The sequence below is a fragment of the Stenotrophomonas sp. RG-453 genome (assembly GCF_033843685.1).
Lineage (GTDB): Bacteria > Pseudomonadota > Gammaproteobacteria > Xanthomonadales > Xanthomonadaceae > Stenotrophomonas > Stenotrophomonas bentonitica_A.
Genome location: NZ_JAMYED010000002.1, coordinates 1 through 57312, shown reverse-complemented (window position 1 = coordinate 57312; position 57312 = coordinate 1). Strand labels below are relative to the sequence as shown.

49 protein-coding genes and 1 pseudogene (1 of these 50 only partly in view) are annotated in these 57312 nt (G+C 67.2%); 19 read left to right on the top strand and 31 right to left on the bottom strand.

What is annotated here, in order from left to right; genetic code table 11:
• The 3 genes from NJD74_RS02865 to NJD74_RS02855 all read left to right on the top strand — a co-directional run.
• Nucleotides 1-524, top strand: the end of a protein-coding gene (locus NJD74_RS02865) for a diguanylate cyclase (RefSeq protein ID WP_102789171.1). It extends 1111 nt beyond the left edge of the window; 524 of the gene's 1635 nt are visible here — the last part of the coding sequence; the start codon falls outside the window, past its left edge; it ends in the stop codon at nt 522-524.
• Nucleotides 525-580: 56 nt separating this feature from the next.
• Nucleotides 581-1303, top strand: coding sequence for a pseudouridine synthase (locus NJD74_RS02860; protein ID WP_019184431.1), 723 nt, complete (start codon nt 581-583; stop codon nt 1301-1303).
• 68 nt (nt 1304-1371) lie between these two features.
• Nucleotides 1372-2442: a sensor domain-containing diguanylate cyclase gene (locus NJD74_RS02855; RefSeq protein ID WP_019184430.1), complete on the top strand. Its 1071-nt coding sequence runs from the start codon at nt 1372-1374 to the stop codon at nt 2440-2442.
• A 49-nt stretch (nt 2443-2491) separates the two neighbouring features.
• Here NJD74_RS02855 and NJD74_RS02850 read toward each other — a convergent pair whose 3' ends face one another.
• Entirely contained in the window at nt 2492-3439 is a 948-nt protein-coding gene (locus NJD74_RS02850; RefSeq protein ID WP_019184429.1) for a DMT family transporter, read from the bottom strand.
• 77 nt (nt 3440-3516) lie between these two features.
• Here NJD74_RS02850 and NJD74_RS02845 point away from each other — a divergent pair, with 77 nt between their 5' ends.
• On the top strand, nt 3517-4173 hold the full coding sequence (locus NJD74_RS02845) for a Pr6Pr family membrane protein (RefSeq protein WP_070473311.1): 657 nt from the start codon (nt 3517-3519) through the stop codon (nt 4171-4173).
• A 4-nt stretch (nt 4174-4177) separates the two neighbouring features.
• Here NJD74_RS02845 and NJD74_RS02840 read toward each other — a convergent pair whose 3' ends face one another.
• Together NJD74_RS02840 and NJD74_RS02835 are read right to left on the bottom strand one after the other, a co-directional pair.
• The gene (locus NJD74_RS02840; RefSeq protein WP_102789172.1) at nt 4178-4996 is read right to left on the bottom strand and encodes a DUF72 domain-containing protein; all 819 of its coding nucleotides are present in this window, start codon (nt 4994-4996) and stop codon (nt 4178-4180) included.
• Nucleotides 4993-5433, bottom strand: coding sequence for a VOC family protein (locus NJD74_RS02835; protein WP_019184426.1), 441 nt, complete (start codon nt 5431-5433; stop codon nt 4993-4995). The genes NJD74_RS02840 and NJD74_RS02835 overlap by 4 nt, the downstream gene beginning before the upstream one ends.
• Nucleotides 5434-5544: 111 nt before the next feature.
• Here NJD74_RS02835 and NJD74_RS02830 point away from each other — a divergent pair, with 111 nt between their 5' ends.
• Together NJD74_RS02830 and smrA are read left to right on the top strand one after the other, a co-directional pair.
• Complete coding sequence (locus NJD74_RS02830; protein WP_070473307.1) at nt 5545-7122, top strand: serine hydrolase; 1578 nt, start codon at nt 5545-5547, stop codon at nt 7120-7122.
• Between the two features lie 89 nt (nt 7123-7211).
• Nucleotides 7212-9044: a multidrug efflux ABC transporter SmrA gene (gene smrA / locus NJD74_RS02825; protein ID WP_046272060.1), complete on the top strand. Its 1833-nt coding sequence runs from the start codon at nt 7212-7214 to the stop codon at nt 9042-9044.
• A gap of 128 nt (nt 9045-9172) precedes the next feature.
• Here smrA and NJD74_RS02820 read toward each other — a convergent pair whose 3' ends face one another.
• Complete coding sequence (locus NJD74_RS02820; RefSeq protein ID WP_319623626.1) at nt 9173-10981, bottom strand: DUF885 domain-containing protein; 1809 nt, start codon at nt 10979-10981, stop codon at nt 9173-9175.
• Nucleotides 10982-11137: 156 nt separating this feature from the next.
• Here NJD74_RS02820 and NJD74_RS02815 point away from each other — a divergent pair, with 156 nt between their 5' ends.
• Entirely contained in the window at nt 11138-11908 is a 771-nt protein-coding gene (locus tag NJD74_RS02815; protein WP_083279873.1) for a DUF4349 domain-containing protein, read from the top strand.
• Nucleotides 11909-11953: 45 nt separating this feature from the next.
• Here NJD74_RS02815 and NJD74_RS02810 read toward each other — a convergent pair whose 3' ends face one another.
• The gene (locus tag NJD74_RS02810) at nt 11954-12247 is read right to left on the bottom strand and encodes a hypothetical protein (protein WP_019184421.1); all 294 of its coding nucleotides are present in this window, start codon (nt 12245-12247) and stop codon (nt 11954-11956) included.
• Between the two features lie 87 nt (nt 12248-12334).
• Nucleotides 12335-13285, bottom strand: coding sequence for a LysR substrate-binding domain-containing protein (locus NJD74_RS02805; RefSeq protein ID WP_319623625.1), 951 nt, complete (start codon nt 13283-13285; stop codon nt 12335-12337).
• A gap of 159 nt (nt 13286-13444) precedes the next feature.
• On the opposite strand from NJD74_RS02805, the pseudogene NJD74_RS02800 reads away from it, so the two are divergent.
• Nucleotides 13445-14324 (top strand): annotated as a pseudogene (locus tag NJD74_RS02800) (DMT family transporter).
• A gap of 78 nt (nt 14325-14402) precedes the next feature.
• Here NJD74_RS02800 and NJD74_RS02795 read toward each other — a convergent pair.
• Nucleotides 14403-15302 (bottom strand): peptidylprolyl isomerase, encoded by a 900-nt coding sequence (locus tag NJD74_RS02795; protein ID WP_070473299.1) that lies wholly within the window; start codon nt 15300-15302, stop codon nt 14403-14405.
• 150 nt (nt 15303-15452) lie between these two features.
• Here NJD74_RS02795 and NJD74_RS02790 point away from each other — a divergent pair, with 150 nt between their 5' ends.
• Together NJD74_RS02790 and NJD74_RS02785 are read left to right on the top strand one after the other, a co-directional pair.
• Nucleotides 15453-15818 carry a PadR family transcriptional regulator gene (locus NJD74_RS02790; RefSeq protein ID WP_070473296.1) on the top strand — a complete coding sequence of 122 codons (366 nt, stop codon included), beginning with the start codon at nt 15453-15455 and terminating at the stop codon, nt 15816-15818.
• The gene (locus NJD74_RS02785) at nt 15815-16795 is read left to right on the top strand and encodes a sensor domain-containing protein (RefSeq protein WP_319623624.1); all 981 of its coding nucleotides are present in this window, start codon (nt 15815-15817) and stop codon (nt 16793-16795) included. Before NJD74_RS02790 ends, NJD74_RS02785 begins: the two co-directional genes overlap by 4 nt.
• Before the next feature lie 116 nt (nt 16796-16911).
• Here NJD74_RS02785 and phaZ read toward each other — a convergent pair whose 3' ends face one another.
• Both phaZ and NJD74_RS02775 read right to left on the bottom strand, forming a co-directional pair.
• Nucleotides 16912-18267, bottom strand: coding sequence for a polyhydroxyalkanoate depolymerase (phaZ, locus tag NJD74_RS02780; RefSeq protein WP_172838054.1), 1356 nt, complete (start codon nt 18265-18267; stop codon nt 16912-16914).
• A 57-nt stretch (nt 18268-18324) separates the two neighbouring features.
• The gene (locus NJD74_RS02775; RefSeq protein WP_046272054.1) at nt 18325-18921 is read right to left on the bottom strand and encodes a class I SAM-dependent methyltransferase; all 597 of its coding nucleotides are present in this window, start codon (nt 18919-18921) and stop codon (nt 18325-18327) included.
• Between the two features lie 160 nt (nt 18922-19081).
• On the opposite strand from NJD74_RS02775, the gene NJD74_RS02770 reads away from it, so the two are divergent.
• The gene (locus NJD74_RS02770; protein WP_019184413.1) at nt 19082-19537 is read left to right on the top strand and encodes a CopD family protein; all 456 of its coding nucleotides are present in this window, start codon (nt 19082-19084) and stop codon (nt 19535-19537) included.
• A 222-nt stretch (nt 19538-19759) separates the two neighbouring features.
• On the opposite strand, the gene NJD74_RS02765 is transcribed toward NJD74_RS02770, so the two are convergent.
• From NJD74_RS02765 to NJD74_RS02675, 19 genes are all read right to left on the bottom strand, one after another.
• Nucleotides 19760-20719: an acetyl-CoA carboxylase carboxyltransferase subunit alpha gene (locus NJD74_RS02765; protein WP_019184412.1), complete on the bottom strand. Its 960-nt coding sequence runs from the start codon at nt 20717-20719 to the stop codon at nt 19760-19762.
• A gap of 113 nt (nt 20720-20832) precedes the next feature.
• Nucleotides 20833-21684, bottom strand: coding sequence for a hypothetical protein (locus NJD74_RS02760; RefSeq protein ID WP_319623808.1), 852 nt, complete (start codon nt 21682-21684; stop codon nt 20833-20835).
• A gap of 56 nt (nt 21685-21740) precedes the next feature.
• The gene (gene dnaE, locus NJD74_RS02755; protein ID WP_319623623.1) at nt 21741-25322 is read right to left on the bottom strand and encodes a DNA polymerase III subunit alpha; all 3582 of its coding nucleotides are present in this window, start codon (nt 25320-25322) and stop codon (nt 21741-21743) included.
• A gap of 203 nt (nt 25323-25525) precedes the next feature.
• Entirely contained in the window at nt 25526-26188 is a 663-nt protein-coding gene (locus NJD74_RS02750; RefSeq protein ID WP_070473288.1) for a ribonuclease HII, read from the bottom strand.
• Nucleotides 26185-27465, bottom strand: a complete 1281-nt coding sequence (gene lpxB / locus NJD74_RS02745) for a lipid-A-disaccharide synthase (protein WP_102789179.1) — start codon at nt 27463-27465, stop codon at nt 26185-26187. The genes NJD74_RS02750 and lpxB overlap by 4 nt, the downstream gene beginning before the upstream one ends.
• Nucleotides 27462-28253: an acyl-ACP--UDP-N-acetylglucosamine O-acyltransferase gene (gene lpxA, locus NJD74_RS02740; RefSeq protein WP_102789180.1), complete on the bottom strand. Its 792-nt coding sequence runs from the start codon at nt 28251-28253 to the stop codon at nt 27462-27464. The genes lpxB and lpxA overlap by 4 nt, the downstream gene beginning before the upstream one ends.
• Nucleotides 28254-28272: 19 nt before the next feature.
• Nucleotides 28273-28728 (bottom strand): 3-hydroxyacyl-ACP dehydratase FabZ, encoded by a 456-nt coding sequence (fabZ, locus tag NJD74_RS02735; protein WP_019184406.1) that lies wholly within the window; start codon nt 28726-28728, stop codon nt 28273-28275.
• Nucleotides 28725-29747 carry a UDP-3-O-(3-hydroxymyristoyl)glucosamine N-acyltransferase gene (gene lpxD / locus NJD74_RS02730; RefSeq protein WP_046272048.1) on the bottom strand — a complete coding sequence of 341 codons (1023 nt, stop codon included), beginning with the start codon at nt 29745-29747 and terminating at the stop codon, nt 28725-28727. The genes fabZ and lpxD overlap by 4 nt, the downstream gene beginning before the upstream one ends.
• A 482-nt stretch (nt 29748-30229) precedes the next feature.
• The gene (bamA, locus tag NJD74_RS02725; protein WP_070426936.1) at nt 30230-32596 is read right to left on the bottom strand and encodes an outer membrane protein assembly factor BamA; all 2367 of its coding nucleotides are present in this window, start codon (nt 32594-32596) and stop codon (nt 30230-30232) included.
• A gap of 73 nt (nt 32597-32669) precedes the next feature.
• Nucleotides 32670-34028, bottom strand: coding sequence for an RIP metalloprotease RseP (gene rseP, locus NJD74_RS02720; RefSeq protein WP_102789229.1), 1359 nt, complete (start codon nt 34026-34028; stop codon nt 32670-32672).
• A gap of 34 nt (nt 34029-34062) precedes the next feature.
• On the bottom strand, nt 34063-35253 hold the full coding sequence (locus NJD74_RS02715) for a 1-deoxy-D-xylulose-5-phosphate reductoisomerase (RefSeq protein WP_102789181.1): 1191 nt from the start codon (nt 35251-35253) through the stop codon (nt 34063-34065).
• 2 nt (nt 35254-35255) lie between these two features.
• A complete protein-coding gene (locus tag NJD74_RS02710; RefSeq protein WP_070473281.1) occupies nt 35256-36080 on the bottom strand; it encodes a phosphatidate cytidylyltransferase in 825 nt (274 codons plus the stop codon).
• Entirely contained in the window at nt 36077-36811 is a 735-nt protein-coding gene (gene uppS / locus NJD74_RS02705; protein ID WP_087947514.1) for a polyprenyl diphosphate synthase, read from the bottom strand. Before uppS ends, NJD74_RS02710 begins: the two co-directional genes overlap by 4 nt.
• A 41-nt stretch (nt 36812-36852) precedes the next feature.
• On the bottom strand, nt 36853-37410 hold the full coding sequence (gene frr, locus NJD74_RS02700) for a ribosome recycling factor (RefSeq protein ID WP_319623622.1): 558 nt from the start codon (nt 37408-37410) through the stop codon (nt 36853-36855).
• A gap of 99 nt (nt 37411-37509) precedes the next feature.
• Nucleotides 37510-38238 carry a UMP kinase gene (pyrH, locus tag NJD74_RS02695; protein ID WP_019184398.1) on the bottom strand — a complete coding sequence of 243 codons (729 nt, stop codon included), beginning with the start codon at nt 38236-38238 and terminating at the stop codon, nt 37510-37512.
• Nucleotides 38239-38371: 133 nt separating this feature from the next.
• Nucleotides 38372-39871 (bottom strand): GGDEF domain-containing protein, encoded by a 1500-nt coding sequence (locus tag NJD74_RS02690; RefSeq protein WP_070473279.1) that lies wholly within the window; start codon nt 39869-39871, stop codon nt 38372-38374.
• A 192-nt stretch (nt 39872-40063) separates the two neighbouring features.
• Nucleotides 40064-40942, bottom strand: a complete 879-nt coding sequence (gene tsf / locus NJD74_RS02685; RefSeq protein ID WP_019184396.1) for a translation elongation factor Ts — start codon at nt 40940-40942, stop codon at nt 40064-40066.
• A 126-nt stretch (nt 40943-41068) separates the two neighbouring features.
• Nucleotides 41069-41896 carry a 30S ribosomal protein S2 gene (gene rpsB, locus NJD74_RS02680; protein WP_102789182.1) on the bottom strand — a complete coding sequence of 276 codons (828 nt, stop codon included), beginning with the start codon at nt 41894-41896 and terminating at the stop codon, nt 41069-41071.
• A 212-nt stretch (nt 41897-42108) separates the two neighbouring features.
• A complete protein-coding gene (locus tag NJD74_RS02675) occupies nt 42109-42414 on the bottom strand; it encodes a hypothetical protein (protein ID WP_146027613.1) in 306 nt (101 codons plus the stop codon).
• Nucleotides 42415-42562: 148 nt separating this feature from the next.
• Here NJD74_RS02675 and map point away from each other — a divergent pair, with 148 nt between their 5' ends.
• The 5 genes from map to dapE are packed head-to-tail and all read left to right on the top strand — an operon-like array spanning nt 42563 to nt 48553.
• Nucleotides 42563-43336: a type I methionyl aminopeptidase gene (gene map, locus NJD74_RS02670; protein WP_026069972.1), complete on the top strand. Its 774-nt coding sequence runs from the start codon at nt 42563-42565 to the stop codon at nt 43334-43336.
• 2 nt (nt 43337-43338) lie between these two features.
• A complete protein-coding gene (locus tag NJD74_RS02665; protein ID WP_102789184.1) occupies nt 43339-45978 on the top strand; it encodes a [protein-PII] uridylyltransferase in 2640 nt (879 codons plus the stop codon).
• Nucleotides 45978-47054, top strand: coding sequence for a 2,3,4,5-tetrahydropyridine-2,6-dicarboxylate N-succinyltransferase (gene dapD / locus NJD74_RS02660; protein WP_070473271.1), 1077 nt, complete (start codon nt 45978-45980; stop codon nt 47052-47054). Before NJD74_RS02665 ends, dapD begins: the two co-directional genes overlap by 1 nt.
• 12 nt (nt 47055-47066) lie before the next feature.
• Entirely contained in the window at nt 47067-47429 is a 363-nt protein-coding gene (locus NJD74_RS02655) for an arsenate reductase (protein WP_070473269.1), read from the top strand.
• Nucleotides 47426-48553 (top strand): succinyl-diaminopimelate desuccinylase, encoded by a 1128-nt coding sequence (dapE, locus tag NJD74_RS02650; protein WP_070473267.1) that lies wholly within the window; start codon nt 47426-47428, stop codon nt 48551-48553. The genes NJD74_RS02655 and dapE overlap by 4 nt, the downstream gene beginning before the upstream one ends.
• Before the next feature lie 128 nt (nt 48554-48681).
• Here the strand turns inward: dapE and NJD74_RS02645 are convergent, their stop codons facing one another.
• Together NJD74_RS02645 and NJD74_RS02640 are read right to left on the bottom strand one after the other, a co-directional pair.
• Nucleotides 48682-49365 carry a pentapeptide repeat-containing protein gene (locus NJD74_RS02645; protein ID WP_070473265.1) on the bottom strand — a complete coding sequence of 228 codons (684 nt, stop codon included), beginning with the start codon at nt 49363-49365 and terminating at the stop codon, nt 48682-48684.
• 192 nt (nt 49366-49557) lie between these two features.
• A complete protein-coding gene (locus NJD74_RS02640; RefSeq protein ID WP_102789186.1) occupies nt 49558-50436 on the bottom strand; it encodes a tetratricopeptide repeat protein in 879 nt (292 codons plus the stop codon).
• Nucleotides 50437-50804: 368 nt separating this feature from the next.
• Between NJD74_RS02640 and asnB the strand changes: the two genes are divergently transcribed.
• Both asnB and NJD74_RS02630 read left to right on the top strand, forming a co-directional pair.
• Entirely contained in the window at nt 50805-52496 is a 1692-nt protein-coding gene (gene asnB, locus NJD74_RS02635; protein ID WP_019184380.1) for an asparagine synthase B, read from the top strand.
• An 88-nt stretch (nt 52497-52584) separates the two neighbouring features.
• Entirely contained in the window at nt 52585-53964 is a 1380-nt protein-coding gene (locus NJD74_RS02630) for a cation:proton antiporter (RefSeq protein ID WP_102789187.1), read from the top strand.
• Between the two features lie 30 nt (nt 53965-53994).
• Here the strand turns inward: NJD74_RS02630 and NJD74_RS02625 are convergent, their stop codons facing one another.
• On the bottom strand, nt 53995-56343 hold the full coding sequence (locus tag NJD74_RS02625; RefSeq protein WP_102789188.1) for a penicillin acylase family protein: 2349 nt from the start codon (nt 56341-56343) through the stop codon (nt 53995-53997).
• 153 nt (nt 56344-56496) lie between these two features.
• Here NJD74_RS02625 and bfr point away from each other — a divergent pair, with 153 nt between their 5' ends.
• Nucleotides 56497-56985 carry a bacterioferritin gene (bfr, locus tag NJD74_RS02620; protein WP_019184377.1) on the top strand — a complete coding sequence of 163 codons (489 nt, stop codon included), beginning with the start codon at nt 56497-56499 and terminating at the stop codon, nt 56983-56985.
• Nucleotides 56986-57312: the final 327 nt, after the last annotated feature.

Genomic DNA, 57312 nt, shown 5'->3' with positions numbered 1-57312 from the left:
CCGACACCGACGTGCTCACCGGCCTGCCCAACCGTCGCGCCGGCCTGCGGCTGCTCGCGCAGTACCTGGAACGGGCGCGCCAGCAGCCGCATGCGCTGGCGATCGGCTTCCTGGACATCGATCTGTTCAAGGACATCAACGACCAGTTCGGGCATGAGGTGGGCGACCAGGTGCTGGTCGCGGTGGCGCGCGCGCTGCGCGGCTCGGTGCGCAACCATGACGATGTGATCCGGATGGGCGGTGAGGAATTCCTGGTGCTGCTGCCCGGTGCCGGCCATGCTGCGGCCGTGGCCCGGCTGGAGACGGTCCGTCAGCAGGTGGCGGCGGTGACCCAGACGCTGGGCATCCCGGGCCTGACCGTCTCGGCCAGCATCGGCCTGGCGGTACTCCAGCCGGGCAGCGACGATCTGGCCGGGTTGCTGCGCCGGGCCGACCACGCCATGTACTGCGCCAAGCGCAACGGCCGCAACCAGATCCACGACGGCGAACGCACCACGACCGCCTGCGATCCATTGCCGGCCTGAACCACCGGCACGCGGAAAAACGCAGCGGCGGCCACCTTTTGCCCGATAATGGGCCGATGACAACCCGACTCAACAAGCATATCGCCGATACCGGCTTCTGTTCCCGCCGCGAAGCCGACCGCCTGATCGGCGAGCGCCGCGTCACCGTCAACGGCCATCCGGCCGGTACCGGTGCGGTGGTGGGCGAACAGGACGTGGTGCTGGTCGACGGCCAGCCGCTGCGCGCCCGTGAAGCGAAGAAGGCCGGTGGCCGCAAGCACGTCTACATCGCGCTGAACAAGCCGGTGGGCATCACCTGCACCACCGAAAGCTCGGTCAAGGGCAACATCGTGGAGTTCGTCGGCCACGAGCAGCGCATCTTCCCGATCGGCCGCCTGGACAAGGATTCCGAAGGTCTGATTCTGCTCACCAGCAACGGCAACATCGTCAATCAGATCCTGCGCGCCGAAAATGGCCACCAGAAGGAATACATGGTCGCGGTCAACAAGGCCGTCACCGATGAGTTCCTGCGTGGCATGGCCCGCGGCGTGCGCATCCGTGACGAAGTCACATTGCCGTGCCGGACCAGCAAGCTGGCCAAGTTCGGGTTCCGGATCACCCTGCAGCAGGGCCTGAACCGCCAGATCCGCCTGATGGCGGCTGCGTTCGGCTTCCGGGTCACCCAGCTGCGCCGCGTGCGCATCGACAACATCAAACTCGGGGCGCTCAAGCCGGGCCAGTGGCGCAACCTCACCGACGCCGAGCTCAAGGGCCTGCTGCCCAAACAGCTGGACTGGTGATGCTGTGCGTCACGTGATGGCGCGATACTCGGGCTAGACTGCGCAGGCACACGCTACTGCCTGCCACGATGATCAAGCCGTCCAAGCCGGACAACGAAGCGCAGCGCCTGCTGGCGCTGCAGCGCTACCAGATCCTGGATTCCCCCCGCGAGCGGTCGTTCGACGATCTGGTCACGATCGCCACGGCGTTGTGCGGCACGCGCATGGGCGCGGTCACCCTGGTCGACCAGGACCGCCAGTGGTTCAAGGCGCGCCAGCTGCTGGAGGCCGCCGAAACCAGTCGCGACATCTCCTTCTGCGGCCACGCCATCCTGCAGCCGGACCAGGTGATGGTGGTCGAGGATGCCCGCAACGATCCGCGCTTCTTCGACAACCCGGTGGTGGTCGATGACCCGCACGTCCGCTTCTACGCCGGTGCGCCGCTGCTGAGCAGCGAGGGGCTGCCACTGGGCACCCTGTGCGTGTTCGATGCGGCGCCCCGGCAGCTCAGCCCGGGCCAGCGCGATGCGTTGTCCGCGTTGTCCCGGCAGGTCTCGCTGGTGATGGAGCTGCGCCGCTACGCGCACGAGATACAGCAGCACATGACCGACCGCGCCTGGTACGAGCAGCGCCTGGCCGAGTACAACGAACTGCTGGAACAGCAGAACGCCGACCTGGCCGAACAGAGCCGCACCGATCCGCTTACCGGCCTGCCGAACCGCCGTGCGATGAGCACTGCGCTGGAAGCGGCGGTGGTGGACGCCGACGGCCAGCCACGCGCCACGGCCGTCGCCCTGCTGGACATCGATCACTTCAAGACCGTCAACGATCTTTACGGCCATGCCACCGGCGATCACGTGCTGGCCGAACTGGCCCGGCTGCTGCGTGCGCATTTCGCCGGGCACGGCCTGGCCGCGCGTTACGGTGGCGAAGAATTCGTAGTGCTGATGCCCGATACGCCGCTGGCCACCGCTGAGTTGCAGTGTGATTTCCTGCGCATGGCGGTGGCCGACCTGCCGTTGGGCCTGCCGTTGACGATCAGTATCGGGGTGGCCGCGCACCGCCATGGCGATGCGATCGAGCAGACCCTGGCACGGGCCGACGCGGCGTTGTACCGGGCCAAGGGCGAGGGCCGCAACCGGGTCCTGCGCGCCGACTGAAGCGCACGGCCTTGTCCGTGGCGTGCCGGGTGTTGGCCGGTACGCGCGCTCAATCGGCGATGTTGCGCGCTTCCGAGGTTGCCAGGATTTCCGGGTGCTGCACCTTCCGACGGCGGTTGAGCAGCGGGTGCAGGAACACCGCCCCGACGATGATCGCCACGCCGGCGTAGAACAGCGGCGTCAGCTCACGCTGCTCGCTGAGCAGCACCATCGCCAGCAGGATCGCGTAGACCGGTTCCAGATTGGTCACCAGCTGGGAGGTGTAGGCGCTGATGTGGCGCAGCGCGACCAGGGCCAGCGCAAACGGCAGCAGCGTGCAGAGACCGGCCAGGGCCAACAGCAGCAGGCCATCGTGCAGGTCCGGGATCACCCACAGGTCGCTGGCCAGCGCTGGCAGCAGGAAGGGCAGCACCGGCGCCAGCAGGGTCAGGGTGAGCGTGCCCGCGCCGAGTTCCAGCGCGGTCACGGTGAGCGGGTCGGCATGGCTGACCAGGCGCTTGTTGAGCGAGCCGAAGACGGCCACCAGCAATGCCGACAGTGCGCCGATGAGCACGCCCAGGCGCATGCCATCGGGAACGCCCCCCACCACCAGTGCGACGCCGGGCAGCACCAGGATGCCGAAGGCCAGCTCGCGGAACTGGAAGGGTCGCTTGGCCACCCACGGTTCGATCACCGCCGTGAACACCGGCGCCAGCGCGATGCAGGTCGCGGCCACCGAGGCATTGGCCAGTTTCACGGCGCCATAGAAGGTGAGCCAATGCAGCGCGACCAGCGCGCCGACGCCGCAGTACCCGGCGACCAATCGCGGCGAGAGTTGCCGCAGCCCGCGCCACACCCGTGGCACCAGCGCCAGCATGGCCACCACCAGCAGCATGCGCCACCACACCAGGGGCAGGGCGGGCAGGGTGATCAGCTTGCCGAGGATGGCGGTGACGCCCCACAGCAGCACACAGAAATGGATTTGCAGCAGGGCTCTGCGGGTATCGGTCATCGGCATCGGCGTATTGTGCGACAAGCCGCGACGTGGCGGACGCCTTCCACGTGATCTTTTCCGGGCCGTGGCATCCTGCGCCCATGACACCTCTGCACAGCGATTCCCTTGCCCCCACAACGCCACCCGCGCTGCGCGCCTGGGCCGGCCTCACCGCCGTGGTCGCAGTGGCCTCGCTGCTGCTGCAGTATCACCTGCTGCTGCGCATCCCCGGCCCGGGTGCAGCGGAGGCGACGCTGCGCTACCTGGGCTACTTCACCATCCTCAGCAACATCGGGGTGGCCGTGGTCTGCGTTGCCCTGGCCTGCGGCCGTCGCACTGGCCTGGCCGCGCCGGTCCCGCGCGTGGCAGTGGCGCTGTTCATCGGCATCACCGGGTTGATCTACGTGATCATCCTGCGTCCGCTGTGGCACCCGCAGGGCGCGCAATGGTGGGCCGATGCCGGCCTGCATTACGCGGTGCCCGTGATGTATCTGCTGGGCTGGCTGGCCGGGCCGCACGGCCGGCTGCCTCGGCGCGGGCTGGCCGGCGTTCTGGCGATTCCGATCGTTTATCTGGGCTGGGCGCTGCTGGTCGGGCGGCTCAGCGGGCAGTACCCGTACCCGTTCTTGGACCTGGGCGCGCTGGGCATCGGCTTGGTCGCGCGCAATGTGCTGGCCGTGGCGGTGGTGTTCATTGTGGCCGGTGCCCTGCTGTGGTGGCTGGATGCGGCGCTCGCGGCGCGCCGCCGGCAGCGGTGAACGGTCAGCCGCCGCCGAGCTGCCGCAGCTGGTCGCGCAGGGCCATCGCCGCGCCGGGATTGCGCTGCTTGGCGGCGCCAATGAACAGCACATAGACCTCGCGCGGCGACTGCGCGGGCACGTCGGCGGCGAGGTGGGGCAGGTCTGCATTGTCCTCGCCGCGCGCCCAGCGCATCGCACGCAGGCACCACTGCTCCATCGCCCGCGCTGGATAGCCGGCACGCAGGTTGGCGCGTGAGCGCATCAGCCGCGCATAGATGAAGTCCGCGGTCGGGTCGGCGAAGCTGGGGTAATCGTCCGAGCCGCTGAACACCAGCGCGGCGCCGTGCGCCCGGGCAGCAGCCAGCAGGTCCGGTGTCCAGGCAGCCGGGTTGCGAACCTCCAGCGCGTGCTGCAGGCGCTCGCCGCCAACCTTGCGCGGAAGCATGCCCAGGAACGCATCGAACTCGGCCGCGGTCGCCGGATGGTTTTCGCCGAACTGCCAGATCAGCGGCCCCAGCCGGTCCTCCAGCGCGCTGATACCCTCGATGAAGCGCTCGGCACGTTCGCCGACGGTGGTCAGGTCATGGGTCTGGGTGATCGTGCGCGGCGCCTTGGCCGAGAAGCGGAAACCCTCGGGCGTCTGTTCGCGCCACTGTGCATAGATGGCCGGCTTCTGCGCGCGGTAGAAGGTGCTGTTGATTTCAATGCAGCCGAGCTGCTCGCTGGCATAGGCCAGCTCTTCGCGCTGCGGCAGCCCGGCCGGATAGAAGGTGCCACCACGCCATGCCGGGAAGACCCAGCCGCCGATACCGGTGCGGATGATGCCGGGCGGTGCGCTCATGCGCCGCCCGCGTGGCCGGCCCACGGGTCGTAGCTGCCGAACCACCACAGGTAGCCCTCCGGATCGCGGCAGGCATAGCCACGGCCGCCATAGGGCTGGTCGGCGATGTCGATCACGATCCGGGCGCCGGCGGCAACCGCGCGCGCATGATGCGCATCCGGGTCGGCCACGATCACGCAGGCCGTCTGGGTCTGGCGGCCGCCGACCTCATCGGGGTGCACGCTGTAGCGGCCCCATTCGCTGGCGTTGTCGACCGACCCGAGCATGATCATGCCGTGGCCATACACCAGCTGGGCGTGGTGGACGATATCGCCCTCGGCGTACACCGCCTGTTGCTGGAACCCGAACGCGCGCTGCAGCCAGGCAATGGCGGCGTGTGCATCGCGGTAGCGCAGGCAGGGAATGATCGTAGCGGTGGTCTGCGCGGGCGCGGTCATGGCGGGCCTCCTTCTGGCACAGGCGAGCCTGATCCGGCCCGCGTTACCATCGTGCGAAACCGGGGCATCGGCACCTTCGACGCCCCCGCCACACGCAACCGGAGACACTGCTTGAACACATCCTGGATCGGAGGCGCCGTGCTGCTCGCATGCGCACCCTTGGCATCGGCCGCCGTGCCGGCCGAACTGCAGCGGCTGGACGCCACCATCGAACGGGCCCGCGCCGAGTTCGACATCCCCGGCATCGCCGTGGCGGTGGTCAAGGACGGCAAGGTCGTGATGGAACGCGGTTACGGTGTGCGCGAGCTGGGCAAGCCGGCGCCGGTCCAGGCCGACACGCTGTTCGCGATTGCCTCCAACACCAAGGCGTTCACCGCGACCTCGCTGAACCTGCTGGCCGAGCAGGGCAAGCTGAAGATGGACGATCGCGTGATCGATCATCTGCCGGGCTTCCGCATGTCCGATCCGTATGTGACCGGCGAAATGCGGATCCGCGATCTGCTCTCGCATCGCAGTGGCTTGAGCCTGGGCGCGGGCGACCTGCTGTTCTGGCCGACCACCTCCTACAGCAACAAAGAGGTGGTGCAGCGTCTGGGCAAGGTGCCGCTCAAGGCCGGGTTCCGTGATCGCTACGCCTACGACAACATTCTCTACGCGGTCGCCCAGCAGGTGATCGAACAGGTCTCCGGGCAGACCTATGCAGACTTCCTGCAGCAGCACATCTTCACCCCGGTGGGGATGCGCGGCACACGTTACAACGCCGATCATCTGCAGCCCGGCGACAACGCCGCGGTCGGTCATGCCAAGTACGATTTCAGCCAGCTGCGCACCGTCGCACCGCTGACCTGGTCCAACAATGCCGGCGCCGGCGGCATCTATTCCAGCGTGCATGACATGGCGCGCTGGATGAACGTGCAATTGGCCCAGGGCACGCTGGAGAACGGCCAGGCGCTGTTCACCGCCAAGACCCAGCAGGCGATGTGGCAGATGATCACCCCGCAGGTCGTGCCCGAGCCGAGCGTGCCGCAGCTTGCGGCGGCACGGCCGAATTTCGCCGGTTATGGCGAGGGCTGGAGCCTGAGTGATTACCGCGGCCAGAAGCTGGTCTGGCACACCGGCGGCTGGCCCGGCATGGTCTCGCGCGTGACCTTGGTGCCGGAGCACAAGCTCGGCATCGTGGTGCTGACCAACCAGGAAGTGGGTGCCGCCTTCAACGCAATCACCATGGAAGCGCTGGACGCCTACCTGCAGGCGCCGGCCACCGACTGGGTCGCCGCCTATGCGGCCGCCGTGGCCAAGTCGCAGGAGAAGGCGGACGAGGGCTGGGCCAGGCACCAGGCGGCGCGCGATGCGAAATCCACGCCGTCGCTGCCGCTGGCACGCTACGCGGGCGGTTACCGCGACGCGTGGTACGGCGACGTATTCGTTGAACAGCAGGGCGGCAAACTGCGCCTGCGCTTCGGCAGGACCGCGCAGTTGATCGGCACGCTGGAACATTGGCAGCACGACACCTTCCTGGTGCGCTGGGACGACCGTTCGCTCAATGCCGATGCCTTCGTGAATTTCAGCCTGGATCCGGACGGCAAGGTCCGCGAGGTGCGCATGCAGGCGGTGTCGTCGCTGACCGATTTCAGCTTCGATTTCCAGGACCTGCTGCTGACCCCGATCGCGCCGGAGACCAAGGGCTGAACCCCGTCGCCGGCGTGTGATGGAGGTGAGAGTAAAAGGGCAGGCCGCGGTGGGATAATCGCGGCCTGTTTTGTTTTCGGTGCACTGCGATGTTCCGCTGGTTCGAATCGCTGATTCCGGTTTTCCCGCCGATCGATGGGCGCATGCCGCCGCGCAAGGTGGTGCCGTTCTACATCCACTATCTGCGTCCGGTGTGGCCGGTGCTGCTGGCCACGTTGATCGCCGGGCTGCTGCTGGCGCTGGTGGAAGTGGCGATGTTCGATTTCCTGGGCCGCATCGTCGACATGGTCGCCGAGCAGCCCGGCAGCGACTTCTTCGCCCGGCATGCCAACACGTTGATGTGGATGGCCGGCATCACCCTGATTGCGCGGCCGCTGCTGGTCTCGCTGCACAGCCTGCTGGTCAACCAGGCGATCGTGCCGGGGTTGAGCAACCGCTCGCGCTGGCTGATGCACAACTACGTGGTGCGGCAGAGCCTGAGCTTCTTCCAGAACGATTTCGCCGGCAGCATGGCCAACCGGGTCATGCAGACCGGTACCTCGCTGCGCGAATCGGCCGTGCAGATGGTCGATTCGCTCTGGTACATCATCGTCTACACCGGCACCGCGCTGTACCTGTTCGCGCAGGCCGACTGGCGGCTGATGATTCCGCTGGGGCTGTGGATGGCCGGCTATGCGGTAATCATGTGGTACTTCGTGCCGCGGGCCAAAGAGCGCGCGTGGATCGCCTCGGAGGCGCGCTCCAAGGCGATGGGCCGCATCGTGGATGGCTACACCAACGTGCCCACGCTGAAGCTGTTCGCCCATGGCGGCCGCGAGCAGGCCTACGTGGCCGAGGCGATCGACGAACTGGCGGTCAAGCACCGCGGCCAGACCCGGGTCACCACCGGGCTGGAAGTCACCATCGCCATCGTCAACGGCTTCCTCATCGTGGGCACCTGCGGCCTGGCGCTGTGGCTGTGGAACGGCGGGCACATCACGGTCGGTGCGATCACCCTGGCCACCGGCCTGGTGATCCGCATCCACAACATGTCCGGCTGGATCATGTGGACGATCAACGGCATCTTCGAGGATATCGGCACGGTGCAGGACGGCATCACCACCATCTCCCAGCCGCTCACCGTGCAGGACCGCGCCGATGCCGTGCCGCTGGTGGTCAGCCAGGGCGCCGTGCATTTCGATCACATCCATTTCCACTACGGCAAAAGCGGTGGCGTGATCGCCGGGTTGGACCTGCAGGTGAAGCCCGGTGAAAAGATCGGTCTGGTCGGCCCCTCCGGTGCCGGCAAGTCGACCCTGGTCAACGTGCTGCTGCGGCTGTACGACCTGGAGAGCGGGCAGATCCGCATCGACGGCCAGGACATCGCCGGTGTCACCCAGGAAAGCCTGCGCCGCCAGATCGGCGTGGTCACCCAGGACACCTCGCTGCTGCACCGCTCGATCCGCGACAACCTGCTTTACGGCCGCCCGGACGCGACCGAGGAACAGCTGCATGCCGCGGTGGCCAAGGCACGGGCGTCGGCCTTCATCGACACCCTGCGTGATGGCGAAGGACGGCAGGGTTACGACGCGCACGTCGGCGAACGCGGGGTGAAGCTGTCCGGTGGCCAGCGCCAGCGCATCGCGATCGCGCGGGTGCTGCTCAAGGACGCCCCGATCCTGGTCCTGGACGAGGCGACCTCGGCGCTGGATTCGGAAGTGGAAGCGGCGATCCAGGACAACCTGGACGAACTGATGACCGGCAAGACGGTGATCGCGATCGCGCACCGCCTGTCCACCATCGCGCGCATGGACCGGCTGGTGGTGATGGATCAGGGCCGCATCGTGGAGACCGGCACGCACGCCGAACTGATCGCGGCCGGCGGCTTGTATGCCCGTCTGTGGGCGCGGCAGACCGGTGGATTCGTGGCCGCCGACGCGTAACCCTCGATTCACCCACGTCGCACTCGCCCCACGTGCCCGTTACCTGCATCCACGGGCGCTGTGCAGATAAAGAAACGGCCCGGGTCACCCCGGGCCGTTTGCCTGTCTGACGAGGAACCAGGCAGTACTTACTCGATCGGCTGGTCCAGCATCAGCTGGCGCGCGAAACGCACCGGCGGCGCGCCGTAGGACAGCATCTGGTCGTGGTAGGCCTTCAGGTTGAACTTGGCCCCCTGCTTGTCCTGCACGGCCTTGCGCGTGTCGAAGTGCTCCTGCGCACCGACGAAGTAGGTGGGCAGCTGCGCGGAGGTCAGCTGCGCACGCACCCACTTGCCCGAGGCTTCGCTTTCCTGCTGGAAGGCGTCGTGGGTCATCAGGTGCATCGCCTGCTCGCGCGTCCAGTTGTCCACGTGCACGCCCTGGTCCAGGATCGCGTTGGAGATGGTGCGCAGGTAGAACTTCAGCTGCACCAGGTGGAACAGCGGATCGTTGTCCAGGTAACCCTGCTCCTGCATCATCCGCTCGGTGTAGACCGCCCAGCCTTCGGCGAACAGGCCCGAACGCAGCACCGCGCGCAGCGTGGAGGGGAACTTGCCCGAGTGCCAGCCTTCCAGGTAGTGGCCCGGCGTGCCTTCGTGGATGCTCAGCAGGTGGATCATGCGGCTGTTGTATTCGCGCAGGAACGAATCGACCTGCTTGTCGGTCCAGTCGTCGGGAATCGGCGAGACCGCGTAGAAGGTCTTCAGGTTCTTGTCGAGCGGGCCCGGCGAATCGCAGTAGGCCACGGCCACGCCGCGCTGGAATTCCGGCATCAGGATGATGTCCACCGGTGAATCCGGCAGCGTCATCAGGTCATGCCTGCGCACGAATTCGGTGGACTGTTCCAGCGCGGCCTTGGCGTCTTCAACGACCTTGTCGCGGGCCGGTTTGTCGGCATAGGCCAGCTCCAGCGCGGCTTCGATCGCCGCCTGCTGCTGCTCGTCACTCGGGTTGGCCGGCAGCGCCGGGGCGCCCGGCTTGTCCTTGAGCACGGTCTGCGCGATGCCGTACATGTCCTGGCGCACGCGCTTGAGTTCGGCACGCGCGCGCTCGCCGATCTCGGCACGCGACAGCGAGGAGTTCAGCGCGAACTTGAGCTTCTGGTCATACAGGTCCGCGCCGATGCGGAAGTCGCCCTTGGCATTCGGCACCAGGGTCTTGTCCAGCCAGGTCTGCTGCTCCTCGACGGCCTTCTTCAGGCCCTCGATCGCGGCCTGCAGGCGCTTCTGGTCCTCGGCGGGGAGTTCGCCGATGTGCGGGGTGATGAAGGTATCGACGATGCTCAGGATGCCGCGGTTCTGCTTGGCCACGGTTTCGGCATGGATCTTCGGCACGCGGGCCGGGTCCAGGTTCTCACGGGCCTGGGCGAAGATCTGCGGCAGCTTCTCCATGCGCGCGGTGGCCGACTTCAGGCGCTCGGGCAGCGGCGCGAACTCACGCGCCATCAGGCCGTACAGCGCGCTGCCGGCCATGCCGTTGTACATCTGCGGGTCCCACTTCGGCGACTGCAGCACTTCGGCGGTCCACACTTCGGACTGCAGCTGGTTGCGCAGGATCGCCGCGTCCACCTGGTTCTCGCGCGAGAGCTTGCTCACGTCGATCTTGTCCAGGTCGGCTAGCAGGGCCTTGTACGCGGTCAGCACCTTCTGCTGGCCGGCGGCGCTCAGGTCATCGATCTCGCTGTCATAGCGGTGGTCGCCGATCTGCGTGGCGCTGATCGGGGACAGCTGCATCCAGGTGTCCAGGGCGCGCTTGGACAGATCGGCAAAGGCCGTATCGACCGCGGCATCGCCGGCGGGGGCAGCCGTTTCGGTGCCGGTGGCGGGCGCAGGGGAGTCGGCCTGCTGGCAGCCACCAAGGGCGGCGATCAGGGCGAGGGCAAGCAGATGCTGGCGCATCGGTGTTCCTGTACTGGGGACAATCCCCGAGCATAGGGCCGATGGCCCCCGTTGTCCCCGTGCCATTGGATTACCATGCGCCGTGAAGATCATCGCATTGACTGGAGCTGCACTGTGACTGGATGGACACGACGGGCCCGCGCCGGGCTGGCAGGGATGCTGTTGTTGGGCCTGGTGGCCTGTGGCCGCGGCGGACAGGATTACGCGGCCGATGCGGCCGCCGGAGCGGTTGCCTCGCCGGAGGGTGCGTTCCTGGCCTATGAACATGACCTCCGCATCCAGCTCGATGCCAAGCGCATCAGCGAGCGGGTCAAGGCCGTGTCCGAGGCGTGCCAGAGCAACCGGTTCGGCGACTGCGCCGTGCTGCAGGTGGGCGAAGAGGGCGGTGAGACCCGCTCCGGCTCGATCCGCGTGCGCATCGCGCCCAAGGGTGTCGAGCCGATCATCGCCCTGGCCGGTGAAGGCGGCGATGTGGCCTCGCGCAATACCCATGCCGAAGATCTTGCCCAGCAGGTGGCCGATACCGCGCTGACCCAGGCGCGGCTGCAGAAGGAGCATGCCCAGTTGCAGGCGTACCAGCAGCGCAGCGACATGAAGGTTGCCGATCTGTTGGCGGTCTCACAGCGCATGGCCGAGATTGAAGCGGGGCTGGAACAGGCCAACAAGGACGCCGCGCAGCAGCGTCGCCGGATCGATACCCAGCTGGTCACGATGCGTTTCGAAGGCCCGGCCGGGCAGCGCAGCCGCAGCGAGATCGGCAAGGCGGTCAGTGAGTTCGGCTCCATCGTCACCACCAGCATCGCGTTCGTGATCCGCGCGGTTGCCGCGCTGCTGCCGGTTGGTGTGGTGGCCTGGGCAGTCGGTGCCGTGGTCGTGGCGCTGTGGCGCCGCCGCAAGCGACGCAAGGCTGCGGCGGCCGCACGCTGAGCCTGCCTGTCGTGGCGCGCGTGACAGCGCGCCACGACGGTCGAGTTAGCCTTCGTCCTGCTCGTATTCCACGAAGACGTCCAGCTCCAGCGCCAGTTCCTGCACGGCGTCGCGCACGCGCTGGGCGCCGAGCGCATTGCCGACTTCCACTTCCAGTTCGTGGGTGCCCGGGCCGATGTCATCGGACAGGCCGGCCGAGCTGGAATCGTCGTCGTCCATGTGCGGCATCAGGTCGTCGGTTTCTTCGACGTGTTCGATCCCCTCGATGCTCTGCAGCAGGTCGGTGATGGCACGCGCATCGTCTTCGGTGCCGGTGATTCGCAGTCGCAACAGGGCCATGGGGTGAGCCTCGGGGAAAGGGACTCCAGCCTAGCCAGCGGTCGGAAAAGGTCGGGTGAGGATGCGCGCTGGGCCGTGGTGTCCGGTTCAGTCGCGCGTCGGGTCGGCGGGTGGCAGGCCCAGCAGTTCGTCAGGCAGGGCCGGCAGCGGGGTGCGCTCATCCAGCGCTTCGCGCTTGAGCCAATCCATGAAGGCCTGCGCGGTCGGGCTGAGCGGACGGTGCTCGGCGTGCACCACGTAGTAAGCGTAGCGTGCCTTGAGCGCAGGGCCAGGCAGGCGCACCAGTTCGTAACGCTGCAGATAGGGTTGTGCGATGTGCTTGCGCGCCAGCACCGCGCCGATGCCGTACACCGCTGCGCGCATCGCATCGGTGCTGTCGCTGAAGGTGTGCAGCGAGGGCAGGTCCAGGCCGCGGACACCGGCAGCGCGGAACCAGTCGCGCCAGCCCTGCGGGGACATGTCGCTGAGCAGGGGCAGCGCGGCGATCTGCGCGGCGTCGCGCAGCGCCGAAACCCCCGCCAATGCCGGCGAGGCGACCGGGCAGAGTTCGTCGTCCATCAGGTGGTGCGCGGTCATTCCCGGCCACTGGCCCAGGCCGTAACGGATGCCCAGCTCCGGGCCGCTCTCGTCGAAGCGCACCAGCTCCGTGCTGGTCTGCAGCTCGATGCGCATGCGTGGATGCTGTCGGGTGAAGCGCGGCAACCGCGGGATCAGCCAGCAGTACGACAGCGAGCGGATGGTGGTGACCCGCAGCGGCACGATGTCCGCCTGCGGGTGGAGGTTGCCGGCCACGGCATTGAGATCGCTCAGCGCGGCGGCCGCCGCATCGGCCAATTGGCGTCCCTCGGCGGTCAGCCGCACGCCGCGCGCGTGGCGCTGGAACAGGACCGTGCCCAGCAGCTCTTCCAGCCGGCGCACATGGTGGCTGACCGCGCTGGCGGTCAGGTGCAGCTCCTGGGCGGCACGGGCGAAATTCTGATGGCGCGCAGCCACCGCGAACACCCCCAGCGCGGGCAGCAGGGCAGGGCGAAGGATCATGGTCGAGACCCAAATCATATTTGTGGCTTGCACGGATACTACGCGCTTGTGGGCGCGCGACGGCAGGCGGATGCTGTCGCCCTTCCTCTCCGGATCCACGCGCATGTTGCCGTCCTTTACCGCTACTCCAGCATGTAAGCGTCCTTGCGGAGACCCGGCGTGAGCGGGGCGCCGCTGGCGGCGGGCAGCGTGGATCGTGATTGGCGCACGCCGCTGGAGTTGACCGTGCTCGGCGCGATCTGGGGCTGCTCGTTCCTGTTCATGCGCGTGGCCGTGCCCGCCTTCGGGCCCTATGCGCTGGTGGAGGTACGGCTGCTGCTTGGTGCCTTGGTGCTGCTGCCGTTCCTGTGGCAGGCGCGGGCGCAGTTCCCGGCGCGGCGCTGGTTGTGGTTGGCGCCCATCGGGGTGATCAACTCGGCCATTCCGTTCGTGCTGTTCGCCTGGGCCGCACAACGCGCCCCGGCCGCGATCGGCGCGATCTGCAATGCCATGACCGTGTTGTTTGCCGCGCTGATTGCCTTCCTGTTCTTCGGCGAAAAGATCGGCATGCGCCGCGCGATCGCCCTGCTGGTCGGCTTTGCCGGCGTGGTCGTGCTGGCCACGGTCAAGGTTGCCGGGCTGAGCATCGGCGCAGCGGTGGTCGCCGGTGCGCTGGCCGCGTTGCTGTACGGGCTGGGCGTCAACCTGGTGAAGCGCCACATGACCCGGCCTGCCGCCGGCCGCCTCTGCCGGTGCCACGCTGGGCTGCGCGGCGATCCTGCTGCTGCCGATGGCGCTGACCCACTGGCCGGCCGCACCGATCCCGATGCTGTCCTGGGCCTGCGCGATCGCGCTGGGCGTGGTCTGCACCGGCCTGGCGTTCCTGATGTTCTACCGCCTGATCGCCCGCATCGGCCCGGCCCGCGCTTCGACCGTGACCTACCTGGTGCCGATGTTCGGCGCCCTGTTCGCCTGGCTGTTCCTGGGCGAACCGGTGACCGGCGCGATGATCATCGCGGGCGTGTTGATTCTTGGGAGCGTGGCGGTGTCGCAGCGATAGGCCGTCGTGGCCGCGTGCAGCGACCCATGGGTGGCTCTATCGGGGCATCCGGACGCTGACGCGTCGGTTATCTCATCCTCAGCGCACCGGTACCGGGATGTTGCACAGGTCGATGTGGTCGGCCGGGCGCTTGTAGAAATCGTCGACGCGGTTGCGGCGCGCTTCGGTCGCCTCGGCGAAGGTCCTGGAGTCGGTGCGCAGCACCTGCAGTCTGGGTCGCTGCGCAGCCGGGACATCGCTGGCGCGCTGGACCGACTGGATCGCGGTGCGCTGCGCCGGGTCGGTGTAGAAGCCCATCGGTGCCGGTCCACGCGGCAGCGCGCTGAGCAGCTCCATGCCCTGCAGCACGCGGCCGACCAGGGTGATGTTGCGGTCCAGCTGGCGCGGTGACTGCCCGGTCACGACGTACAGCTCGGCACCGATGCTGCTGTCTTCCTCGTTGTTGCGACCAGCGCCCAGCGCGCCATAGCAATGCGCCAGCCAGGTCTTGCCGTCCTTGCGGTCCTGTCCCACCGGGAAACCATCGACAAAGCCGGTCTGGTCGGCCCAGCCGTCACGGTCGGGCAGGACGCTGACCGTGAGCCCCTTGCTGTCGCGCTGGAACTCGGCCGGGAGCTTGCGTTTGGCGCTGCCGAGCGGCTTTGCCTTGGCGGCATCATCGGCGTCGGCATCGCCGAACTGCACCACGAAGTTGTCCTGCGCGCGGTAGATGCTTTCGCCATCCCAGAAGTGCTCGTGGGCCAGCGTCTGGATGTTGGCCACGTGTTGCGGCGCGAAGGCCGGGGCCAGCTCGATGATGACCCGGCCGGTGGGCAGGTTCATGTACAGCAGGTTGGCCGGGTCCGGTGTGCGCCAGTCGCTGTCCGGCGAGGCGTCCAGAATCTGCTGCGGGCTGCGGTAGGGCGTGGCGGCGCTGGCCACGGGGGGCAGCAGGCAGGCCAGGGCGAGGGCAAGCAGGGCAGGACGACGTGGCGACATGGCAGACCCGTTCAGGAAGGTGTTCCCCGATTGTGCGCGAAGCACGTCGGCCACCGCCACCCGGCCCTGCCCAACCGGCACGGTGACTAACGACACATCCGCTATAGCGAACTTCGGACTAGTGTGGACTCCACGCTAGCGGAGACCGCCATGAGCGACCACGAGGTCCATCTCAAGAAGTTCCAGAAAGAGCTCAGCTCCGGCACGGTCTCCCTGGCCTTGCTGGCGGTGCTGGCCAGGGCGGGCGAGCCGCTGTACGGCTACCTGATCGCCAAGGAGCTGGAGCGGGTCGGCGAGGGCGTGTTGAGCGGCAAGCAGAGCGCGCTGTACCCGGTGCTGCGCAACCTGGAAGGGGCCGGGTTGCTGGAAAGCCATGTTGAACCGTCGGTGGCCGGTCCGCCGCGTCGCTATTACCGCATCAATGACACGGGGCGCGAAGTGCTCCGGCACTGGACCGCCGCGTGGCGTGCCACCCGTGATTCCGTCGATTCCGTCCTGGAAGGGGTAACCGAATGAACATCGAATCCGTGGCCGGTCGGGCCTTGCCGACCACCATTCCCGCGTATCTGGCGCAGCTGCGTGCGGCACTGCACGACGCCGATCCGGCCATGGTGCAGGACGCGCTCTACGACGCCGAGGAATACCTGCGCTCGGAGTTGGCCGCGCAGCCGGGCCGCAGCGAGGCCGAGGTGATCGCCGATGTCGCCGGCAGCTACGGGGCGCCGGAAGAGGTTGCCGAGATCTACCGCGAAACCGAGATCACGGTGAACCGCGCGCTGCGCACGCCGAGCGCCGGCGCGGCACCGCTGCGCCAGGCCGCGCCCAGCGGCCCCGGCATGGGCGCCGTGCCGCCCCCGCATGCCCCGCCCAGGCCGCGCTCTGCGCTGGCCAGCTTCTTCGGTGTCGCACTGGAGGCGCGCACCTACGGCGCGCTGTTCTACATGCTGCTGTCGCTGGCCACCGGCACGTTTTTCTTCACCTGGGTGGTGACCGGGCTGTCGCTGTCGCTGGGCCTGATGGTGCTGATCATCGGCATCCCGGTGGCGGTGTTGTTCTTCGGCTCGGTGCGCGGGCTGTCACTGCTGGAAGGGCGCCTGGTGGAAGCGCTGCTGGGCGAGCGCATGCCGCGCCGGCCGACGTACTCCGACCGCAGCCGCACTTGGCTGCAGCGTATCGGCGACATGTTCACCGACGGGCGGACCTGGCTGACCCTGCTGTACTTCGTGCTGATGCTGCCGCTGGGCATCGTCTACTTCACGATCGCCACCACGCTGCTGTCGACCTCGATCGGCTTCATCTGGGCGCCGGTGGCGGCGCTGTTCTCCAGCGACTACGTGGGCATCCACATCGACGGCATCCAGATGCTGTCGGCCTGGGTCACGCCCCTGCTGGCCGTGATCGGCGTGCTGCTGCTGTTCGCCACGCTGCACCTGGCCCGCGGCATCGGCCGCCTGCACGGAATGATGGCCAAGCATCTGCTGGTGCGGTTGTAAACGGGACACGAGGATGGCGAGGGTGACGACCAACGGTCGTCACCTACCGGCGCTGCAGAACCCGAGGATCCGGTAGTGCCGGCCAGCGGCCGGCACTACCGCATATCGCGCTGGCGTCAGCCGGCTTTACGCCGCAGCGGCGTCACGTTGCTCGCGATCTTCGCGGCCTTCTTCGGCTTGCTGGCCACGGTCTGCGCATGGGCGGCGAAGAAATCACGCACCTTCGGGTAGACGGTTTCGCGCCAGCGGCGGCCGCTGAAAATGCCGTAATGGCCGGCGCCTTCCACGATGAAATGCTCGCGGTGCGCAGCCGGAATGCCGGTGCACAGTTCCTGCGCCGCTTCGGTCTGGCCAAGGCCGGCGATATCGTCCAGCTCGCCTTCGATGCTCAGCAGCGCGGTGCCGGTGATCGCGCTGGGATCCACCCGTTCCCCCTGCACGTACCACTCGCCGCGCGGCAGCAGGAACTCCTGGAAGACCACGCGGATGGTATCGAGGTAGTACTTGGCCGGCATGTCGAGCACAGCGTTGTACTCGTCGTAGAAACGCCGGTGCGCGTCGGCATCTTCCATGTCGCCCTTGACCAGGTCGGCATAGAAATCCCAGTGCGAACTGAAATGGCGGCTCGGGTTCATCGAGAGGAAACCGGCATGCTGCAGGAAGCCGGGATACACGCGGCGGCCTGCACCCGGGAAGGTGGCCGGCACGGTGTGGATGACGTTGTTTTCGAACCACGACATCGGGTTCTGCGTGGCCAGGTTGTTGACCGCGGTCGGGCTGCAGCGCGCATCGATCGGGCCGCCCATCATCACCAGCGAACGCGGCGTGGCTTCACCACGGCTGGCCATCAGCGAGACGGCGGCGAGCACCGGCACGGTCGGCTGGCAGACGCTGACCACGTGCAGTTTTTCCGCGCCGAGGTGGCGGATGAATTCCTGCACATAGGCGATGTAATCCTCCAGCCCGAACTCGCCTTCGCTGCCGGGCACCATGCGCGCATCGACCCAGTCGGTCACATACACGCGGTGGTCGCGCAACAGGGTGCGCACGGTATCGCGCAACAGCGTGGCGTGGTGGCCGGACAGCGGCGCCACCACCAGCACGAACGGCTGGTTGAGCATGGTGTGCAGCTGGTCGGCTTCATTGCTGTGGCGCTTGAAGCGCAGCAGCTTGCAGAACGGCTTGCTGACCTCTTCGTGGACGACGATCGGGACGCGCTCGCCCTCGACGTCGATCTCGTTGATGCCCCATTCGGGCTTCTCGTAATCCTTGCCAATGCGGTGGAACAGCTCGTTCACAGCGGCCAGGCGATCCGCGCCGGGCATCTGCGACCACCAATGACCTTGATTGGCGAAGAACTTCGCGTTGGCCTGGGCCTGGTGCACCCACGGGGCGAGCAGGTTGCGGGTCAACTCATGCAGCTGATATAGCATGACGTCCGATATGTATGGTCTTATGTTGCCGCGCAGCATAGCGCACCCGTCGCGCGGGCGCGTTAATGCGGGGGCTGTCTCAATTGTTATAGAGACTCAAGGCGCGCCGCGTTCCAGTGCCGCCGCCTGTCCGGACAGTGCGGGCGACAACCAGCAATGCGAGCCCAACGCGGTGAATCCGACCCGCTTGAGCTGGCTGCGGTACCAGCGCGCCGGACGGGCTTGGAAGCCTTCATGGTCGCCATCGAAGTCATCCTCGGCGGTGAACGCCTCCAGGAACGCGACGCCGGCGGTGAGTTCGGCGAAGCCTTCCAAGGCCGGGCGCAGTTCGCGGCTGGGCACGTAGTGCATCACATCCGAACAGATCAGCAGATCGACCGGCGCGCACGGACGCAGCCAGGCGAAATCGCCGACCCTGGCCGGGTGCAGGTTGCGGCTGCGGCCGTAGCGATGCACCGCGTAATCGCTGCTGTCGAACCCAAGGTACTGCACGCGCGGACGCAGCTTGAGCAGCGGCGCACGCCAGGCGCCTTCGCCGCAGCCGATATCCAGCACGCTGCGGATCGGGCGTTCCAGGTAGTACTCGGCACTGGCCACGGCGAGTGCCACCTTACGCGCCAGGCGCGCGGCGCCACCGGTCTGGTCGGGCTGGTACCAGCGCTGGAAGTAGGCGGCGTCGTAGGTTTTGTCCATGGGGATCTGCAGGTGGGCGAAAGCGGCGCCTATCGTACGGTGTGGCGCGCGCGGATGCGCAGCCGGGGTGCGGCGAAGGGTCGCGTCGGCCACCCGTGGGGCGGCGCAACCGGGCATGCGAGAATGGCGGCCAACCTACGCCAGCCGCGGGAGCAAGCGCATGCAGTCCTATTACTGGGTCAAGACCTTCCACCTGCTGTTCGTGGTGGCATGGATGGCGGCGGTGTTCTATCTGCCCCGGATCCTGGTCAACCTCAGCGAGACCGCCGGCCAGCTGCCGGTGACCGAGCGGCTGCAGCTGATGGGCCTGCGCCTGTACAGGTTCGGGCACATGATGTTCGGCCTTGCGCTGATCCTGGGCGTGGTGCTGTGGCTGGGCTATCGCGTGATTCCGGACTTCCCGACCATGGTCGCCCCCGGTGCGGCAGGCTGGCTGCATGCCAAGCTCGGCCTGGTGGTGCTGCTGCTGGTGTACTACTCGTGGACCGGCCGGCTGTTGAAAGGCGCGGTGAAGGGCAGGGTGCTGCCGTCCTCGCGCGCGCTGCGCTGGTTCAACGAACTGCCGCTGGTGCTGTTCATCGGCGTGGTGTGGCTGGTGATCGCCAAGCCGTTCTAAGCGATCCGCAGCGGTGGTGCCGGCCGCAGGCCAACTACCTCGGACCCGCGTGCGAAACCGGGTAGTGCCGGCCGCTGGCCGGCTCACCGGGATGCCGGGGATGCCGGATAACGGAGGAGCCGGCCAGCGGCCGGCACGACCGCCGAGCCAGCCCGCCGGCGTGCAGCACAAAAAAAGCCGGGCGCTCGCGCGTCCGGCTTTTTCGTTTCCGCCGCAGCCCGGTCAGGCTACTTCGTAGGTCCCGTAGCTGCGCAGGCGCTCGTAACGCTTCTGCAGCAGCTCATCGACCGGCAGCTTCTCCAGCACGTCCAGCTCGTTGAGCAGCACGGCCTTCAGGCGTTTGGCCATCTGGTTCGGGTTGCGGTGGGCGCCGCCGGTGGGCTCACGCACAACCTTGTCCACCAGGCCCAGGCTCTTCAGGCGCGGGGCGGTCAGGCCGAGCTGTTCGGCGGCATCCTTGGCCTTGGCCGGGTCCTTCCACAGGATCGAGGCGCAGCCTTCCGGGCTGATGGTCGAGTAGACGCTGTATTCCAGCATCACGGTGCGGTCGCCCACGCCCAGCGCCAGTGCGCCACCTGAGCCGCCTTCACCGATCACGGTGCAGACCACCGGCACCTTCAGTTCGGCCATTTCCATCAGGTTGCGTGCGATCGCTTCGGACTGGCCGCGCGATTCGGCGTCGATGCCCGGCCAGGCACCGGCGGTGTCGATCAGGGTCAGCACCGGCAGGCCGAAGCGTTCGGCCATCTTCATCAGGCGCAGCGCCTTGCGGTAGCCCTCCGGCTTGGGCATGCCGAAGTTGCGCTTGATCTTTTCCTTGGTGTCGCGGCCCTTCTGATGGCCGATCAGCATCACCGAGCGGCCACCGATACGGGCCAGGCCGCCGATGATCGCCTTGTCGTCGGCGAAGGCGCGGTCGCCGGCCAGTTCCTGGAACTCATCGCAGATGATGCGGATGTAGTCCTCGGTGTACGGGCGGGACGGATGCCGGGCCAGCTGCAGGACCTGCCAGGAGGTCAGGTTGCGGAAGATCTGCGCGGTGCGCACCCGCAGCTTGTCCTGCAGGGCATTGACCTCGGCCTCGACATTGACCGCAGGTCCGGCGCTGGCGCTGCGCAGTTCCTGGATCTTCGCCTCCAGATCAGCGATGGGTTGCTCGAAGTCGAGGTAGTTCGGATTCATCGGAAACCGTCGTGAAGAAAAGAGGGAAAGTGTAGCCGAATGCGCCGAAAAGCCCCGTACGCCGTCGTCTGGAAACCGACGGTAGCGCAGCGGGGCCAGGGGCGCCAGTCAGGTCAGGGCACGACCAGCGCCGCACTGCCCATCAGCCTGCTGCGGGTCTGCACGAAGGTGTTGTAGCCCTCGTTGGCCTCCTTGGGCAGGCCCGAGCCCAGCGTGGCGGTCGCGGCGGTGAAGGCCATCTGCGCCTGGAAGGCCTCCTGCTGGAGCTGCAGCTGCGCATCGGCGGTGGTGGCATGCAGGTAGCGGGTGTACAGCTCGCGCAGCGGGCCGGCATGGGCCTCGAAGGCCGGGTCCAGCGCGGGCAGGGCGGTCGGAGCGGCTTCCAGCGTGTAGGTGGGCGCGACATAGCCCTTGGGCTGGTGGCGTACATAGACGCCGGGGTCGCCCAGGTTGTCTTCGACATAGTCGATGAAGGCCGGGGCCGTGAAGATCTTGGCGTTGATCCGGCCGCCGCTGGCGTCCACGTGCATCACGGTCTGCTCTTCGGGGAACGGCTCGTGGACGCCGAAGGTCCACGTCTTGTCGATGAACAGCGCGTGGGTACTCTGGTACGGCCCCTCGAAGTTGACGCCGCCCAGCTCGATCTGGTTGTTGAGGTCGCCGAAGTTCTTCAGCTTGTCTTCGCCGGTGACGTAGATCTCGTTGGCGATCACGTACTCGGCCAGGGTCGGGTTGATCAGGCCACCCTTGCCCTTGGCGTAGACGATGAAGCGCACGTCGCCGAGGCGTTCGGTCTGCAGATGATGTTCACCGGGCTTGAGCTTGACCGGGCGCGAGGCGTGCGCGGCGATCGGCAGTTCGTTGCCATCGATGCGCAGGGTCAGCGGGGTATCGCCCGGGTTGTCGATCTCGAACGTCTGGGCGGGGCTGGAACAGCCGGTGAGGGCAGCGGCTGCGATCAGCAGCCCGGTAAAACGCTTGATCAAAACAAAACACCTGTGTTGCAACAGAAAAAAAAGAATCAGTTCGCCCAGGGCGGGCTGTAGCGCACTTTCACCGTGCGCACCGCAGGGTCGGCGCGCAGCGCATCGACCAGCTGGCTGTCCACGCGCACGGCGATCTCACCGGCCACATCGAGCATGCCGGCCACCGGGCCCTGCGCCGAGCCGAGCAGCAGGTCCAGGCGCAGCGGCGTGCGGCCCGGGCGATGGCGGTCGAGCAGGGCGTTGATGCGGTTCCACACGGCGCCGTCCTGGCGCAGGTCCAGCCGCAGCGACAGGCGCGTGGCGTAGTTGGCGCAGATGTCTTCGTAATCCCAGACCTGGCGGATGCGCAGCGCGTAGCCACCGTTGAACTCGTCTTCGCGCAGGCCACCCTTGACCACCAGGATGCGGTCCTTGGTCATCAGGTGGCCGAACTCGGCCAGGCCATCGGTGAAGGCGCTGCACTCCACGCGGCCCTTGCCGTCTTCGAGCTGCATGAAGATCTGGCTCTCGCCCTTGCGGCGCACCCCGACCACCAGGCCGGCGAGGATCACCGGGGTTTCCTGGCGCCAGGCACGCTTCTCGCCATCCTTGCTCGGGCGTGCCGGCGGGATCAGCTTCTCGAGCATGCCCAGGTCGGTGCCGACCAGATCCTTGACGTCATCGGCGTAGGGATCGAACGGGTGGCCGCTGAGGTAGAAACCCAGCGTTTCGCGTTCGCCTTCCAGCAGTTGGCCCAGCGCCCACTCTTTGGCTTCGGGCAGTTCCAGCTGCATCGCGGTGGTGACCGGATCGGGCGCACCGAACAGCGAGTTCTGGCCGGAGGCCTTCTCGCGTGCCATCTGGTCGGTGGCCTTGAGCACTTCGGGCAGCTGCAGCATCAGCGAGGCGCGGTTCTTGCCGAGCCCGTCCATCGCGCCGCAGTTGATCATCGCTTCGAGCGTGCGGCGGTTGAGCTTGCCGGACTCGGCGCGCATGCAGAAATCCAGCAGCGATGCATAGCGGCCGCCACGCTGGCGCTCCTCCACGATCGCTTCGCAGGCGCCCTGGCCGACGCCCTTGATCGCGCCCAGGCCGTACACGATGGTGTCGGCGCTGGAGGCTTCGAACATGTAGGCCGATTCGTTCACGCGCGGCGGCAGCACGGTCAGGCCGAGGTTGCGCACTTCGGCGAGGAAGCCGACCACCTTGTCGGTGTTGTCCATGTCCGAGGACAGCGTCGCGGCCATGAACTCGGCCGGGTAATGGCGCTTGAGCCAGGCGGTCTGGTAGCTGACCAGCGCGTAGGCGGCGGCGTGCGACTTGTTGAAGCCGTAGCCGGCGAACTTCTCCATCAGGTCGAAGATGGCGTCGGCCTTGGCCTCGCTCACCCCGTCCTTGGCCGCGCCCTCGCGGAAGATCTCGCGGTGCTTGGCCATTTCGGCCGGCACTTTCTTGCCCATCGCGCGGCGCAGCAGGTCGGCGCCGCCGAGCGAGTAACCGCCCACGATCTGCGCCATCTGCATCACCTGCTCCTGGTACACCATGATGCCGTAGGTGTCTTTCAGGATCGCTTCGGTGCGCGGATCGGGGTAGATGATTTCTTCCTGCCCGTGCTTACGCGCGTTGAAGGAGGGAATCAGGTCCATCGGGCCGGGGCGATACAGCGACACCAGCGCGATGAGGTCTTCGAAGCGGTCGGGGCGCGCGTCCTTGAGCAGGCGGCGCATGCCCGAGGATTCGAACTGGAACACCGCGCCGGTGTTGCCGTTGGCGAAGATGTCCTTGTAGGTGGGCACGTCATCCAGCGGCAGCGCGGTGATGTCCACCGGCGGGATGCCGGCGCGTTCATGGCGCTTGTTGATCGCCTTGACCGCCCAGTCGATGATCGTCAGCGTGCGCAGGCCGAGGAAGTCGAACTTCACCAGGCCGATTTCTTCGACGTCGTTCTTGTCGAACTGGGTAACCGGGTTGCGGCCGCGGCCGCCTTCGTCGTGTTCGGCGAACAGCGGGCAGAATTCGGCCAGCGGCTCGGGCGCGATCACCACGCCACCGGCGTGCTTGCCGGCGTTGCGGGTGAGGTCTTCGAGCTGGCGGGCCAGATCGATCAGGTCGCGGACGTCGTCTTCGTTCTGGTAGCGCTGGATCAGCTCCGGCGAGGCCATTTCCGAATCCTTGCCTTCACCCATCGCATCCTTGAGCGAAATGCCCAGGATGTTCGGGATCAGCTTGGAAACGCCGTCGACCAGGCCGTACGGGAAGCCGAGCACGCGGCCGGAATCGCGCACCACGGCCTTGGCCGCCATGGTGCCGTAGGTGATGATCTGGCTGACCCGGTCACGCCCGTATTTACGCGCGACGTAGTCGATGACCTCGTCGCGGCGGTCCATGCAGAAGTCGATGTCGAAGTCGGGCATCGACACGCGTTCGGGATTGAGGAAGCGCTCGAACAGCAGGTTGTACGGGATCGGATCCAGATCGGTGATCTGCAGCGCCCAGGCGACCAGCGAGCCGGCACCGGAACCGCGGCCGGGGCCGATCGGAATGCCCTGGTTCTTTCCCCACTGGATGAAGTCGGCCACGATCAGGAAGTAGCCGGGGAAGCCCATCTTGATGATGGTGGCCAGTTCGAACTCGAGGCGCTCGAAATAATCGGCGCGGGTCTTGCCCGGCGCCAGCGGATTCTTTTCGAGGCGCGCTTCCAGGCCCTTGCGCGATTCGCTGCAGATCCAGCTGTCGAGGGTTTCGTCCTCGGGCACCGGGTAGTTGGGCAGGAAGTAGGTGCCCAGGCGCATTTCGATGTTGCAGCGCTCGGCCAGCGCGAGCGTGTTGTCGATCGCGTCGGGGATGTCGGCAAACAGCGCGCACATGTCCTCGGCGGACTTCAGGTACTGCTGGTCGCTGTAGTCGCGCGGGCGCTTGGGGTCGTCCAGCACGCGGCCGGAGGAGATGCACACGCGGGCTTCGTGGGCGTTGAAGTCTTCCGGCTGCAGGAAGCGCACATCGTTGCTGGCGATCACCGGCAGGCCGCGCTGGCCGGCGGCCTGCAGGGCGAACTGGTTGAAGGCTTCTTCGCCGTCGCGGCCGGTACGGGTCAGCTCCAGGTGCAGGCCATCACCGAACACGCGCTGCCAGTCGGCCAGTTGCTGCTCGGCCAGGTCATGGCGGCCATCGCCGGCCAGGCGGCCGGCAAGGCTGTCGCGGCCGGCCAGTGCAAACAGGTTGTGGCAGCCGGCTTTGAGCCACTCCGGGTGCACAGCGACGCCGCCTTCGGGGCGGTGGCCTTCCATCCAGGCGCGGGTGAGCAGCCTGGAGAGGCTGAGGTAGCCTTCGCGGTCGCGGCAGAGCAGGGTCATGCGCCAGGGCGTCATGCCTTCTTCGGCGATCATGATGTCCGCGCCGGCGATGGGCTTGATGCCCACGGTTTCGGCGGCTTTGTAGAACTTGACCAGCGCGAACAGGTTGTTGAGATCCGTCACTGCCAGTGCAGGCAGCTTCAGTTCGACCGCGCGGCTGAGCAGGTTGGCCTGCTTGGCTTTTTTCGGGTCAGCCTGATCCGGCTTCGCCGGGACACGGATGGTCGAATCCGCCAGCGAAAATTCGGTGTGGACGTGGAGATGTACGAAACGGGAAGTGGACATGCCGAACCAATGTGATGCCCGGTCAGGGTAGCGGTGGTGGTGGACGCTAACAAGGCTTGACAGGGGTGTTGCGGGGGCGCGCGCGGGCGCTGGGGTTCAGGTTTGCCGGGGCATCCGACGCCACCGCTGGCCGATGCGCGGTGGCGGGCAACCCCCGTATGTCCAGCGCTGTGGTGCCGGGTGCCGTCCGGCCATGGCAGCGCTCAGGCGGGGAGGCTGCTCAGCGCAGGTTCCAGGCACGCGCGCACGGGGGCGAAGCTGCGCCGGTGCTGGGGGCAGGGGCCGTGGCTGCGCAGGGCGGCGAGGTGGGCCGGGGTGCCGTAGCCCTTGTGCTGGTCGAAGCCGTACTCGGGATGGGCGTCGTGCAGGCGCTGCATGAAGCGGTCGCGGCTGACTTTGGCCAGGATCGAGGCGGCCATGATGGCGCGGTCCAGGGCATCGCCGCCGATCAACGCCTGGGCCGGGCAGGGCAGGCCCTTGGGGACCACGTTGCCGTCGATGCGGGCGAACTGGGCGACGTGGGCGACGCCTTCGACGGCCCGGCGCATGCCGAGCATCGTGGCCTGGTAGATGTTGAGCGTGTCGATTTCGCCGACGTCCACCATCACCACGTGCCAGGCCAGGGCGCGGTCCAAGATCTTGTCGTAGAGCTGGTCGCGGCGGGCAGCGGTGAGCTGCTTGGAGTCGTCCAGGCCGTTCAGGCGCGGTCGGTCGGGGCAGAATACGACGGCGGCGACGGCGACCGGGCCGGCCAGGGGGCCGCGGCCGGCTTCATCCACGCCGGCCACGTAGCGCGGGGCTACGGTGGCCAGGGCGGCGCCGTCGAACAGGGCCAGCGAGGCGGCAGCGGCGTGGCGACGGCTCATGCGGCGCGACCGCCGTTGGGACCGCGTTCGAGCAGGTCGGTCACCGCGTCGGCGGCGCGTGCGGAGGCATCGCGGCGCAGTTGCAGGTGCAGGCGTTCGTAGGTGTCGTGCAGGTCGATCACGCGCTGGGGGTGGTCGAACCACTGCAGGATCGCGGCGGCCAGTTTGTCCGGCGTGCAGTCGTGCTGCATCAGTTCCGGGGCAAGGTCCTTGCCGGCCAGGATGTTGGGCAGGGCGAAGCGGTCGACCTTGAGCAGGCCCAGCGCTTTGACGATGCGGTAGGTGAGTTCGGCCACGCGGTAGCCGACCACCATCGGGCGCTTGACCAGCATCGTCTCCAGGGTGGCGGTACCGGACGCGAGCACGACCACGTCGGCGGCGATCATCGCGGTACGCGCGTTGCCGTCGAGCAGGTGCGAATGGGCGACCGGCAGGGCCGAGGCGGAGAGCTGTTCGCTGATCAGCTGGCGGCAGGCGGCGTTGGCCGCCGGCACCACCACGTGCAGGCCGGGAATGCGTTCGGAGACCTGCCAGGCGGCTTCGAAGAACGGCTCGCCGAGCTTGCCGATCTCGCCCAGGCGGCTGCCCGGCAGGACCGCCAGCACCTTGGCATTGGAGGGCAGGCCGAGCTCGGCACGCGCCTGTTCGCGATCATTGTGCAGCGGGATGTCATCGGCCATCGGGTGGCCCACGAAGCGGGCGTCGATGCCGTGCTTGGCGTAGATCGGTGGTTCCATCGGGAACAGGCACAGCACCAGGTCGGCGCTGGCCCCGATCTTCTCGGCCCGCTTCTCACGCCAGGCCCAGACGGAAGGGCTGACGTAATGGACGGTGCGGATGCCGCGGTCCTTCAGCCAGCGCTCGACGCCGAGGTTGAAGTCCGGTGCGTCGATGCCGATGAACACGTCCGGCTGCCACTCCAGCGCACGCGCGCGGAACTCGCGGCGCAGTTTGAGCAGACGCGGCAGGTGGCGCAGGATTTCGGTCAGCCCCATCACCGCCAGTTCGCTGGCATCGAACCAGGTCTGGCAGCCGGCGCTGCGCATGGCATCGCCGCCGATGCCGGCGAATTCGGCATTCGGGAAGCGCAGGCGCAGTTCGCGGATCAGGCCGGCACCGAGCAGATCGCCGGAGGCTTCGCCGGCCACCAGTGCGATGCGCACCGGCCGGTCGGAGGTGCGCAGCGCCAGCGTCTGTTCGACGCTGGTCGCCATCGCAGCGAGCGGAATGATCTCGGCGGTCGTCATGCCCGGGGTGTGCCCGCCTGGACCCGTCATCGCAGCAAGGGCCTCTCGGCGCTTTCGATGAAGTCCAGCAGGTCCTTCACGTCGGCGCTCTGGCTGGCCTGCTCGGCCAGCTGCACCTTGGCTTCGGCCAGCGGCAGGCCGGCCACGTACAGGGTGCGGTAAGCGCGTTTGATGCTGGCGATGCGCTCGGCATCGAAGCCGCGACGCTTGAGGCCTTCGCTGTTGATGCCGCGCGGGCGGCCCAGGCTGTCGCTGCCGACCATGGTGAACGGTGGAACGTCGCCATTGGTCAACGCGCCCATGCCGAGGAAGGCGTGGGCACCGATGCGGCAGAACTGGTGGGCACCGGCGAAGCCGCTGATGATCACGTAGTCGCCCACGGTGACGTGGCCGGCCAGCGTGGTGTTGTTGGAGAACACGCAGTGGTTGCCGACGTGGCAGTCATGCGCCACGTGGGTGTAGGCCAGCATCCAGTTGTCGTTGCCGACCGTGGTGATGCCGCCACCACCGGCGGTGCCGCGGTTGATGGTGACGAATTCGCGGATGACGTTGTCATCACCGATCACCAGCTCCGTGCGTTCGGCCTTGTACTTCTTGTCCTGCGGCTCGCCACCGATCGCGGCGTGGCCGATGAAACGGTTGTTGCGACCGATCCGGGTCGGGCCATGGATCGAGCAATGCGGACCGATCTCGGTACCGGCACCGATCTCCACGTCCGCGCCGATCAGGCAGAACGCACCCACGCGCACATCCGCAGCCAGCGACGCCGACGGGTCGATGACCGCGGTGGGGTGGATGAGAGGGGTGTTGTCACTCATTGCAGATCTCCTGCCTGGATCATTCGCGGGTGCCGGCGCACAGCACTTCGGCGCAGGCGACGATTTCGCCATCGACCTTGGCCACGCAGTCGTACACCGCCATGTTGCGGATCACGCGTTTGATCTCCACGTGCATTTCCAGCACGTCGCCGGGCACGACCTGCTTGCTGAAGCGCGCCTTGTCGACCTTGACCATGTAGAACAGCTTGGACTGCGCATCGCGGCCCAGGGTGAGCTGGGTCAGTACGCCACCGGCCTGCGCCATGGCTTCGATGATCAGCACGCCGGGCATGATCGGCTGACCCGGGAAGTGGCCCTGGAAGAACGGCTCGTTGATGCTGACGTTCTTGGTGGCAACGATCTTCCGGTTCTCGAAATCGAGCGAGATCACCTTGTCCACCAGCAGGAACGGATAGCGGTGCGGGATCAACTGCTGGATCTGGTTGATGTCCGGCAGATTCTGGTTGTTGCTCATTCCTTCTCCTTGCTCACAGACAGGATGCGCCGGGCGAGCGCATCGAGCTGCTTGAAGCGCGCGGCATTCTTGCGCCACGTGCGGTTGTCGGTCAGTGGGGTGCCGGAGGAGTACTCGCCCGGCTCATGAATGGAGTTGCGCACCACCGATTTGCCGGTGATGACGACCTTGTCGCAGATTTCGAGGTGACCGACGACGCCGACGGCGCCGCCCAGCAGGCAGTAACGGCCGATCTTGGCGCTGCCGGCGATGCCGGTGCAGCCGGCGATGGCCGAGTGGGCGCCGATCTGGACGTTGTGGGCGATCTGCACGAGGTTGTCCAGGCGCACGTCGTTTTCCAGCACGGTGTCTTCCAGCGCGCCGCGATCCACGCAGGTGTTGGCGCCGATTTCGCAGTCGTCGCCGATGCGTACGCCACCCAGCTGGGGCACCTTGATCCAGTGGCCGGCATCCATGGCCAGGCCGAAGCCGTCGGCACCGAGCACGGCGCCGGGATGGATGCGCACGCGCTTGCCGAGCTTCACGCGGGTGACCAGGGTCACGCGGGCGATCAGCTCGCAGCCGGTCTCCAGGGTGCAGTCTTCGCCGATCACGCTGCCGGGGCCGACGATGCAGTTCTCACCGACCACGCTGCGGGCACCGATGGTGACGAACGGGCCGATGTGGGCGCTGGCGGCGACCTGGGCGTCCGGATCGATGCAGGCGCTGGGATGGATGCCCGGCGCGCGCGGCGGTGCGATGTCGAACAGCGCGGCGATCTTGGCGAAGGTGGTGTACGGGTCCTTGGCGACCAGGGCGGCGCCGGGCGCGGCCTCGGCATCCTCGGCACGCAGCACGACGATGGCGGCCTGGCTGTCGGCCAGCTGCGCGCGGTAGCGCGGGTTGGCCAGGAAGGTGAGCTGGCCGGGGCCGGCATGGGCGAGCGTAGCCACGCCATGGATGGCGGTGCTGCCATCACCATGGACCTGCAGGCCAAACTGCTCGGCGAGTTGCTGGGCGGTATAGGTAGGAGTGTTCACCGGGGGAGTTTACCGTGTGATGCCGAAACGGTCATGCGGGGCGGGGGTTCCGGGGTGTGGTGGGCGGTTTGTTGCGGCCCGGCGCATCCGGGGCGATCGCGCGGCTCCGTGGCGGACAGCCCCCACGGACCCCGATGGTTCAACCCGCGCGCGGCAGGGTAGTGCCGGCCGCTGGCCGGCTCGCATTGATCCCGGACGTTCGTGCCGACCAACGGTCGGCACCTACCCAGAGCGGCATCGAACGACCAGTGCCACCCCAAAGCGGCACCGATCCATGATCGGTTCGAACCCCGATCGGCACGGAGCCATGATCGCTCCCAGCGCCAAAACGAAAACGCCGGGCAAAGCCCGGCGAATGCGTACCGCGTCTGGTGGAGAGGCCCCCTTCTGTCAAGGGGGCCGCGCCGACGGCGCGGGGGATAGGAGGAATCGTTGGGCCCCAAGGTTTGCTGCGCAAACCTTGGGCAATTCACGTTAGGCGGTCAGAACTGACCGCCGAACGTGAATTGCAGACGCTCGACTTCGTCGCCATCTTCCTTCTTCAACGGGAAGGCGTAGCTGATCGAGATCGGGCCGACCGGGGCGCGCCACAGCAGGGCCACACCGGTGGAGACGCGCAGTTCGTTGGCCTTGAAGTTGTCCACGCCGTTGTAGACGTTGCCGAAGTCCACGAAGGCCGAGATGCGGGCCGAGGGGCTGTCGAACAGGCGCGGGAAGTAGGCTTCGACCGAACCGACGGTCTTCAGCGAGCCACCCAGCGGCTGGCCGCGGTTGTAGCTCAGGGTCGGTTCCGAACGCGGGCCGAGGGTGTTGTCCTCGAAGCCGCGCACCGAGTTGGTACCACCGGCGTAGAAGTTCTCGTAGAACGGCAGGCCCGAGGCGGTCACCACGCGGGTGCTGCCATCCGGGTTGGTGATCACGCGGGTGGTGTCATTGCCGTAGCTGTCGCCGTAGCCGACTTCGGCGCGGGTGTTGATGACCAGCTGCGGGATGATCGGCCAGTACTTGGAGAACTGGTAGTTCAGCTTGTAGTACTCGACGGTCGAGCCCGGCAGCGTGGTTTCCAGGCCCACGCGCTGGTAGGTACCGCGGGTCGGCATGAAGTAGTCGTTGCGGGTATCGCGCGCCCAGCCCAGCTCGGTGCGCCAGGAATGAAACGTGCGCTGGCCGATGGCGTCGATGTAATCGATGATCGCCTGCGGGGTCGAGCCTTGGTAGGTGGTGATCTGGTTGCTGTCGATGCCCACCATCAGCGAGACGGTGTCGTTCTCGGTGATCGGCACGCCGAACACCACCTGCGCGGCACCGTTGGTGCTGTTGTACTGCGCGGTGTTGAAGTCGGAGTAATCCAGTTCGCGCCAGGACAGGTTGTAGCCCAGCGAGACGCCGTCATCGGTGAAGTACGGGTTGGTGTAGCTGAAGCCGTAGCGCTGCAGGTAGCTGCTGCGCGAGGCTTCGACCGACACGCGGTTGCCGCCGCCGAGGAAGTTGTTCTGCGACAGCTGCACCGAGGTGGTCATGCCGTAGGACTGCGAATAGCCCAGGCCGAACACGAAGCTGCCCGAGGTGGTTTCCTTGACGTTGTAGACCACGTCGACCTGGTCGTTGCTGCCGGTGACCGGCGGCGTTTCCACGTCCACCGATTCGAAGTAGCCCAGGCGCTGCAGGCGGATCTTGGAGCGGTCGATCGCAGCCTGGGAGTACCAGCTGTTCTCGAACTGGCGCATTTCACGACGCAGCACTTCGTCGGAGGTGCGGGTGTTGCCCTTGAAGGTGATGCGGCGCACCGACACGCGCGGGCCGGGAACGACCTGCATGTTGATGGCCACCGTGCGGTCGGCACGGTTGCTGGTCGGGATCGGGTTCACCTTGGCGAAGGCGTAGCCGATGTTGGACAGCGAATTGGTGATCTGGTCCGAGCTGAATTCCAGCAGCGCACGCGAGAACGTGTCGCCGGACTTCTGGATCACCATGCGCTCGACATCTTCCTGCGGCAGGATGGTGTCGCCGGTGACCTTGATCTCGGAGATCTTGTACTGCTCACCCTCGGTCACGCCGGCGGTGATGAACATGTCGCGCTTGTCCGGGCTGATCGAGACCTGGGTGGAATCGATGCTGAAATCCACGTAGCCGCGGTCCAGGTACCAGCCGTTGAGCTTTTCCAGGTCGCCGGACAGCTTTTCCTTGGAGTACTGGTCATCGCGGCGGTACCACGAGGCCCAGTTGTGCTCCTTGGATTCCCAGGTTTCCAGGATGTCCTTGGCGGGGAACTTCTCGGTGCCGACCAGGTTGACGTGCTGGATCTTGGCGGCCTTGCCTTCCTTGATCGCGATGGCGATGTCCACGCGGTTGCGGTCCAGCGGGCTCACCGTCGGGGTGATGTCCACGTTGTACTTGCCACGGTCGTTGTACTGGCGGCGCAGTTCCTGGGTCACGCGGTCCAGGCTCAGGCGGTCGAAGGTGCCGCCCTCGGTCAGGCCGATGTCGCTCAGGCCCTTGAGCAGCTGGTCGCTCTTGATGTCCTTGTTGCCGGTGACGGTCAACTTGTTGATCGCCGGGCGTTCCTTGACCGTGACCACGAGGATGTCGCCCTGGCGGTTGAGCTGGACGTCTTCGAAGAAGCCGGTCTTGTACAGCGCACGGATGGTTTCACCGACCTTGTTGTCGGTGATGGTGTCGCCACGTTCCACCGGCAGGTAGGTGAACACGGTACCGGAGGTGATGCGCTGGAGACCATCCACGCGGATGTCGCTGACGGTGAAGGGCTCGGCTGCCTGCGCCAGGGCGGGCGCGCCGAAACCGGCAACGAGTGCGAGGGCCAGCAGGCGGCGATTGGGGAGTCGCGTCATGTCACGTCCGGTTGGAGTCGATTTCAACATTGCGGGATGCCGGCGCATAAGACGACGACAAAAGGAAAAAAGTTCATCGCGGGACCAGGCCGAGGATGTCGTTGTAGAACGCCAATCCCATCAGCCCGGCCAGCAGCGCCAGGCCCACATACTGCCCGGCAGCCATGGCGCGCTCGCTCAGCGGGCTGCCCTTGACCAACTCGATAAGGTAATACAGCAGGTGCCCGCCGTCCAAGATGGGGATGGGCAACAGGTTGATGATGCACAGGCTCAGCGACAGCAGGGCCAGGAAATACAGGAACCAGTCCAGGCCGCGTTTGGCCGAGACGTTGGCGACCCGGGCAATGGTGACCGGGCCGGAGATGTTCTGCAGCGAGGCATTGCCGGTGACGATGCGGCGCATCATCCCCAGTGAATCGCCCGCCATCCGGGCGGTTTCGCGCAGGGCCACGGGCACTGCCGCAAACGGCCCGAACTTGAGTTCGGCGTCGTAGGCCGGGGCGTGGGTCTCCGGGAAACCGATGCCGATCTGCCAGGTCGGCTGGCCACGGCCGTCCACGCCCTGGCGGGGGGTGATCTCCAGCGCCAGCCGCTCGCCGCCGCGCAGGACGTCGATCATGCCGGGGCCGCCACGCTGGCCGAGCGCGGCGATCTGCGCCGGCACCTGGTCGGCACCTTCGATACGCTGGCCGTCCACGGCCACGATCAGGTCGCCCGGCACCAGCACGCCCTGGGCGGCTGCGTCGGGCAGGACCTTGTCCACCAGCGCCGGCTGCAGCCAGAACTGCCAGCTCAACCCGGTCAGCTGGGGCACGCGGCGTTCATCGAAGCCGGCCGGCAGCTGCGACAGCGGCAGGGTGCGGGTCCGCACCTGGTCCAGACCGTCGAGGACCTCGACCTTGGCATCGTGACGATCCATCGCCGCCGTGGTCAGCGCCATGCTGGCCTCGCCGGCGGTGGCCACGCTGCGGCCATCGACCTTGACCACACGGTCGCCGGCCTGCAGGCCAGCGGTCTGGGCCATGCCGGTGGTGCGGCCGATGGTGGCCGAATAATCCTGTTTCCCGATCACGAACATCGCCCACAGCAGGGCGATGCACAGGATCAGGTTGGCGGCCGGACCGGCGGCGACCACCGCGATCCGCTGCCACACGGTCTTGTGGTTGAAGGCCTGACCGCGCTCGGCCGGGTGCACCTCGACCTCGCGCTCGTCCAGCATCTTCACGTAGCCGCCCAGCGGAATGGCGGCGATCGCGAATTCAGTGCCGGCCCGGTTGCGGCGCGACCACAGCGGCTTGCCGAACCCGACAGAGAAGCGCAGCACCTTGATCCCGCAACGGCGGGCCACCCAGTAGTGACCGAACTCGTGGAAGGTCACCAGCAGGCCAAGGCTGACGATCATCCACCAGACGGATCCGATGAAATCACCCATGGTGATCAGCACTGTAAGGGGGCGTGTGGGGCATTCAGGCGTGGTCGATGGCGGCTTGGGTGATCTGGCGGGCGCGCTGATCGGCGGTCAGCAGGCCCTCCAGTGTATCGGCGGACTCGCTGGACAGTGTTGACAGAGCGTTAGCGACCAGCGCTGGAATGGCAAGGAAAGCTGCCCGCCCCTGAAGAAACGCTGAAACCGCGACTTCGTTGGCGGCATTGAGGATCGCCGGGGCGGTCCCGCCGGCGGCCATGGCCTGCCAGGCGAGCTTCAGGCAGGGGAACGCCTCGGTGTCCGGGGCTTCGAAATCCAGCCGACCCTGGGTCAGCAGGTCCAGCCCGCCGACCCCGGATTCAATGCGCTGCGGCCAGCCCAGGCCGACGGCCAGGGTGGTGCGCATGTCGGGCAGGCCCAGCTGGGCCAGGGTCGAGCCGTCGACGAACTCGACCAGCGAATGCACCAGGCTCTGCGGGTGGACCAGGACGTCAATACGCTCGCCCGGCACGCCGAACAGGTGGTGGGCTTCGATGACTTCCAGCCCTTTGTTCATCAACGTCGCCGAATCGACCGAGATCTTCGGGCCCATCGACCACTTCGGGTGCGCCACGGCCTGGGCCGGGGTGACCTGGGCCAGCTGTTCGCGGGTACGGCCACGGAACGGGCCCCCGGAGGCGGTCAGGATGATCCGGCGCACGCCGGCACCGTCCAGGCTGGCATCGCGCGAACGCAGGCACTGGAAGATCGCGCTGTGCTCGCTGTCGATCGGGATGATCTCGGCCCCGGCGGCAGCGGCCTGGCGCATCAGCAGCTCGCCGGCCAGCACCAGCGATTCCTTGTTGGCCAGCAGGATCCGCTTGCCGGCCGCGGCGGCGGCCAGGGTCGAGGACAGTCCGGCCGCGCCGACGATCGCCGCGACCAGCGTGTCGCAGACATCGCTGGCGGCCAGCTGGTCCAGCGCCCCGGCGCCGGCATGGGCCTGGGTGGCCAGGCCGGCGTCACGCAGGCCGTCACGCAGGGCGGCGTACCGCGATTCATCGGCGATCACGGCATGGGCCGGGCGATGCACGGCGCACAGGGCAACCAGCGCATCGACCTGGCGGCCGGCGGCGAGCACAGTGACCTGGTAGCGGTCCGGATGGCGTGCGATCACGTCCAGCGCGGATGCGCCGATCGAACCGGTGGCGCCGAACACGGCGACCTGGCGGGGGGCGGAAGCGCTGGCCATGGTTAGAACCCGAAGATTTCCTTGCCGAGTGCGAACACCGGCAGGGCGGCAAGGACGCCGTCGATACGATCGAGCACGCCGCCATGGCCCGGGATGATGTGGCCCGAGTCCTTGGCACCGGCGTGGCGCTTGATCAGGCTTTCGTACAGGTCGCCCAGCACCGAGGCGAACACGGTCACCACGGCGGTGATGATCAGGCCGATCAGGTGGCCGCTGTCGATCCCGGCCAGCCAGCCGAAGCCCAGGGCCACGATCAGGCCGGCGACCATGCCGCCGCCGAGACCTTCCCAGGTCTTGTTGGGGCTGATCCGCGGGGCGAGCTTGGTGCGGCCGAAGGTGCGGCCGGCGAAATAGGCGCCCGAATCGGCGGCCCAGACCACGGCCAGCGCGGTCAGCAGCCACAGGTGGCCGTTCTCGCCACTGGCATGGATCAGCACCAGCGATGCCCAGGCCGGCACGATCGCCAGGGTGCCGGCGAGCAGCTTGAGGGCACGCGCCGGGCTGCTGGGGCTGGCGCCGAAGTTGAAGAAGCGCAGCCACAGCAGGGCTAGCAACCACCACCCGATGCCGACCAGCGCGGCGATCTGGTACAGCACCAGCGAGCCGGCATCGGCCCACACGATCAGCACCATCAGCACCAGGTTCAGCACCAGCAGGATGGTGCGGGCCAGGGTGTCTTCCACGTCGGCCAGCTTCAGCCATTCCCACAGGCCGATCAGGAACACCGCGGCAGCGGCAGCGGCCAGCCACTGGGTCGGCAGCATCAGGATGGCGAGGATGGCGACCGGCGCCATGATCAGCGCGGCGATGACTCGGGTCTTGGTCATGGGGAAGAGGTCTCGGTGGCCAAGGCGGCGATCTGGGCGCTGGTCAGGCCGAAACGGCGTTCACGCGAAGCATAGGCGTCGATCGCCTGCTGCAGGACGGCGGCGTCGAACTCGGGCCACAGTACGTCGGTGAACCACAGTTCGGTGTAAGCCAGCTGCCAGAGCAGGAAATTGCTGATGCGGGTGTCGCCACCGGTGCGGATGAACAGGTCCGGCGGCGGCAGGTCTGCCAGGGCCACGCGGCTGCTGAGCATCGCTTCGTCGATCTGCTCGGGCAGCAGGCGGCCGGCCGCGACCTCGGCGGCCAGTTCGCGTGCGGCGCGGGCGATGTCCTGGCGGCCACCATAGCTGGCGGCGATGCTCAGGGTCATCGCACGGTTGTCGGCGGTGCGTTGCTCGGCCAGCTGCATGCGGCTGACCAGCCCGGCGCCGAAGCGCTCGCGCTCGCCGATGAAACGCACGCGCACGCCACGGCGATGCAACTCGTCCACTTCGCGGTCGAGCGCATTGAGGAACAGCTTCATCAACGCATCGACCTCATCGGTCGGCCGGCCCCAGTTTTCACTGGAGAAGGCGAACAGGGTCAATGCGGCGATGCCGTTGTCGAGGCAGAAATCGATGGTGCGGTTGACCGCGCGCGCGCCGGCACGATGGCCGATCACGCGCGGGCGACGACGCTTCTGTGCCCAACGCCCGTTGCCATCCATGATGATGGCGACGTGGCGCGGCATGGGCGCGGCAGTGCCGCTGGTCGGGGCCTGGGACATGGGGCTCAGACCGCCATCAGTTCCTTTTCTTTCTCGGCGACCACACTGTCGACGTCCTTGATGGACTTGTCGGTCAGCTTCTGGATGTCATCTTCGCCGCGCTTCTTGTCGTCTTCGCTGATCGCGTTGTCCTTGATCAGGTTGGCGATCGCCTTGTTGGCGTCCTGGCGGATGTTGCGGATGGCGATCTTGGCGCCTTCGCCTTCCTTCTGGACCTGCTTGCCCAGCTCCTTGCGGCGCTCTTCGGTCGGCGGCGGCAGGTTCAGGCGGATGACGGTGCCGGCCACGTTCGGGGTCAGGCCCAGATCGGAGGCGTAGATCGCCTTCTCGACGTCCTTGATCATGCCCTTGTCGAACAGCGTGATGACCAGCGAGTGGCCCTCGGAAACGCTGATCGAGGCGACCTGGTTCAGGGGGGTGTCGGTGCCGTAGGCCTTGACGGTGATGCGGTCCAGCAGGGCCGGGGAAGCACGGCCGGTGCGGATGGAGGTGAGGGTGTGCTTCAGAGCATCGATGCTCTTTGCCATGCGCGTCTGCGCGTCCTGCTTGATTTCGTTGAGCATCGCCCGAATCCTGGATGTAACTGGGAATCGGGCGATTATAGGCGAATACCGACCCTTTCCGGGCCGTTCAGGGCGCCCGGCGTGGGGCGCCGCTCAGGCTCAGGCGTTGTCGCGGCCCTGGACCAGGGTGCCGATGTTGTCGCCGTGCAGGATCTTGAGCAGCTCGCCCGGCTGGCCCATGTCGAACACGCGCAGCGGCAGGTCGCTGTCGCGGGCCAGCGCGAAGGCGGCGGTATCCATCACTTCCAGGCCCCGGCGGATCACTTCGTCGTAGGTCAGGCTGTCGAAACGGACCGCGTCGCTGTACTTGTTCGGGTCCTTGTCGTACACGCCGTCGACCTTGGTGGCCTTCAGCAGCAGGTCCGCGCCGATCTCGATCGCGCGCAGGGCAGCGCCGGAATCGGTGGTGAAGAACGGGCTGCCGACGCCGGCGGCGAAGATCACCAGGCGGCCCTTTTCCAGGTGGCGGATGGCGCGGCGGCGGATGTAATCCTCGCAGACGTCGTTGATCTTGATCGCGCTCATCACGCGGGCCTTGGCGCCCAGCTTTTCCAGGGCGTCCTGCATGGCCAGCGCGTTGATCACGGTGGCGAGCATGCCCATCTGGTCGCCGGTGACCCGGTCCATGCCGCCTGCGGCCAGGCCGGCGCCGCGGAAGATATTGCCGCCGCCGATCACCAGGGCCACTTCGGCGCCGGCCGCCTGGGCTTCCATCACCTCACGGGCGAGGCGGTGGATCACCTTGGGGTCGATGCCGTAGTCCTCGTCTCCCATCAGCGCCTCCCCGGAAACTTTCAACAGGATGCGGCGATAGGCGAGCTTTGACATGGCGATCTCTGGGTGCGTGGAAAACGCCCGGATTCTACTGGAAGCCGGGCCATCGGGCAGCATAAATTTGCTGCGGTGCGGCGCATGGGGGCGCTGTGGGGGCCGTGATGACGGCCCCGCGCGGGGGTAACGCTCAGGCCGGTGCGGTGCTGGGCGAGCGCGCGATGACCCGGTTGCGGCCCAGGTTCTTGGAGCGGTACAGCACGTCGTCGGCGGCCTTGAGCAGATCCTGGACATCGGCGAAACGCTCATAGCCCCCCTGGGTCGCCACGCCTGCCGAGAAGGTCACGAACAGCGGGCCGCTGGCGACTTCGGCCATCGGCGTGTTGACGATGCTGGCCAGGACCCGGCGCACCACTTCCAGCGCGACCGGCTCGGTGGTGTTGGGCAGCAGCGCGATGAATTCCTCGCCGCCGAAGCGGGCCACCGTGTCGCTGTTGCGCAGCTGCTCCTGCAGCTTGGTGGCGAACATGCGCAGCACCTGGTCACCCATCAGGTGGCCATGGGCGTCGTTGATCTTCTTGAAGTCGTCCAGGTCGATGAAGGCGACCGAAAGCGGCCAGCCATGCCGGGTGGCGCGCAGGAATTCCTGCTCGAGCACGGCTTCCAGCTGGCGGCGGTTGAGCACGCCGGTGAGGGCGTCACGGTGCGCCTGTTCGGCCAGCCGGTTGGCGCGCGCTTCGAATTCATCCGCCCGCTTGCGGGCCAGGGCGGCGTCCTGCATCTCGCGCAGGTTGCGCAGGGTGGCCAGCTCCTGGGCATGGTCGATCAGCTGCTGCACGCGCGAGGGCGAGAACAGCGGGGTCTCGAACAGGGTGCTGATGTCCGGCAGCGATTCACCGATGCGGGCCAGGACCTGGTCGAACTGGGCGCTGTCCAGGCCGAGCGTGTCATGCACCTGCTGCAGGGCGTGCTCGCGCGCGGCATCGGCATCGGTGCCGAGCCAGATATCGGCCACCGCGCCGGACAGGGCGACGCAGTTCTGGAAATTGTCATCGCCGGTGGCGGGCGATTCGCTGTGCGCGATGCTGTCCACCAGGTAGCGCGGCAGGCCCCATTCCTCGGCGACCCACGCGCCGACGTCGGCGTGGCTGCACTGCAGGTGTTCGCGCTCCAGGGCGACCAGCGCGCCGTTGTCGGTGGCCTGGCGCAGCAGCGGCAGGTAGGTGTCCGGTTGCGCCTGGGCCAGTGCCAGTACGCCGATATCCTGCAGCAGGCCGGCCAGCATCAGCTCTTCGGCTTTGCGCAGGCCGCGCGCCTGCCCCAGCAGGCTGGCGGCCAGGGCGCTGAGGATGCTGCGGCGCCACGCGCGCTCGCGCAGGTCCTGGCCGTCGCCGGCGGCGGTCAGGTTCTGGGTCACGGTGAAGCCGAGGGCCAGGCTGACCGTGGCATTCAGGCCGAGCATCGTCAGCGCCTGGCCGAGATTCTCGATCCGGCGGCGGCTGGCATACAGCGGCGAATTGGCGATGCGCAGCATGCGGGCACTCAACGCCATGTCGATGGCGATGATGTCGGCGGCGGTGGTGATGTCCGCTTCCGGATCCTGCGCCAGTTCGATGATGCGCAGGGCAATACCGGGCGGGGAGGGCAGGTTGCGGCAGAGCGCCAGGGCGGCTGTCAGCTCGGGAGGCATGGCGGGGTTGTCAGTATGTTGGGGCAAGAATACCTGAGGTGCATCACAGTTTCGTCCTTGATTTCTTGCGTTGACGCGGCAGATCGGTTTGGGAGTATTGCCCTGATCCGGCACACAAAGCAAAGCCAGTGGACAAAAAAAAGAAGCCGCGGAGTCCGCGGCTTCTTTCGTAACACATTCGAGCGGTGAAGATCAGGCCAGGCCGGCCTGCTTCATCACTTCGGCGGCGTAGTCTTCCACCACCTTCTCGATGCCTTCGCCGACCGCCAGACGCTGGAAGCCGACCACGTCGGCGCCGGCGGCCTTGAGGACCTGCTCGACCGACTGGTTGGTGTCCAGCACGTACGGCTGGCCGTACAGGGTCACTTCGTTGACGATCTTGGCGATCTTGCCGCTGATGATCTTTTCCAGGATATCGGCCGGCTTGGACTTGTCCTTGTCGGACATCTTGGCCAGTTCGATTTCCTTTTCCTTGGCAACGAACTCGGCCGGCACATCGGCGGCCTTGTTGTGCGGCGGGTTCATGGCAGCCACGTGCATGGCCAGGCCACGGGCCAGCTCTTCGTTGCCACCGGCCAGCTCGACCAGCACGCCGATGCGGCCGCCGTGCACGTAGGCAGCGACGTTGTTGGTCGATTCCAGGCGCACGATGCGACGCACGTCGACCTTCTCGCCAACCTTGGCGATGACGGCGGCGCGGGCTTCTTCGATCGTCTCGCCGGACGGCAGCTTGGCGGCCTTCAGGGTGTCGATGTCGGCAGCGCCCGAGCTCAGCGCGGTGGCAGCAACAGCCTTGGTGAAGTCCAGGAAGTTGCTGTCCTTGGCGACGAAGTCGGTTTCCGAGTTGACTTCGACCAGCACGGCCTTGCCGCCGTCCTGGGCCGCCACGATGATGCCTTCGGCAGCCACGCGGTCAGCCTTCTTGTCGGCCTTGGCCAGGCCGGACTTGCGCAGCCATTCGGCCGAGGCGTCGATGTCGCCGCCGTTTTCGACGAGTGCCTTCTTGCACTCCATCATGCCGGCGCCAGTGCGCTCGCGCAGTTCCTTGACCAGGGAAGCAGTGATTTCCACGGGATTTCCTCACGAAAGAAAGGGGTTGGGCCGGCATGGTGGCCGGCCCGTATGACAGTGTCCTGTCGTCGCGCCATCGGCAGCGGACAGGAGCGGTGGGCGCGCTGCGCCCACCGCGGGCCTGGATCAGGCCTGGGCTTCGCCAGCAGCCGGCGCGTCGGCGGCCGGAGCAGCAGCAGCCTTCTTGGCCGGAGCGCGGCGGGCCGGCTTGGCTTCTTCGCCAGCAGCGGCTTCGCTGAACTCTTCTTCACGGACGGTGGCGGCGTGCGGCGCAGCAGCCTTGCCTTCCAGCACGGCGTCGGCAGCGGCGCGGGCGTACAGCTGCACGGCACGGATGGCGTCGTCGTTGCCCGGGATCGCGTAGTCGACCAGTTCCGGGTTGTAGTTGGTATCGACCACAGCGATCACCGGGATGCCGAGCTTCTTGGCTTCCTTGATGGCGATGTCTTCGTGGCCGATATCGATGACGAAGATCGCGTCCGGCAGACGGTTCATGTCCTTGATGCCGCCCAGCGAGGCTTCCAGCTTGTCGCGCTCGCGACGCAGGCCCAGCACTTCGTGCTTGACCAGCTTGTCGAAGCTGCCGTCGGTCTCACCGGCTTCCAGTTCCTTCAGGCGGGCAACCGACTGCTTCACGGTACGGAAGTTGGTCAGGGTGCCGCCCAGCCAACGCTGGTTCATGAACGGCATGCCGCAACGCTCGGCTTCTTCACGGATCGACTCGCGGGCGCTGCGCTTGGTGCCCAGGAACAGGATGGTGCCGCGCTTCTGCGCAACGCTGGAAATGAAGTTCATCGCGTCATTGAAGAGCGGAACGGTCTTTTCCAGGTTGATGATGTGGATCTTGCCGCGGGCGCCGAAGATGTACTGGCCCATCTTGGGGTTCCAGTAACGGGTCTGGTGGCCGAAATGGACGCCGGCTTCCAGCATCTGACGCATGGTGACCTGGGGCATTGCAGTAACTCCTGATAGGGAACCGGCCGCCACGGGTAATAGTTGGGCGGTCCGCCGCAAGGCGGGTGGTTCCGGGGTTTGGCTTCCCTGTCGCTTCCGTGACCGAACTCCTTGCGGAGCACCCCGGCACGGATATGGGCGGCAGGTGTGGATTCACCGGTGACGTCCGGTGTTGACGTATTCCCGCGCCAAGGCGGCAGGGATCCGGTCGATTATAGCCCGGTGCCGGGCGCAGGCGCAATCACGGGGGCAAGCGGGGCATCGGCGGCCTCGTTGAGCCGGGCCCGGAACTGGCCGCCGACGTAGCCATCCGGCCGCGGCGGCAGGTCCCAGCTGCGGGCGCTACGCGGCAGCACATAGCCGGCCAGGCCCTCGATCAGCGGGTGGCGACGCCCGTGGGCGTCCACGAACACGAGGTCGGCCAGGTGGGCATGGCCGTCGCCGCCATTATAGAGGCGCAGGCGGGGCGCCGACGGGCTGCCGCCTGTCTTGTATCGGACCGTGCAGATAGGACCCAATCAATGGCCGTCTTCGGCACAAGGTCGCGTTTTGCGATACGCATCACGCTTGTTCAGCTAGCTGGCCAGGGGCCGGGCCCAAACCGCGGCTGTCAGCGTTCCATCCAATCCCGTTCAGATTGGCCCCGGATCGGCGATAATGGGCGCCATGAGCGTGAATCTGAAAACCCCCGAGGAAATCGAACTGATGCGCATCGCCGGCCGTCTGGCCAGCGAAGTGCTCGACATCGTCACCCCCCACGTCAAGCCGGGCGTGACGACCGAAGAGCTGGACCGCATCTGCCACGACCACATCATCAACGTGCAGAAGGCCACGCCGGCCAATGTCGGCTACCGCGGCTTCCCCAAGACGGTCTGCACGTCGGTCAACAACGTGATCTGCCACGGCATTCCCAGTGAAGCCAAGGTCCTCAAGGACGGCGACATCGTCAACATCGATGTCACCGTGATCAAGGATGGCTGGCACGGCGATACCAGCCGCATGTACTACGTGGGCACGCCGTCGGTCATGGCCAAGCGCCTGGTCGATGCGACCTATGAAGCCATGTGGCGCGGCATCCGCGCGGTCAAGCCGGGCGCGACGCTGGGCGATATCGGCCACGCGATCCAGAGCTATGCCGAATCCGAGCGCTTCAGCGTGGTGCGCGAGTACTGCGGCCATGGCATCGGCAAGGTCTACCACGACGAGCCGCAGGTGGTGCATTACGGTCGTCCGGGCCAGGGCCTGGTGCTGCAGCCGGGCATGACCTTCACCATCGAGCCGATGATCAATGAGGGCACCCGCTACAACAAGGTGCTGCCCGATGGCTGGACCGTGGTCACCAAGGACCGGAAGTTGTCGGCGCAGTGGGAGCACATGGTCGCGGTCACCGAGACCGGCGTCGACGTGCTGACCCTCTCGCCCGGCGAATCGCAGGTCTGAGCATGCTGCCGGCGAGCCCGATGCTGGACGCGCCGGCCGAATCCGTCGCCGACCCGGACTGGGCGGCGCTGGCGCGCCAGTCGCTGCAACAGACCGACGCACGGCTGTACCGCCGTTTCGACCAGGGCGACAACATCGAGCGCCTGCTCGCGTTGCGCGCCCGCGCGGCCGACCACCTGATCTGGTTGGCGTGGCACCGCTGCCTGCCGGCCGGGTCTGGACTGGCCTTGTTTGCCGTCGGTGGGTATGGGCGCGGTGAGTTGTTCCCGCGCTCGGATATCGACGTACTGGTGCTGGGTACGCCGGAACAGCAGCGGCGGCACGAATCCGGGCTGGCGCGCTTTTTCGCGCTGCTGTGGGATTGCGGCCTGCCCGTGAGTCACGCGGTGCGTTCGCCGGCCGAGTGCACCCAGGCCAGCGCCGACCAGACCGTGCTGACCGCACTGATCGAATCGCGCCCGGTGGTTGCCGACGACATCGCGCGCGCGGCCTTGAAGGCCGCGGTGAACGTGGACGGCCTGTGGCCGCCGCGCGAGTTTTTCCTCGCCAAGCGTGAAGAGCTGCTGGCCCGCCATCAGCGCTTTGGTGATACCGCCGACAACCTGGAACCGGACATCAAGGACGGCCCCGGCGGCCTGCGCGATCTCAATACCCTGGGCTGGATGGCGTTGCGTGCCTTCGGCGTGCGCGACCTGGAAGCACTGGTCGGCCTGGGCCACCTCGGCCCGGATGAAGCGGCCGCGCTCAAGCGCGAACGCTGCGCCCTGGCCCGGCTGCGCTTCGGCCTGCATCTGGTCGCCAACCGGCCCGAAGAGCGCCTGCGTTTCGATTACCAGAAGACACTTGCCGCCCGCCTGGGTTTCGAAGACGACATCGAAAGCCTGGCCGTGGAAAAAATGATGCAGGGCTTCTACCGCAGCGCCACCGTGGTGCGGCGGATCAGCGACCGCCTGCTGCAGCGCTTCGAGGAGCAGTTCGATGGCGAGGCGGTGCCCGAGCCGGTCAGCGTGGGGTTCTCGCTGCGCCGTGGTTACCTGGCGGCCAACGATCCGGCCTGGCCCGAGGGCGACATCGAACAGGTGTTCGCGCTGTTCTCCAGCTGGGCCTATAACCCGGATGTGCGCGGCCTGCACTCGCTGACTGCCCGCGCGCTGGCCGAGGCGCTGCCGGACCTGGCCGCGTATACCGACGCCAGTCCCGCCGCACGCGAGCAGTTCCTGGCCCTGCTGCGCAGCCCGCGCGCGGTCGACACGCTGGCGCGGATGGCGCGCCTGGGCGTGCTCGGTCAGTGGATCCCCGCATTCGCGCAGGTCTCCGGGCGCATGCAGTTCGATCTGTTCCACGTCTACACCGTGGACCAGCACACCCTGATGGTGCTGCGGAACATCGGCCTGTTCGCCAGCAGCCGCGCCGACGAGCGTTTCTCGATCGCGCATGAGGTCTGGCCGCGCCTGCGCAAACCGGAACTGCTGCTGCTGGCCGGCCTGTTCCATGACATCGCCAAGGGCCGCGGCGGCGATCATTCCGAACTCGGTGCGGTGGACGCGCGTGAATTCTGCCAGGCGCTGGCGCTGAGCAGTTCCGACACCGAACTGGTGGCGTGGCTGGTCGAACAGCACCTGCGCATGTCGGTCACCGCGCAGAAGCAGGACATCTCCGATCCGGACGTGATCCATCGCTTCGCCACCCTGGTGGCCAGCCGCGACCGGCTCGACTACCTGTATCTGCTGACCTGCGCCGACATTGCCGGGACCAGCCCCAAACTGTGGAATGCCTGGAAAGACCGCTTGCTGGCCGACCTGTATTTCGCGGCGCGGCGCGCGCTGCGCGACGGGCTGGAGAACCAGATGCCGGCCGCCGAGCGTGTTGCCGAAGCGCGCGAATCGGTGCGCCAGCTGGTGCGCGAGCGCGGCTACGACGACGCGACGATCGAGCGTCAGTTCACCGTGATGCCCGATGAGAGCTTCATCCGGCTGCGGCCCGAGCAGCTTGCCTGGCAGGCCGCCGCGCTGGTACCGGTCAAGCAGGGCCAGACCCTGGTCAAGGTGCGCCGGATCACCCCGGACGACCACGCGCTGGAGGTGTTCGTGCACTCGCCGGACCGCGATGGCCTGTTCGCCGCGATCGTGATGACGCTGGACCGCAAGGGCTACGGCATCCACCGCGCGCGTGTGCTGGACGGCCCGGTGGATACCATCTTCGATACGTTTGAAGTGACCCCGGCCGACAGCTTCGCCGATGGCGATGCGCTGCGCCTGGAGGCCGGCCTGCGTGAAGCGCTGTCCGGCGACCTGACCCGGCTGCGTCCGTCGCGGCGGGTCATTCCGCGCCAGCTGCGGCACTTCCGTTTCGCCCCGCGCATCGAGTTCCGCGATGTCACCGATGGCGAGACCACCAGCACCCGTTTCAGCCTGGTCGCGCCCGACCGCCCCGGCCTGCTGGCCGACGTGGCGTTCGTGCTGCGCAACCAGCGGCTGCGCGTGCATGATGCGCGCATCGCCACCTTCGGCGAACGCGCCGAAGACATGTTCGTGATCAGCGATGAGCATGATCACGCCCTCACCGAATCCGCCAGACAGCAGCTGCAAGACGCCATGCTCGCCTGCCTGGACCCTGATCGAAAAGCCGGAGACCCCCACTGATGGCCACCAAGCCTGCCAAGAAGACTGCCGCGAAGACCGCGGCGGCCAAGACCCCTGCTGCCGCGCCTGCGGTGAAGAAGACCGCTGCCGCAAAGAAGGCGGCGCCCGCGGTGAAGAAAGCGCCGGTCAAAAAGGCGCCGGCCCGCAAGGTCGCTGCTACCCCGGCCGAGAGCGCCGCCAAGCGCAGTGCCAGCCGTGATGCCACCATCGCGCGCAAGTCGCTGCGCAAGCCGGCCACGCCGGGTGTGGAAGAACTCAAGTTCGGCATCGAAAGCGCCTTCGAGCGCCGCGCGACGCTGACCCTGCACGAGATCGAAGGCTCCACCAAGCCGCTGGTCGGCCGCGTCATTGATGGCCTGGAAACCGGCGAATTCCGCGTCGCCGAGCCCGATGGCCACGGTGGCTGGAAGGTCAACGAATGGCTGAAGAAGGCGGTGCTGCTGTACTTCCGCGTCAACGACATGGCCGTGGTCGACGCGCGTCCGGCGCCGTTCTGGGACAAGGTCGAATCGCGCTTTGCCGGCTTCGATGAAGCCAAGTTCCGCCGCGCCGGCGTGCGCGTGGTGCCCGGCGCGATCGCGCGCCGCGGCAGCTACTTCGGCAAGGACGTGGTGCTGATGCCGAGCTTCACCAACATCGGCGCCTACGTGGGCGAGGGCACCATGGTCGACACCTGGGCCACGGTGGGTTCGTGCGCGCAGATCGGCAAGCACTGCCATCTGTCCGGCGGCGCCGGCATCGGCGGCGTGCTCGAGCCGCTGCAGGCCAGCCCGACCATCATCGAAGACCATTGCTTCATCGGTGCGCGTTCGGAAGTGGTGGAAGGCTTCGTGGTCGGCCACCACAGCGTGATCGGCATGGGCGTGTTCCTCGGCCAGAGCACCCGCGTCTACAACCGCGCCACCGGCGAAATCAGCTACGGCTCGGTGCCGCCGTACAGCGTGGTGGTGTCCGGCCAGCTGCCGTCCAAGGACGGCTCGCACTCGCTGTACTGCGCGGTGATCGTCAAGCAGGTCGATGCCAAGACCCGCAGCAAGACCAGCGTGAACGACCTGCTGCGCGGCCTGGCCGACTGAGCCGGGCACGCCATGACCACCACCGTGTATGGATTGAAGAACTGCGACACCTGCAAGAAGGCCACCAAGTGGCTGGACCGTTTCCAGGTGCCGTATACCTTCGTCGACTACCGTGAGCACAAGCCAACGCCGGAAACCCTGATCGACTGGGCGGCCCAGGCCGGTGGCTTTCCCGCGTTGATCAACAGGTCCTCCACCACGTGGCGGCAGCTGCCGGAGAACCGCAAGGCGGCCGATTCGGAGGCCGAATGGAAGCTGCTGCTGCGCGAGTACCCGCAGCTGATCAAGCGCCCGGTGGTGGTGAGCGCCGATGGCGTGATGACCCAGGGCTTCTCGGACAACGGCTTCAAGCAGCGGTTCGGAGTGGGCGCGTGAACGACGTCGTTGCCTTGACCTGCGACCTGATCGCGCGCGCCTCGGTCACGCCCGAGGACGCCGGTTGCCAGGCGCTGCTGGCCGGCCGTCTTGAACGCGCCGGCTTTCACTGCGAACAGCTGCGCCTGGGCGAGGTCGACAACCTGTGGGCCACACACGGGCAGGGCGCACCGGTGCTGGTGCTGCTCGGGCATACCGACGTGGTGCCGACCGGCCCGGTCTCGGCCTGGACCAGCGATCCGTTCGATCCCCAGATCCGTGACGGCGTGCTGTACGGACGTGGCGCGGCCGACATGAAAGGCAGCGTGGCCGCCTTCGTGGTCGCCGCCGAGCAGTTCGTGGCCGCGCATCCCGATCATGCCGGCACGCTGGCGGTGCTGCTGACCAGCGACGAGGAAGGCGATGCCATCGACGGTGTGCGTCGCGTGGCCGATATCTTCCGCGAGCGCGGTCAGGAAATCGACTGGTGCATCACCGGTGAGCCGTCCTCCACCGCGGTGCTGGGTGATCTGCTGCGCGTGGGCCGCCGCGGCAGCCTCTCGGCGACGCTGACGGTGAACGGCGTGCAGGGCCATGTGGCGTATCCGGACAAGGCGCGCAATCCGATCCATCTGGCCGCTGCGGCCCTGGCCGAACTCACCGCACGGCACTGGGATGATGGCTTCGAGAGCTTCCCGCCGACCAGCCTGCAGGTCTCCAACATCCATGCCGGCACCGGGGCCAACAATGTGATTCCGGGTGAGCTGCAGGTGCTGTTCAACCTGCGCTACAACCCGCACTGGAACGCGCCCGCGCTGGAGCAGGAGATCGCTGCGCTGCTGGAGCGTCATGCACTCCAGTACACGCTCAAGTGGCATCGCAGCGGCGAGCCGTTCTATACCCCGGAAGGCACGCTGCGCAGGGTCGCCCGCGAGGTACTGGGTGAGTTTGCGGGTGCACCGCCGGAAGAGAGCACCGGTGGCGGCACCTCCGATGCGCGCTTCATCGCGCCGCTGGGCGCGCAGTGCATCGAAGTAGGGCCGGTCAATGCGAGCATCCATCAGGTCGACGAGAACATCCGCGTGGCGGACCTGGAAGCGCTGCCGGCGTTGTACCAGCGCTTGATCGAGCGCCTGTTGGCCTGAGTCCAGCGATGGAACCGACGGCCGCGGTAGTGCCGGCCGCTGGCCGGCTGCTCCGTCGGTCTGACAGTCATGAGAGCCGGCCAGCGGCCGGCACTACCGGGTGTAACCGACCGTTGGTCGGTTCGCCCTTACGCCACGATCAACCCGAACGACGCCAACGCGGCCGCCGCCTGGCGCTGTGAAATCACCGCCTTCTTGAACAGCTTGGCATCCATCACGTTGAGCCCGCTGATGTCGGTGCCGCGCAGGTCGGCGCCTTCAAAGCGCGTCAACCGCGTCTGTGCATTGCGCAGGCTGCCGCCGTTGAACACCGCATCGCGGAAATCGCAGCCGGACAGCTCGGCCTCGGAAAAATCCATGCCCTCCAACTGCGCCTTGCGGAACGACATCCCACGCAGGTCCGCGCTGACCAGCAGGCAATCGCGGAATTCCAGCGCCCAGCCGGTCACTTCCTGCAGATGCGCGCCGGTCAGCTTGCAGTCCTGGAACTGCACCGAGGACAGCGTCGCGCGCCGCCAGTGACTGTTGTTCAGATCGCAGTGCGCGAAACGCGCATCGCTGAGCAGCGCCGAGCTGAAATCGCATTGGCTGCCGCGGCACTTCGTCCACTGGGTTTCTTCCAGCGAGGCGGCCAGCCAGTTCGCACCGGTGACCGAGCACTGGTTGAACTGGAACCCATCCATGTCCAGCCGCGAGAAGTCGCCGTGATCGAACGTGCAGTTCTCGAAGGCGGCCGCGCGCGGATGCGCGGCAATGATGGCCTGCATGCGCTCGCGGGTGAGCGTGTCGTCGCGGAAAATGGCGGTGGTCATGCGGCCATTCTCGGTGATGGGCGGCGCAGGCGGCAGTCTTGAAGGCAGCGGCGGAGTGTGTACAGCGTCACCGGCGCGCATACGTGGTCCCCTCCGACGTAGAGCCGACCGTTGGTCGGCTGCCGTTGGTGCAGACACATGGGGCGACACGTGCAGCCGACCAACGGTCGGCTCTACCGGGTGGTTATCCCGTCAGTCGAAGGTCCAGAACGGCGCTTTGATCCGCTCGCGCCAATACGTCTCCCCGGCCAGGTAGAACTTCTGCGCAGACGCCTTCGCGAACCAACCTGCGGCCGCGTCCAGATCACGTGTCACGCCGGCGCGGCCGCGGCCCAGCAGCAGGCCGCTGAAATACTGCCCGTACACATTGCCCTGGTCGGCCGCCAGCCGATACCAGTGCAGCGCCTCGATACCATCGCGCGGCAGGCCCATCCCGAGTTCGTACATCGCGCCCAGATCCACCTGGGCGTCGGCATCACCGCGCTGCGCACGCCGCTGGGTGTCGACGACCAGCGGATGCAGGGTGCCCTCCGACTGCGCGGCGATCGCCTGCGGCAGCCGCGAGGATTCGGACGGCATGTGGTGGTAGATGGTCGCGCGCAGGTCCCAACGCAGCGCGCTGGCCGCGTCACCGCGTTCGCGATGGAACTTGGCCAGCATCAGCATCGCCATCGGGTTGCCGTGCTCGGCGGCAGCGCGATACCAACGCTCGGCCTTGCGCGGTGAGGCGCGCAGGGCAGTGCCCTGGCGGATGTTCGGGCCGGTGCCATGCAGCAGCTCACCGTGGGTCCAGATCCTGCCCAGGGCCTCTTCGGCCTGCGGGTTGTGGAAGGTCCACGGGGTGAGGGCTGCCGCACGCTCGTACCAGCCCACGGCACGCGGGTCGTTGAAGGTTTCAAAGGTCCTGGCTGCCTCCCAGGCACTGTCGAAGCTGCCATCGGCCGCCTTGGCCTCGACCGACTGCACGATGCTCGCAGGCGTCCGTGCAGGAGTGCTGCTGCAGGCAATCAGGGAAAGGGCCAGGGCGATGCCGCCCAGGCGCGTAGCGATGCGTCCAATGCGAGGGGTCATGCCAGCCGGATGGTGCAGAGGGACCGTGATTATCGCGCGGCCCCGAAGCGCCGGGTTGTCCGCGGCGGCCTGTTTGGTTGCCATCGCAACAGTTGCGCCGCTGTCAAAACCCGGTTACGGTCGGTCCATGTCCTCGTTCCCGGCCACCGCTGTCAGCAATACCAACCGCAATAATCTGCGCGCGAATAATCGTGCGCGGCCGATGCGGGACTGCGACCAGGGCTAGTACAAGCAACACGCCCGGACCCCAGAAAACCCGCATCGACCGATGCGGGTTTTTTTGTGGCCCGGGTTTACCCCTTCCGGGCCTGGGTGGCCGGTCGAATGCCTGCAATACGTGTATTCCCCCATCATCAGGAGCTGTTCCCATGTGTTCGATCTTCGGTATTTTCGGCCTGCAGGCCGGCGACGACCTCACCGCATTGCGCCGCCACGCGCTGGACCTCTCGCAGCGGCAGCGCCATCGCGGCCCGGACTGGAGCGGGGTGTACGTCGATGACGGCGCCATCCTGGTCCACGAGCGCCTGGCCATCGTGGACCCGGCCGGCGGTTCGCAGCCGCTGCTCTCCGAAGACGGCGGCCTGGCGCTGGCGGTCAACGGCGAGATCTACAACCACCGCGAACTGAAGGCCGAGCTGGCCCAGCCCTACGCCTTCCAGACCGGCTCGGACTGCGAGGTGATCAACGCTCTGTACCGCGAAGACAGCCCGGCCTCGTTCCTGAACCGCCTCAACGGCATCTTCGCCTTCGCCTTGTGGGACCGTGCCGCGCAGCGCGTGCTGATCGCCCGTGATCCGATCGGCGTGGTGCCGCTGTACTGGGGCCACGACAAGGATGGCCGGCTGGTGGTGGCCTCCGAACTGAAGTCGCTGGTGGACATCTGCGCCGACGCGGCGCAGTTCCCGCCGGGCCACTGGTACGACAGCGCCACCGACACCCTGACCCGCTACTACGAGCGCCCGTGGCGCGACTACGACGCGGTCGAAGGCGTCGAGGCCGACCGGGTCGAGCTGCGTGAGGCCTTCGAGCGCGCGGTACACCGCCAGCTGATGACCGATGTGCCCTATGGCGTGCTGCTCTCCGGCGGCCTGGATTCGTCGCTGGTGGCCGCGGTGGCCGCACGCTATGCCCGCCACCGCGTTGAGGATGGCGACCAGAGCGAAGCGTGGTGGCCGCGCCTGCATTCCTTCGCGATCGGCCTGAAGGGCTCGCCCGACCTGGCCGCCGCGGCGATCGCGGCCGAAGCACTGGGCACCGTGCATCACGGCTTCGAGTACACCTTCGAAGAAGGCCTGGACGCACTACCGGAAGTGATCCGCCACGTGGAAACCTATGACGTCACCACGATCCGCGCCTCCACCCCGATGTTCCTGCTGGCGCGGCGGATCAAGGCCATGGGGGTGAAGATGGTGCTGTCCGGCGAAGGCAGCGATGAGATCTTCGGTGGCTACCTGTACTTCCACAAAGCCCCCAACGCACGTGAGTTCCATGAAGAACTGGTGCGCAAGCTGGATGCGCTCAACAACTACGACTGCCTGCGCGCCAACAAGTCGATGATGGCCTGGGGCGTGGAGCCGCGCGTGCCGTTCCTGGACCGCGAGTTCCTCGATGTGGCGATGCGCATCGATGCCAGGCACAAGATGGTCGGGCAGGGCCCCGCCGGTGCACGTCGGATCGAGAAGGCGGTGCTGCGCGAGGCCTTCGAAGGTTACCTGCCGGACTCGATCCTGTGGCGCCAGAAGGAGCAGTTCAGCGATGGTGTCGGCTACGGCTGGATCGACGGACTCAAGGCGCATGCCGAAGCCCAGGTCAGTGACCGGGTGATGGCCGCGGCGGACAAGCGCTTCGTGCACAACCCGCCGCAGACCAAGGAAGCCTACTTCTACCGCCACGTGTTCGAGCAGTACTTCCCGACCCAGGCGGCGGCGGAAACAGTGCCGGGTGGCAAGTCGATCGCATGCTCCTCGCCGGCGGCCATTGCCTGGGATGCCAGCTTCGCGGCGATGGCCGATCCCTCCGGACGCGCCATCGCCGGTGTGCACGAGCAGGCGCTGGCCTGATCGAGGTGCCACGCCGCCGCGTCGATCGCGGTGGTGTGGCACCGCGTGCAGCCCGTAGAATCGCCCCTTCAATCGATGGGGATCGATCATGGACTCTGACACCACCGGCATGCGCCGCGGCGGGCTGGCCTGGCGTTATCTGGGCTGGGTGGCGCTGCCCCTGTTGATCGGCCTGGGCCTGGCACGGTTTGCCGGTCCGGCGGTCTCGGCACAGGTGGCCCGTGCCGAGGCGTCGCTGGGGGCCGACTGGGCCGCGCACCTGCATGCGCCGCTCGGTCTGTTCCTGCTGCAGTTGCTGGTCCTGCTGCTGGTGGCCAAGGGTGCGGGGTGGCTGTTCCGCCGGCTGGGTCAACCCGGGGTGATCGGGGAAATGGCGGCCGGTCTGATGATGGGGCCGCTGGTGCTTGGGGCCGTGCTGCCCCAGGTGCATGGCGTGCTGTTCTCGGCCGCCTCCCTCGGCTCGCTCGGCCTGCTCAGCCAGCTTGGCGTGCTGATGTTCCTGCTGGTGGCGGGGGCGGAACTGGATCTTGGCGGATTGCGAGGGCGTCGTCGTTTCGCTTTCGTGGTCAGCCACGCCGGCATCGCCGTGCCGTTCGTGCTCGGCGTGCTGTTGGCGATCTGGCTGTATGGCGCACACGCACCGCCCGGCGTGGGTTTCACCGGTTTCGCCCTGTTCGTCGGTATTTCATTGAGCATCACGGCCTTCCCGGTGCTGCTGCGCATCCTTGCCGACCGCGGCTTGACCGGTACACCACTCGGCCAGACCGCGATCGCCTGCGCCGCCCTCGGCGATGCCACCGCGTGGTGCCTGCTGGCGCTGATCGTGGCCGCCGCGCAGTCGCAGGGCTGGGTGCCGGCCACGATCAACCTGGTCTGCGTGGTCGCCTTCGTCGCACTGATGCTGGGGGTGGTGCGGCCGTGGTTCTCGCGCCTGGTGATCGCACCGGGCCAGGAAGGACGCTGGCTGCTGATCATGTTGCTGATGGCGCTGGGCTGCGCGCTGGTCACCGAGATGCTGGGCATCCATGCGCTGTTCGGCGCATTCGCGGCCGGCGTCGCGGTGTCCGGCAACGCGACGCTGCGGCACACCGTGGCCGAGCGCGTGGAGCCGTTCGCCGTCACGCTGCTGCTGCCGTTGTTCTTCGCGATGACCGGCCTGCGCATGCGCGCCGACGCCTTGCAGGCCAGCGACCTGGTGTTGTGCCTGATCGTGATCGTGGTCGCCACGCTGGGCAAGCTGATCGGCACCTGGAGCGCAGCGCGCAGTGCCGGCATGGACAACCATGACGCGTGGAGACTGGGGGCGCTGATGAACACCCGTGGCCTGATGGAGCTGATCGTGCTCAACCTGGGCTACGAACTGGGCTTCCTTGGCGACCGCCTGTTCGCCGTGCTGGTGATCATGGCGCTGGTGACCACCGCCATGACCGGGCCGTTGTTGAACCTGATCGAGCGTTGCCGGCGCTGAGGCGGGCGGCATGCGGTGCCACCTCGCGTGTCACTCCCGCGCCGGCACCAACGTGAGGGTATGCACCGTCGTGCCGGGGAGGAACGGCGTCGGCCTGCCGTTGACCCAGTCCTCGTGTCCCGCGCCCCAGAACGGTGACAGCGGGTGACCGCTCTGCCCACCGGGCATGTGGATCCATCCCTCGGCCTCGTGCCCGGGTGACACCACCATGCGCTGCGAGGCGCCAAACGCGGGGCCCTGCACGCGGGGCATGTCGCGGTCGCCGGGCAGGCGGTCGGCCGGCATGCACAGCCACGACCGGGCAAAGGCGGGCAGGGCGCGACTGACCGGGTGACAGATCGCGGCGGTATTGCGTTCGCCCCAGGTACGCGCGTCGAGCGGGCCTTGACTGCTCAGGTCTGCTTCCAGCGCCCTGGCGGTATCGACCAGCAGTGCATCCCAACTGGAATAGGGGGGCGGCAGCAGATGCGCGGGACGTTCGCTCACCAGCGGCCACAACACGCCCTCGAACTGCCCCAGTCGTGGCTCCAGATAGTCCTCCCCGAGCTGTGCTTTCGCCGGGGCGAGCAGGCCTTCGCCAACGCGGTCGATCAGCATGCCGCGGAAACCGCGGGTGACCCGGTAGCTGACCGAGTCCACCCCCGCACGGCCGTCCCACCGCCGGGTTGCGACCTCAAGCCGCCGCAGGGCAGGGTCGTCGCTGGTGGTGACGACCTCGCGCAGCAGATGCCACCAGCGCGTGAGCAACAGGGCGCGATCGTCGAGCTGGATCGCCAGCAGGTCTGCCTCGGTGAAGCGCTCTTTCGCCAGCAGGCCATCGCGGATCTGCCGCCCGCGTGCGCCCAGGTCGTAGCCACCGTTCCCGGCAATGGCCAGGGCGTCCCCATCGAGCACGCGGCCGTTGGCGGTCCACAGCCGATGCGTGGGGGGATCGACCAATGCGGGCGCGCCATCGCTGCGGATTGGCCACGGCGCACAGCGTGCAGGCGCGGTGGCGGTGTTGCCGTTCGGCGGGCAGTCCGCAGCACGGTCAGGGCGTGTGCCGATCAACCGCCAGGCGATGCGACCGCTGCGGTCGGCGAGCACCAGGTTCTGCGCGGTAATGCCGCTGCGGTCGGCCACCTCGAACGCCTCGTCAAGCGTCGCCGCGCGCGCCATCTCGGCGAAGTCCAGGCGCACCGCACCGGGGAGTTGTGCCGTCCAGCGCAGTGCCTCGCCACTGCCGTCCTGCCGCGTGTGCAGCACCGGACCCCAGGCGGTCTCGCGCACGCGCAACGTCACCGGTGCCTGGCCGGCGACGCGGATACGCTCCTCGTGCGTGGTGATGCCCGCCGCATTGGCGGGTACGCTGCGGAAATCGGCCGTGTCGATGTAACTGTTGGTGAAGCCCCAGGCCACGTGTCCATTACTGCCCACCACGATGGCCGGCAGGCCGGGCAGCGAGAAGCCACTGACATCGACGCGGCCGTCGGGAGCCTGTGCATCGGGATAGCGCAGCCGTACCCGGAACCAGAGATTGGGCGCGCGCAGTCCCAGGTGCATATCGTCGGCGACGATGGCGCGACCGTCCGCGGTCAGTGCACCGGCCACGGCGAAGTTGTTGCTGCCCAGCACGTCGGGATCCAGATGACCTGCCGTGACGGCACCGGTGGTCTGCGCCGGATCGGCCCGCCGGAGATCGAGGACGGCGGCCTCCGGTAACCGGGCGTTGCCGCGCGCTTCGCCAAACAGCGGCGCATCCCATTCGCTGCCATCGTGGCTGAGCAGGGCATACAGCGCCGGTGGCACCACCGCACGGATCCGCGCCATCGCCAGTTCGTTCTGATTGGTGGGATCCTGCAGGTCGGCATACATCGCCAGCCCGGTCAGCACGCTGTCTTCGGCACGCCACGGTGCCGGCGCCTGGCGCAGCAGCAGATACGGCCAAGGACGTACCCGAAGCTCGGCAACGCCCTGGTTGATACCCTCCACATAGGCCTGCAGGGCGCCGGCACTGCTGCCCGTGGCAACCTCCAGGTGGGCCTTGGTGCGCGCCCGCAGCCGGTGCACACGCATGCGCTTGTCCATCTCGATCGCCGCCGGGCCGAACAGCTCGGCCAGCTCGCCAGCGGCGGTACGGCGCATCAGGTCCATCTCGAAATAGCGCTCCTGCGCATGTACCAGACCCAGCGCCCGCATCGCATCGGCCTGGCTTGCCGCGTCGATGGTGACCACGCCCAAGGCATCACGGGTGATGCTCACCGGCGCCTGCAGCCCGGCCATGGCCTGCTCGCCTTCCAGGGTGGGGAGACTGCCGCGCAGCAGCCACCACGCCGTGAACACCGCCGCCAGCGCCAGGATCAGCACGCCCCAGAGCAACCGCTTCAGCCAATGCCGCATCCTGCGCATCCCCGTGTAGGTAGGGCTTGATTGTAGGGGAGGCGTGAACGCCCTGTGCACGGCTACCGAAGCGCAACTGCAACTGATTCCGATTAGACCACCGGATTTTCAGATAGGGCACCATGCGCGCATTGATTCATCAGGAGCACCCCCATGAAAGGCAACCCGGACGTCATCGCCTGCTTGAAGGAACTGCTGCGCGGCGAGTTGGCCGCGCGCGACCAGTACTTCATCCACTCGCGCCGCTACGAAGACCAGGGCCTGTTCGCGCTCTATGAGCGCCTCAACCACGAGATGGAAGAGGAGACCCAGCACGCCGATGCGCTGCTGCGTCGCATCCTCTTCCTCGGCGGCGATCCGGACATGCGCCCGCATGTGTTCGAGCCCGGCGTGACCGTGGAAGAGATGCTGCAGAAGGACCTGGATACCGAATACAGCGTCCGCGACAACCTGGCCGCCGGCATGAAGCTGTGCGAACAGCACCAGGACTACGTCAGCCGCGACATGCTGCTGGTGCAGTTGAAGGACACCGAAGAAGACCATGCCTGGTGGCTGGAGCAGCAGCTGGGCCTGATCAAGCGCATCGGCCTGGCGCTGTACCAGACCAGCAAGATGGATGCGAAGGGCACGGCCGCGCACTGAGCGGGTGTGTCCGGGTATTCCGGGGAGCCGGCCAGCGGCCGGCACTACCGGTGCCACGGCATCGGATTCTGCGCGCCAGCCAGCCTTCGCCAGCACGCCGCATCGAACCCTCGTCCGCCCGCCAGCATCCGCCAGCCAGCCGACGTTGCACCAAGCAGAAAGGCCGGGGAAACCCGGCCTTTTCTGTGGGCAAAAAAAACGGTTCTTCTCCCATCTGAGGGGAGAAGGCGCACGGCCGACCAGCTAGATTTGTAGTTGTCGAGAAAACAAACCGAGGCCGGCCGTGGCCAAGCTGGATTGTATGCCGTTGCTGGGAGGCTGGGCGGG

Bases quoted from the DNA above. Each gene is read 5' to 3' on its own strand.
- NJD74_RS02810 (WP_019184421.1), bottom strand. From the start codon at position 12,247: ATGGCCCTGTTGCGACTGCGAATCACCGGCACCGAAGACGATGCGCGT.
- bamA (WP_070426936.1), bottom strand. From the start codon at position 32,596: ATGACGCGACTCCCCAATCGCCGCCTGCTGGCCCTCGCACTCGTTGCC.
- asnB (WP_019184380.1), top strand. From the start codon at position 50,805: ATGTGTTCGATCTTCGGTATTTTCGGCCTGCAGGCCGGCGACGACCTC.
- NJD74_RS02795 (WP_070473299.1), bottom strand. From the start codon at position 15,302: ATGTCGCCACGTCGTCCTGCCCTGCTTGCCCTCGCCCTGGCCTGCCTG.
- NJD74_RS02805 (WP_319623625.1), bottom strand. From the start codon at position 13,285: ATGATCCTTCGCCCTGCCCTGCTGCCCGCGCTGGGGGTGTTCGCGGTG.
- NJD74_RS02815 (WP_083279873.1), top strand. From the start codon at position 11,138: ATGCTGTTGTTGGGCCTGGTGGCCTGTGGCCGCGGCGGACAGGATTAC.
- lpxB (WP_102789179.1), bottom strand. From the start codon at position 27,465: ATGACGGGTCCAGGCGGGCACACCCCGGGCATGACGACCGCCGAGATC.
- NJD74_RS02750 (WP_070473288.1), bottom strand. From the start codon at position 26,188: ATGAGCCGTCGCCACGCCGCTGCCGCCTCGCTGGCCCTGTTCGACGGC.
- NJD74_RS02690 (WP_070473279.1), bottom strand. From the start codon at position 39,871: ATGCCTCCCGAGCTGACAGCCGCCCTGGCGCTCTGCCGCAACCTGCCC.
- NJD74_RS02645 (WP_070473265.1), bottom strand. From the start codon at position 49,365: ATGACCACCGCCATTTTCCGCGACGACACGCTCACCCGCGAGCGCATG.
- map (WP_026069972.1), top strand. From the start codon at position 42,563: ATGAGCGTGAATCTGAAAACCCCCGAGGAAATCGAACTGATGCGCATC.
- NJD74_RS02770 (WP_019184413.1), top strand. From the start codon at position 19,082: ATGCAGTCCTATTACTGGGTCAAGACCTTCCACCTGCTGTTCGTGGTG.
- fabZ (WP_019184406.1), bottom strand. From the start codon at position 28,728: ATGAGCAACAACCAGAATCTGCCGGACATCAACCAGATCCAGCAGTTG.
- NJD74_RS02790 (WP_070473296.1), top strand. From the start codon at position 15,453: ATGAGCGACCACGAGGTCCATCTCAAGAAGTTCCAGAAAGAGCTCAGC.
- uppS (WP_087947514.1), bottom strand. From the start codon at position 36,811: ATGCCGCGCCACGTCGCCATCATCATGGATGGCAACGGGCGTTGGGCA.
- frr (WP_319623622.1), bottom strand. From the start codon at position 37,410: ATGCTCAACGAAATCAAGCAGGACGCGCAGACGCGCATGGCAAAGAGC.
- NJD74_RS02715 (WP_102789181.1), bottom strand. From the start codon at position 35,253: ATGGCCAGCGCTTCCGCCCCCCGCCAGGTCGCCGTGTTCGGCGCCACC.
- NJD74_RS02630 (WP_102789187.1), top strand. From the start codon at position 52,585: ATGGACTCTGACACCACCGGCATGCGCCGCGGCGGGCTGGCCTGGCGT.
- NJD74_RS02855 (WP_019184430.1), top strand. From the start codon at position 1,372: ATGATCAAGCCGTCCAAGCCGGACAACGAAGCGCAGCGCCTGCTGGCG.
- NJD74_RS02775 (WP_046272054.1), bottom strand. From the start codon at position 18,921: ATGGACAAAACCTACGACGCCGCCTACTTCCAGCGCTGGTACCAGCCC.
- phaZ (WP_172838054.1), bottom strand. From the start codon at position 18,267: ATGCTGCGCGGCAACATAAGACCATACATATCGGACGTCATGCTATAT.
- NJD74_RS02765 (WP_019184412.1), bottom strand. From the start codon at position 20,719: ATGAATCCGAACTACCTCGACTTCGAGCAACCCATCGCTGATCTGGAG.
- rseP (WP_102789229.1), bottom strand. From the start codon at position 34,028: ATGGGTGATTTCATCGGATCCGTCTGGTGGATGATCGTCAGCCTTGGC.
- bfr (WP_019184377.1), top strand. From the start codon at position 56,497: ATGAAAGGCAACCCGGACGTCATCGCCTGCTTGAAGGAACTGCTGCGC.
- pyrH (WP_019184398.1), bottom strand. From the start codon at position 38,238: ATGTCAAAGCTCGCCTATCGCCGCATCCTGTTGAAAGTTTCCGGGGAG.
- NJD74_RS02785 (WP_319623624.1), top strand. From the start codon at position 15,815: ATGAACATCGAATCCGTGGCCGGTCGGGCCTTGCCGACCACCATTCCC.
- NJD74_RS02640 (WP_102789186.1), bottom strand. From the start codon at position 50,436: ATGACCCCTCGCATTGGACGCATCGCTACGCGCCTGGGCGGCATCGCC.
- dnaE (WP_319623623.1), bottom strand. From the start codon at position 25,322: ATGTCCACTTCCCGTTTCGTACATCTCCACGTCCACACCGAATTTTCG.
- NJD74_RS02835 (WP_019184426.1), bottom strand. From the start codon at position 5,433: ATGACCGCGCCCGCGCAGACCACCGCTACGATCATTCCCTGCCTGCGC.
- NJD74_RS02845 (WP_070473311.1), top strand. From the start codon at position 3,517: ATGACACCTCTGCACAGCGATTCCCTTGCCCCCACAACGCCACCCGCG.
- NJD74_RS02860 (WP_019184431.1), top strand. From the start codon at position 581: ATGACAACCCGACTCAACAAGCATATCGCCGATACCGGCTTCTGTTCC.
- NJD74_RS02655 (WP_070473269.1), top strand. From the start codon at position 47,067: ATGACCACCACCGTGTATGGATTGAAGAACTGCGACACCTGCAAGAAG.
- NJD74_RS02625 (WP_102789188.1), bottom strand. From the start codon at position 56,343: ATGCGGCATTGGCTGAAGCGGTTGCTCTGGGGCGTGCTGATCCTGGCG.
- NJD74_RS02820 (WP_319623626.1), bottom strand. From the start codon at position 10,981: ATGCGCCAGCATCTGCTTGCCCTCGCCCTGATCGCCGCCCTTGGTGGC.
- NJD74_RS02710 (WP_070473281.1), bottom strand. From the start codon at position 36,080: ATGACCAAGACCCGAGTCATCGCCGCGCTGATCATGGCGCCGGTCGCC.
- smrA (WP_046272060.1), top strand. From the start codon at position 7,212: ATGTTCCGCTGGTTCGAATCGCTGATTCCGGTTTTCCCGCCGATCGAT.
- dapD (WP_070473271.1), top strand. From the start codon at position 45,978: ATGGCCACCAAGCCTGCCAAGAAGACTGCCGCGAAGACCGCGGCGGCC.
- NJD74_RS02665 (WP_102789184.1), top strand. From the start codon at position 43,339: ATGCTGCCGGCGAGCCCGATGCTGGACGCGCCGGCCGAATCCGTCGCC.
- NJD74_RS02840 (WP_102789172.1), bottom strand. From the start codon at position 4,996: ATGAGCGCACCGCCCGGCATCATCCGCACCGGTATCGGCGGCTGGGTC.
- lpxA (WP_102789180.1), bottom strand. From the start codon at position 28,253: ATGAGTGACAACACCCCTCTCATCCACCCCACCGCGGTCATCGACCCG.
- rpsB (WP_102789182.1), bottom strand. From the start codon at position 41,896: ATGCCCCAGGTCACCATGCGTCAGATGCTGGAAGCCGGCGTCCATTTC.
- NJD74_RS02850 (WP_019184429.1), bottom strand. From the start codon at position 3,439: ATGCCGATGACCGATACCCGCAGAGCCCTGCTGCAAATCCATTTCTGT.